Source organism: Ruegeria sp. AA6 (assembly GCF_056542865.1).
This window is the reverse complement of sequence record NZ_JBQGAN010000022.1, coordinates 1-54,241: the sequence shown is the minus strand read 5'-3', so window position 1 is coordinate 54,241 and position 54,241 is coordinate 1. Positions and strand designations below refer to the sequence as shown.

Annotated in this window: 67 protein-coding genes and 1 tRNA gene; 55 read left to right on the top strand and 13 right to left on the bottom strand. The window is 57.2% G+C overall.

The annotated features are described in order from the left end of the window. The first annotated feature begins 161 nt into the window (after positions 1-161). The 23 genes from rpsJ to rpmD all read left to right on the top strand — a co-directional run bounded on the left by rpsJ (position 162) and on the right by rpmD (position 12,375). Entirely contained in the window at positions 162-476 is a 315-nt protein-coding gene (gene rpsJ, locus ACR0LN_RS19415; RefSeq protein ID WP_008756422.1) for a 30S ribosomal protein S10, read from the top strand. Positions 477-494: 18 nt separating this feature from the next. Continuing rightward, positions 495-1,220: a 50S ribosomal protein L3 gene (rplC, locus tag ACR0LN_RS19410; RefSeq protein ID WP_480431998.1), complete on the top strand. Its 726-nt coding sequence runs from the start codon at positions 495-497 to the stop codon at positions 1,218-1,220. Further along, entirely contained in the window at positions 1,217-1,834 is a 618-nt protein-coding gene (rplD, locus tag ACR0LN_RS19405) for a 50S ribosomal protein L4 (RefSeq protein WP_155148664.1), read from the top strand. Before rplC ends, rplD begins: the two co-directional genes overlap by 4 nt. Then, positions 1,831-2,127, top strand: coding sequence for a 50S ribosomal protein L23 (locus ACR0LN_RS19400; protein ID WP_008757532.1), 297 nt, complete (start codon positions 1,831-1,833; stop codon positions 2,125-2,127). Before rplD ends, ACR0LN_RS19400 begins: the two co-directional genes overlap by 4 nt. Positions 2,128-3,225: 1,098 nt before the next feature. After that, the gene (rplB, locus tag ACR0LN_RS19395; protein WP_170356688.1) at positions 3,226-4,068 is read left to right on the top strand and encodes a 50S ribosomal protein L2; all 843 of its coding nucleotides are present in this window, start codon (positions 3,226-3,228) and stop codon (positions 4,066-4,068) included. Between the two features lie 3 nt (positions 4,069-4,071). After that, positions 4,072-4,350 (top strand): 30S ribosomal protein S19, encoded by a 279-nt coding sequence (gene rpsS / locus ACR0LN_RS19390; protein ID WP_005980699.1) that lies wholly within the window; start codon positions 4,072-4,074, stop codon positions 4,348-4,350. A gap of 3 nt (positions 4,351-4,353) precedes the next feature. Next, positions 4,354-4,734 carry a 50S ribosomal protein L22 gene (gene rplV / locus ACR0LN_RS19385; RefSeq protein WP_039538267.1) on the top strand — a complete coding sequence of 127 codons (381 nt, stop codon included), beginning with the start codon at positions 4,354-4,356 and terminating at the stop codon, positions 4,732-4,734. After that, a complete protein-coding gene (rpsC, locus tag ACR0LN_RS19380) occupies positions 4,734-5,444 on the top strand; it encodes a 30S ribosomal protein S3 (protein WP_008758042.1) in 711 nt (236 codons plus the stop codon). Before rplV ends, rpsC begins: the two co-directional genes overlap by 1 nt. A 12-nt stretch (positions 5,445-5,456) precedes the next feature. Continuing rightward, on the top strand, positions 5,457-5,870 hold the full coding sequence (gene rplP, locus ACR0LN_RS19375) for a 50S ribosomal protein L16 (RefSeq protein ID WP_058283513.1): 414 nt from the start codon (positions 5,457-5,459) through the stop codon (positions 5,868-5,870). A 153-nt stretch (positions 5,871-6,023) separates the two neighbouring features. Next, positions 6,024-6,572: an amino acid synthesis family protein gene (locus ACR0LN_RS19370; protein WP_480431996.1), complete on the top strand. Its 549-nt coding sequence runs from the start codon at positions 6,024-6,026 to the stop codon at positions 6,570-6,572. A 40-nt stretch (positions 6,573-6,612) separates the two neighbouring features. Next, a complete protein-coding gene (locus ACR0LN_RS19365; protein ID WP_480431994.1) occupies positions 6,613-7,233 on the top strand; it encodes a 2OG-Fe(II) oxygenase family protein in 621 nt (206 codons plus the stop codon). Between the two features lie 16 nt (positions 7,234-7,249). Further along, positions 7,250-7,852, top strand: coding sequence for a hypothetical protein (locus ACR0LN_RS19360; RefSeq protein WP_480431992.1), 603 nt, complete (start codon positions 7,250-7,252; stop codon positions 7,850-7,852). A gap of 235 nt (positions 7,853-8,087) precedes the next feature. Next, a complete protein-coding gene (gene rpmC, locus ACR0LN_RS19355) occupies positions 8,088-8,294 on the top strand; it encodes a 50S ribosomal protein L29 (protein WP_010437082.1) in 207 nt (68 codons plus the stop codon). 4 nt (positions 8,295-8,298) lie between these two features. Next, positions 8,299-8,529, top strand: coding sequence for a 30S ribosomal protein S17 (gene rpsQ, locus ACR0LN_RS19350; protein WP_170495397.1), 231 nt, complete (start codon positions 8,299-8,301; stop codon positions 8,527-8,529). 76 nt (positions 8,530-8,605) lie between these two features. Continuing rightward, positions 8,606-8,974: a 50S ribosomal protein L14 gene (rplN, locus tag ACR0LN_RS19345; RefSeq protein ID WP_008757934.1), complete on the top strand. Its 369-nt coding sequence runs from the start codon at positions 8,606-8,608 to the stop codon at positions 8,972-8,974. Positions 8,975-8,976: 2 nt separating this feature from the next. Then, a complete protein-coding gene (gene rplX / locus ACR0LN_RS19340) occupies positions 8,977-9,288 on the top strand; it encodes a 50S ribosomal protein L24 (protein ID WP_170356681.1) in 312 nt (103 codons plus the stop codon). Next, complete coding sequence (gene rplE, locus ACR0LN_RS19335) at positions 9,281-9,841, top strand: 50S ribosomal protein L5 (RefSeq protein WP_170429279.1); 561 nt, start codon at positions 9,281-9,283, stop codon at positions 9,839-9,841. The genes rplX and rplE overlap by 8 nt, the downstream gene beginning before the upstream one ends. A gap of 19 nt (positions 9,842-9,860) precedes the next feature. Further along, positions 9,861-10,166: a 30S ribosomal protein S14 gene (gene rpsN, locus ACR0LN_RS19330; RefSeq protein WP_068340744.1), complete on the top strand. Its 306-nt coding sequence runs from the start codon at positions 9,861-9,863 to the stop codon at positions 10,164-10,166. 13 nt (positions 10,167-10,179) lie between these two features. Next, the gene (gene rpsH / locus ACR0LN_RS19325) at positions 10,180-10,572 is read left to right on the top strand and encodes a 30S ribosomal protein S8 (protein WP_068340741.1); all 393 of its coding nucleotides are present in this window, start codon (positions 10,180-10,182) and stop codon (positions 10,570-10,572) included. 11 nt (positions 10,573-10,583) lie between these two features. Next, positions 10,584-11,117 carry a 50S ribosomal protein L6 gene (gene rplF / locus ACR0LN_RS19320; protein WP_170373361.1) on the top strand — a complete coding sequence of 178 codons (534 nt, stop codon included), beginning with the start codon at positions 10,584-10,586 and terminating at the stop codon, positions 11,115-11,117. An 11-nt stretch (positions 11,118-11,128) separates the two neighbouring features. After that, a complete protein-coding gene (gene rplR, locus ACR0LN_RS19315) occupies positions 11,129-11,488 on the top strand; it encodes a 50S ribosomal protein L18 (protein ID WP_039523386.1) in 360 nt (119 codons plus the stop codon). Between the two features lie 116 nt (positions 11,489-11,604). Then, positions 11,605-12,174 carry a 30S ribosomal protein S5 gene (gene rpsE / locus ACR0LN_RS19310; protein ID WP_155148691.1) on the top strand — a complete coding sequence of 190 codons (570 nt, stop codon included), beginning with the start codon at positions 11,605-11,607 and terminating at the stop codon, positions 12,172-12,174. Positions 12,175-12,186: 12 nt separating this feature from the next. Beyond that, positions 12,187-12,375 (top strand): 50S ribosomal protein L30, encoded by a 189-nt coding sequence (gene rpmD / locus ACR0LN_RS19305; RefSeq protein ID WP_093965366.1) that lies wholly within the window; start codon positions 12,187-12,189, stop codon positions 12,373-12,375. A gap of 99 nt (positions 12,376-12,474) precedes the next feature. On the opposite strand, the gene ACR0LN_RS19300 is transcribed toward rpmD, so the two are convergent. Then, positions 12,475-13,455 (bottom strand): ornithine cyclodeaminase family protein, encoded by a 981-nt coding sequence (locus ACR0LN_RS19300; RefSeq protein WP_480431989.1) that lies wholly within the window; start codon positions 13,453-13,455, stop codon positions 12,475-12,477. 241 nt (positions 13,456-13,696) lie between these two features. On the opposite strand from ACR0LN_RS19300, the gene ACR0LN_RS19295 reads away from it, so the two are divergent. The 22 genes from ACR0LN_RS19295 to ACR0LN_RS19190 all read left to right on the top strand — a co-directional run bounded on the left by ACR0LN_RS19295 (position 13,697) and on the right by ACR0LN_RS19190 (position 35,061). Further along, on the top strand, positions 13,697-14,611 hold the full coding sequence (locus ACR0LN_RS19295) for an ankyrin repeat domain-containing protein (protein ID WP_480431987.1): 915 nt from the start codon (positions 13,697-13,699) through the stop codon (positions 14,609-14,611). A gap of 225 nt (positions 14,612-14,836) precedes the next feature. Further along, on the top strand, positions 14,837-15,052 hold the full coding sequence (locus tag ACR0LN_RS19290; RefSeq protein WP_480431985.1) for a DUF1127 domain-containing protein: 216 nt from the start codon (positions 14,837-14,839) through the stop codon (positions 15,050-15,052). A gap of 174 nt (positions 15,053-15,226) precedes the next feature. Beyond that, positions 15,227-16,087, top strand: coding sequence for a hypothetical protein (locus ACR0LN_RS19285; RefSeq protein ID WP_480431983.1), 861 nt, complete (start codon positions 15,227-15,229; stop codon positions 16,085-16,087). Positions 16,088-16,232: 145 nt separating this feature from the next. Continuing rightward, positions 16,233-16,706, top strand: coding sequence for a 50S ribosomal protein L15 (gene rplO, locus ACR0LN_RS19280; RefSeq protein WP_480431982.1), 474 nt, complete (start codon positions 16,233-16,235; stop codon positions 16,704-16,706). A gap of 109 nt (positions 16,707-16,815) precedes the next feature. Further along, positions 16,816-18,180, top strand: coding sequence for a preprotein translocase subunit SecY (gene secY / locus ACR0LN_RS19275; protein WP_480431981.1), 1,365 nt, complete (start codon positions 16,816-16,818; stop codon positions 18,178-18,180). Beyond that, the gene (locus tag ACR0LN_RS19270; protein WP_480431978.1) at positions 18,177-18,821 is read left to right on the top strand and encodes an adenylate kinase; all 645 of its coding nucleotides are present in this window, start codon (positions 18,177-18,179) and stop codon (positions 18,819-18,821) included. The genes secY and ACR0LN_RS19270 overlap by 4 nt, the downstream gene beginning before the upstream one ends. Before the next feature lie 201 nt (positions 18,822-19,022). After that, the gene (rpsM, locus tag ACR0LN_RS19265) at positions 19,023-19,391 is read left to right on the top strand and encodes a 30S ribosomal protein S13 (protein ID WP_170332212.1); all 369 of its coding nucleotides are present in this window, start codon (positions 19,023-19,025) and stop codon (positions 19,389-19,391) included. 15 nt (positions 19,392-19,406) lie between these two features. After that, a complete protein-coding gene (rpsK, locus tag ACR0LN_RS19260) occupies positions 19,407-19,796 on the top strand; it encodes a 30S ribosomal protein S11 (protein WP_008757289.1) in 390 nt (129 codons plus the stop codon). 114 nt (positions 19,797-19,910) lie between these two features. After that, the gene (locus ACR0LN_RS19255) at positions 19,911-20,927 is read left to right on the top strand and encodes a DNA-directed RNA polymerase subunit alpha (RefSeq protein ID WP_058276312.1); all 1,017 of its coding nucleotides are present in this window, start codon (positions 19,911-19,913) and stop codon (positions 20,925-20,927) included. Positions 20,928-21,044: 117 nt separating this feature from the next. Beyond that, positions 21,045-21,464, top strand: coding sequence for a 50S ribosomal protein L17 (rplQ, locus tag ACR0LN_RS19250; protein WP_480431976.1), 420 nt, complete (start codon positions 21,045-21,047; stop codon positions 21,462-21,464). 134 nt (positions 21,465-21,598) lie between these two features. After that, complete coding sequence (locus ACR0LN_RS19245) at positions 21,599-22,930, top strand: DUF3300 domain-containing protein (RefSeq protein WP_480431974.1); 1,332 nt, start codon at positions 21,599-21,601, stop codon at positions 22,928-22,930. A 1-nt stretch (position 22,931) separates the two neighbouring features. Continuing rightward, on the top strand, positions 22,932-23,822 hold the full coding sequence (locus tag ACR0LN_RS19240) for a DUF2950 family protein (RefSeq protein WP_480431972.1): 891 nt from the start codon (positions 22,932-22,934) through the stop codon (positions 23,820-23,822). A 110-nt stretch (positions 23,823-23,932) separates the two neighbouring features. Then, positions 23,933-24,988: a TauD/TfdA family dioxygenase gene (locus ACR0LN_RS19235; RefSeq protein ID WP_480431971.1), complete on the top strand. Its 1,056-nt coding sequence runs from the start codon at positions 23,933-23,935 to the stop codon at positions 24,986-24,988. 71 nt (positions 24,989-25,059) lie between these two features. Continuing rightward, complete coding sequence (locus ACR0LN_RS19230; protein WP_480431970.1) at positions 25,060-26,445, top strand: trypsin-like peptidase domain-containing protein; 1,386 nt, start codon at positions 25,060-25,062, stop codon at positions 26,443-26,445. Between the two features lie 4 nt (positions 26,446-26,449). Beyond that, positions 26,450-27,760, top strand: a complete 1,311-nt coding sequence (locus ACR0LN_RS19225; RefSeq protein ID WP_480431969.1) for a replication-associated recombination protein A — start codon at positions 26,450-26,452, stop codon at positions 27,758-27,760. A 98-nt stretch (positions 27,761-27,858) separates the two neighbouring features. Continuing rightward, positions 27,859-28,902 (top strand): RluA family pseudouridine synthase, encoded by a 1,044-nt coding sequence (locus ACR0LN_RS19220; RefSeq protein ID WP_480431967.1) that lies wholly within the window; start codon positions 27,859-27,861, stop codon positions 28,900-28,902. Next, entirely contained in the window at positions 28,899-29,576 is a 678-nt protein-coding gene (locus tag ACR0LN_RS19215) for an HAD-IA family hydrolase (RefSeq protein WP_480431965.1), read from the top strand. Before ACR0LN_RS19220 ends, ACR0LN_RS19215 begins: the two co-directional genes overlap by 4 nt. Then, positions 29,573-30,280, top strand: a complete 708-nt coding sequence (locus ACR0LN_RS19210; protein WP_480431964.1) for an ATP12 family chaperone protein — start codon at positions 29,573-29,575, stop codon at positions 30,278-30,280. Before ACR0LN_RS19215 ends, ACR0LN_RS19210 begins: the two co-directional genes overlap by 4 nt. Positions 30,281-30,488: 208 nt before the next feature. Further along, positions 30,489-31,505, top strand: coding sequence for an amino acid ABC transporter substrate-binding protein (locus ACR0LN_RS19205; RefSeq protein WP_480431963.1), 1,017 nt, complete (start codon positions 30,489-30,491; stop codon positions 31,503-31,505). A 126-nt stretch (positions 31,506-31,631) separates the two neighbouring features. Further along, positions 31,632-32,900: an amino acid ABC transporter permease gene (locus tag ACR0LN_RS19200; RefSeq protein WP_480431961.1), complete on the top strand. Its 1,269-nt coding sequence runs from the start codon at positions 31,632-31,634 to the stop codon at positions 32,898-32,900. Position 32,901: 1 nt separating this feature from the next. Continuing rightward, positions 32,902-34,257, top strand: a complete 1,356-nt coding sequence (locus ACR0LN_RS19195; RefSeq protein WP_480431960.1) for an amino acid ABC transporter permease — start codon at positions 32,902-32,904, stop codon at positions 34,255-34,257. A gap of 12 nt (positions 34,258-34,269) precedes the next feature. Next, complete coding sequence (locus ACR0LN_RS19190) at positions 34,270-35,061, top strand: amino acid ABC transporter ATP-binding protein (protein ID WP_480431959.1); 792 nt, start codon at positions 34,270-34,272, stop codon at positions 35,059-35,061. A 45-nt stretch (positions 35,062-35,106) separates the two neighbouring features. Here the strand turns inward: ACR0LN_RS19190 and ACR0LN_RS19185 are convergent, their stop codons facing one another. From ACR0LN_RS19185 to rpmH, 11 genes are all read right to left on the bottom strand, one after another. Further along, positions 35,107-35,604: a SixA phosphatase family protein gene (locus tag ACR0LN_RS19185; RefSeq protein WP_480431957.1), complete on the bottom strand. Its 498-nt coding sequence runs from the start codon at positions 35,602-35,604 to the stop codon at positions 35,107-35,109. Then, entirely contained in the window at positions 35,601-36,287 is a 687-nt protein-coding gene (locus tag ACR0LN_RS19180; RefSeq protein WP_480431956.1) for a ferredoxin, read from the bottom strand. The genes ACR0LN_RS19185 and ACR0LN_RS19180 overlap by 4 nt, the downstream gene beginning before the upstream one ends. 19 nt (positions 36,288-36,306) lie before the next feature. Further along, positions 36,307-37,170, bottom strand: coding sequence for an acetylglutamate kinase (gene argB / locus ACR0LN_RS19175; RefSeq protein WP_480431954.1), 864 nt, complete (start codon positions 37,168-37,170; stop codon positions 36,307-36,309). A gap of 61 nt (positions 37,171-37,231) precedes the next feature. Then, positions 37,232-37,885: a ribosome biogenesis GTP-binding protein YihA/YsxC gene (gene yihA / locus ACR0LN_RS19170; protein ID WP_480431953.1), complete on the bottom strand. Its 654-nt coding sequence runs from the start codon at positions 37,883-37,885 to the stop codon at positions 37,232-37,234. After that, positions 37,882-38,619 carry an MOSC domain-containing protein gene (locus ACR0LN_RS19165; protein ID WP_480431952.1) on the bottom strand — a complete coding sequence of 246 codons (738 nt, stop codon included), beginning with the start codon at positions 38,617-38,619 and terminating at the stop codon, positions 37,882-37,884. The genes yihA and ACR0LN_RS19165 overlap by 4 nt, the downstream gene beginning before the upstream one ends. Then, the gene (yidC, locus tag ACR0LN_RS19160) at positions 38,616-40,445 is read right to left on the bottom strand and encodes a membrane protein insertase YidC (protein ID WP_480431951.1); all 1,830 of its coding nucleotides are present in this window, start codon (positions 40,443-40,445) and stop codon (positions 38,616-38,618) included. The genes ACR0LN_RS19165 and yidC overlap by 4 nt, the downstream gene beginning before the upstream one ends. A 123-nt stretch (positions 40,446-40,568) precedes the next feature. Continuing rightward, positions 40,569-42,137, bottom strand: a complete 1,569-nt coding sequence (locus ACR0LN_RS19155) for a putative bifunctional diguanylate cyclase/phosphodiesterase (protein ID WP_480431949.1) — start codon at positions 42,135-42,137, stop codon at positions 40,569-40,571. A 43-nt stretch (positions 42,138-42,180) separates the two neighbouring features. Then, positions 42,181-43,074 (bottom strand): tRNA 2-thiocytidine(32) synthetase TtcA, encoded by an 894-nt coding sequence (gene ttcA / locus ACR0LN_RS19150; RefSeq protein ID WP_480431948.1) that lies wholly within the window; start codon positions 43,072-43,074, stop codon positions 42,181-42,183. Between the two features lie 81 nt (positions 43,075-43,155). Next, positions 43,156-43,398: a membrane protein insertion efficiency factor YidD gene (gene yidD / locus ACR0LN_RS19145; protein WP_480431946.1), complete on the bottom strand. Its 243-nt coding sequence runs from the start codon at positions 43,396-43,398 to the stop codon at positions 43,156-43,158. Next, positions 43,395-43,820: a ribonuclease P protein component gene (gene rnpA, locus ACR0LN_RS19140; RefSeq protein WP_480431943.1), complete on the bottom strand. Its 426-nt coding sequence runs from the start codon at positions 43,818-43,820 to the stop codon at positions 43,395-43,397. Before rnpA ends, yidD begins: the two co-directional genes overlap by 4 nt. Before the next feature lie 25 nt (positions 43,821-43,845). Then, the gene (gene rpmH, locus ACR0LN_RS19135) at positions 43,846-43,980 is read right to left on the bottom strand and encodes a 50S ribosomal protein L34 (protein WP_005980833.1); all 135 of its coding nucleotides are present in this window, start codon (positions 43,978-43,980) and stop codon (positions 43,846-43,848) included. 297 nt (positions 43,981-44,277) lie between these two features. Here rpmH and ACR0LN_RS19130 point away from each other — a divergent pair, with 297 nt between their 5' ends. The 10 genes from ACR0LN_RS19130 (at position 44,278) to ACR0LN_RS19085 (ending at position 53,677) form a co-directional block, all read left to right on the top strand. Continuing rightward, positions 44,278-45,009, top strand: coding sequence for a TVP38/TMEM64 family protein (locus ACR0LN_RS19130; protein ID WP_480432005.1), 732 nt, complete (start codon positions 44,278-44,280; stop codon positions 45,007-45,009). A gap of 4 nt (positions 45,010-45,013) precedes the next feature. Then, positions 45,014-46,432, top strand: coding sequence for a dihydrolipoyl dehydrogenase family protein (locus ACR0LN_RS19125; RefSeq protein ID WP_480431941.1), 1,419 nt, complete (start codon positions 45,014-45,016; stop codon positions 46,430-46,432). 18 nt (positions 46,433-46,450) lie between these two features. Next, positions 46,451-47,833, top strand: coding sequence for a sensor histidine kinase (locus ACR0LN_RS19120; RefSeq protein WP_480431939.1), 1,383 nt, complete (start codon positions 46,451-46,453; stop codon positions 47,831-47,833). Between the two features lie 64 nt (positions 47,834-47,897). Then, a tRNA-Arg gene (locus tag ACR0LN_RS19115) sits at positions 47,898-47,974 on the top strand. A gap of 148 nt (positions 47,975-48,122) precedes the next feature. After that, positions 48,123-49,292, top strand: coding sequence for a tyrosine-type recombinase/integrase (locus ACR0LN_RS19110; RefSeq protein ID WP_480431937.1), 1,170 nt, complete (start codon positions 48,123-48,125; stop codon positions 49,290-49,292). Positions 49,293-49,312: 20 nt separating this feature from the next. Then, on the top strand, positions 49,313-50,227 hold the full coding sequence (locus ACR0LN_RS19105) for a hypothetical protein (RefSeq protein WP_480431936.1): 915 nt from the start codon (positions 49,313-49,315) through the stop codon (positions 50,225-50,227). A gap of 142 nt (positions 50,228-50,369) precedes the next feature. Then, positions 50,370-50,579, top strand: a complete 210-nt coding sequence (locus ACR0LN_RS19100) for a MerR family transcriptional regulator (RefSeq protein WP_480431934.1) — start codon at positions 50,370-50,372, stop codon at positions 50,577-50,579. Positions 50,580-51,096: 517 nt separating this feature from the next. Then, on the top strand, positions 51,097-51,624 hold the full coding sequence (locus ACR0LN_RS19095; protein WP_480431932.1) for a helix-turn-helix domain-containing protein: 528 nt from the start codon (positions 51,097-51,099) through the stop codon (positions 51,622-51,624). A 31-nt stretch (positions 51,625-51,655) separates the two neighbouring features. Beyond that, positions 51,656-52,291, top strand: coding sequence for a hypothetical protein (locus ACR0LN_RS19090; protein WP_480431930.1), 636 nt, complete (start codon positions 51,656-51,658; stop codon positions 52,289-52,291). A gap of 414 nt (positions 52,292-52,705) precedes the next feature. Beyond that, a complete protein-coding gene (locus ACR0LN_RS19085; protein ID WP_480431928.1) occupies positions 52,706-53,677 on the top strand; it encodes an NAD-dependent epimerase/dehydratase family protein in 972 nt (323 codons plus the stop codon). A gap of 140 nt (positions 53,678-53,817) precedes the next feature. Here the strand turns inward: ACR0LN_RS19085 and ACR0LN_RS19080 are convergent, their stop codons facing one another. Continuing rightward, positions 53,818-54,069 (bottom strand): hypothetical protein, encoded by a 252-nt coding sequence (locus ACR0LN_RS19080; RefSeq protein ID WP_480431926.1) that lies wholly within the window; start codon positions 54,067-54,069, stop codon positions 53,818-53,820. Between the last annotated feature and the right edge of the window lie 172 nt (positions 54,070-54,241).

Sequence of the window (54,241 nt, the reverse complement as noted above, 5' to 3'; positions counted from 1 at the left end):
TCTCATTTCCCCCTTGCCAAACCCCACCAACCCCACTAATACGCGCGAGTTCTCAACAAGAACGTCAAGGCGGGGTGATTCCCGCCTTTTGGGTTCGAAGAGGGTTGGCGATGCGCGTCTGTCCTCCTCTCAACCTCAACGCCTGATAAAAGGCTGTATCTATGCAAAGCCAAAACATCCGTATTCGGCTGAAGGCATTTGACTATCGCGTTCTGGATGCCAGCACGCAAGAGATCGTCAACACTGCCAAGCGGACCGGCGCGAACGTGCGCGGCCCGATCCCGCTGCCGAACAAGATTGAGAAGTTCACGGTTCTCCGTGGCCCTCACGTTGACAAGAAATCCCGCGACCAGTTCGAGATCCGCACGCACAAGCGTCTGCTCGACATCGTTGATCCGACCCCCCAGACCGTTGACGCGCTGATGAAGCTCGACCTCGCTGCTGGTGTGGACGTCGAGATCAAGCTGCAGTCGTAAGATCGGAGGGTATAGAATATGCGCTCTGGTATTATCGCAAAAAAAGTTGGCATGACCCGCCTGTTCATGGAAGACGGCAAGCAGATCCCTGTGACCGTTCTTCAACTGGACAACCTTCAGGTCGTTGCACAGCGTACCGCTGACAAAGACGGCTACACCGCCGTTCAGCTGGGCGCCGGTGCTGCCAAGGCAAAACGCACCTCGAAAGCCATGCGCGGTCACTACGCCGCTGCCAAGGTCGAGCCCAAGCGTAAGCTGGCCGAGTTTCGCGTCTCCGAAGATGGCCTGATCGAAGTGGGTGCCGAGATTTCGGCAGAACACTTCCTGGAAGGTCAGAAGGTTGACGTTTCGGGCACCTCGATCGGTAAAGGCTTTGCCGGTGCGATGAAGCGCCACAACTTCGGTGGTCTGCGCGCCTCGCACGGTGTTTCGATCAGCCACCGTTCGCACGGTTCGACCGGTCAGTGTCAGGACCCGGGTAAGGTTTTTAAAGGCAAGAAGATGGCCGGTCACATGGGTGCTGCCCGTGTCACCACCCAGAACCTGGAAGTCGTCAAAACCGACGCCGACCGGAACCTGGTCTTCATCAAAGGCGCCGTTCCCGGACCGAAATCGGGCTGGGTCACCGTCAAGGACGCCGTGAAGAAGAAAGCACCGGAAGGTCTGCCTTTCCCGGCTGCTGTGAAATCGGCTGCAACCGAAGCACCTGCGGAAGAAGCTCCCGCGGAAGGTGGTGAAGCATGAAACTTGATGTAATCAAACTGGACGGCGGCAAAGCCGGCGACATCGAGCTGAACGCCGATCTGTTCGGTCTCGAGCCGCGCGCGGACATCCTGCACCGTGTGGTCCGTTGGCAGCGCAACAACGCGCAGGCCGGCACCCACAAGGTCAAGACCCGCTCGGAAACCAGCTACTCGACCAAGAAGATCTATCGCCAGAAGGGCACAGGTGGCGCACGCCATGGTGACCGTAACGCGCCGATCTTCCGCAAGGGTGGTATCTACAAGGGCCCGACCCCTCGTTCGCACGGCCACGACCTGCCGAAGAAGTTCCGCAAGCTTGGCCTGCGCCACGCTCTGTCGGCCAAAGCCAAGGCAGGTGAACTGGTTGTGATCGAAAACGCCGAAGCCGAAGGCAAGACCGCCGCTCTGGCCAAACAGGTTGCAAACCTGGGCTGGAAACGTGCTCTGGTCATCGACGGCGCGACCGTGAACGAAGGTTTCCTGAAGGCGTCGCGCAACATCGAAGGTCTGGATATCCTGCCGTCGATGGGTGCAAACGTTTATGACATCCTCAAGCGTGACACCCTGGTGCTCACCAAAGCGGCTGTCGAAGCACTGGAGGCTCGTCTGAAATGAGCGCGAAGGCAGAACACTACGACGTGATCCGCAAGCCGATCATCACCGAAAAGTCGACCATGGCGTCCGAAAACGGCGCGGTTGTCTTTGAAGTGGCGATCGACAGCAACAAGCCGCAGATCAAAGAGGCCGTTGAGGCGCTGTTTGGTGTGAAGGTCAAAGCGGTGAATACCACCGTGACCAAAGGCAAGGTCAAGCGGTTCCGCGGCCAGCTGGGCCGTCGGAAAGACGTCAAAAAAGCATATGTGACCCTGGAAGAGGGCAACACAATCGACGTGAGCACCGGTCTCTGATCGGATCACGTTTGTGGAGAAAGACAAAGGCCCCCGCGAAAGCGGGGGTTTTTTGTTGGACCAGAGTACAAGCCGCGCCAGCGACTGCCCGTGGGATGGCGCTGCAACGGTCGAACTGTGCACTTTATGGTGCCAAATACAGCCGAACTCGCAGTGAGTCGCAATGGTCCCCAAAGCGCCAGCCCGCCGGGACGGGCAGTCGCTGGCGCGGCGGCCTCCGGCCTTGTTCCGCGCGGCTGGTGGTCTCTGCGTACAGTTGTTTGCAGACGCCAAAACTTCATCTGGCTTAGTACCTAAGACGGTTTGATTTTCACTGCATGCAAATGACTGATAGCTTCGGTTTTTCCAGACTTAGAAAAACCGAAGCTATGGTCATAAGAAGGGGCAACTAAAGTGATCGGGAGCAGGCGTTGGCATCGGCTGCCTGTCGTTCTGTAATTCCGTTCGTGACTACATAGAAATAAGTTGTGCGACCACCAGACTTCGATTGAAACAATTGAAACGGCTGCTCAATGCCAGCGTCCAATCCGCATTGGATCGCACGGTCCTTTTTAGAAGGTTGCCTAGATTCTGGAGTACCTGAGGTGCTGCAGGCTGATACGAGCGTAAGTATGCAAATTGTTGTGGTAAACAAAGATAGATTTCTTCTCATTTCTTTTTCCCGTTGTATGGTTTTGAGGACTAAATCAACCGACTTGGTTGGATCAGCAAACATTAAGAAGCGGCAATAAATTTTAAGTTGTGAAAATGTAACTTGGGGCGGTTCTCTTGCTGGCCGTTTAACTGATGAGATGAAAACTTGTTGAGAAGTGAGTGCTGTGGATGGTGGCGGCATCAATGAGAACGAAGTTGGTATCTTATTTTGTGAGCTCGAGCGGCCAACTTTTGCTGCTAACCCCAAAAAGAATTTAAGCAGACAACCTATAGACACCCCCCCCCAACCCTGTTACATGCACCCAATCTTGCGGCCTCGGATTCGTTCCGGGGCCTCTGATATTTGTAACCGGGGACCTTCGGGGCCCTATACCCTTGGCACCTACGGGGGCCTATCACATAGCAGGGAACATCCCTGCACTTGCTAAACGGAAGACAGAAAGCATGGCACTCAAGTCGTACAAGCCGACGACGCCGGGCCAGCGCGGGCTGGTGCTGATCGACCGTTCGGAGCTTTGGAAAGGACGTCCGGTCAAGTCTCTCACAGAGGGTTTGACCAAATCGGGCGGCCGGAACAACACCGGACGGATCACTTCACGCCGCCGCGGCGGTGGCGCAAAGCGTCTCTACCGGATCGTTGACTTCAAACGGAACAAATTTGATGTCGCGGCAACCGTCGAGCGGATCGAATATGACCCGAACCGGACCGCATTCATCGCACTGGTAAAATACGAAGACGGCGAGCAGGCATATATCCTGGCTCCGCAGCGTCTGGCTGTTGGTGACAAAGTCATCGCGTCGGCAAAAGCTGACATCAAGCCGGGCAACGCAATGCCGTTCTCGGGCATGCCCATTGGTACCATCGTCCACAACATCGAGATGAAGCCTGGCAAAGGCGGTCAGATCGCACGTGCGGCCGGTACTTACGCTCAGTTCGTTGGTCGCGATGGCGGCTACGCTCAGATCCGTCTGAGCTCGGGCGAGCTGCGCATGGTCCGTCAGGAATGCATGGCCACCGTTGGTGCCGTGTCCAACCCCGACAACAGCAACCAGAACCTCGGTAAAGCCGGCCGTATGCGCCACAAAGGCGTTCGTCCGTCGGTTCGTGGTGTTGCAATGAACCCGATCGATCACCCGCACGGTGGTGGTGAAGGTCGTACCTCGGGTGGCCGTACGCCGGTTACTCCGTGGGGTAAGGACACCAAGGGTAAGCGTACCCGCAACAAGAACAAAGCGTCCCAGAAGCTGATCATCCGCTCGCGGCACGCCAAGAAGAAGGGACGTTAATCTATGTCTCGCTCTGTTTGGAAGGGTCCTTTCGTCGATGCTTACGTGCTGAAAAAAGCCGAAGCAGCGCGCGAGTCGGGCCGCAACGAAGTCATCAAAATCTGGTCGCGTCGTTCCACCATTCTGCCCCAGTTCGTGGGTCTGACCTTTGGTGTGTACAACGGCCAGAAGCACATTCCCGTCAACGTCTCGGAAGACATGATCGGTCAGAAGTTCGGTGAGTACTCGCCGACCCGCACCTATTATGGCCACGCCGCAGACAAAAAAGCGAAGCGGAAGTAAGTCATGGGCAAGGAAAAGAACCCCCGCCGCGTGGCTGAAAACGAAGCAATGGCGAAAACCCGCATGCTTCGCACCAGCCCGCAGAAACTGAACCTGGTTGCGCAAATGATCCGCGGCAAGAAAGTTGAGAAGGCTCTGACCGACCTGACTTTCAGCAACAAGCGTGTCGCGCAGGACGTCAAGAAGTGCCTGCAGTCCGCAATCGCGAATGCCGAAAACAACCACAACCTGGACGTTGACGAGCTGATCGTCGCCGAAGCATGGGTTGGTAAGAACCTGGTCATGAAGCGCGGTCGTCCGCGTGCCCGTGGCCGTTTCGGCAAGATCATGAAGCCGTTCTCGGAGATCACCATCAAGGTGCGTCAAGTTGAGGAGCAAGCCTAATGGGTCATAAAGTAAATCCGATCGGCATGCGCCTGCAGGTCAACCGCACCTGGGACAGCCGCTGGTACGCCGACACCAAGGACTACGGTGATCTTCTGCTGGAAGACCTCAAGATCCGTGAGTTCATCAACAAAGAGTGCAAGCAGGCCGGTGTTGCCCGTGTGATCATCGAACGTCCGCACAAAAAGTGCCGCGTTACGATCCACACTGCACGTCCCGGTGTCATCATCGGCAAGAAAGGTGCAGACATCGAAGTTCTGCGCAAAAAGCTTGCTCGTATGACCGACAGCGAACTGCACCTGAACATCGTCGAAGTGCGCAAGCCCGAGCTTGACGCGCAGCTGGTTGCCGAGTCCATCGCTCAGCAGCTGGAACGTCGTGTTTCGTTCCGTCGCGCAATGAAGCGCTCGGTTCAGAACGCCATGCGCATGGGCGCCCTGGGTATCCGGGTGAACGTCGCGGGTCGTCTGGGCGGCGCCGAAATCGCACGGACCGAGTGGTATCGCGAAGGCCGCGTGCCTCTGCACACCCTGCGTGCCGACATCGATTACGCACATGCCGAAGCGATGACCCCCTACGGGATCATCGGGATCAAGGTCTGGATCTTCAAAGGTGAGATCATGGAGCACGATCCGCAGGCACGTGACCGTAAAGCACAGGAACTCCAGGACGGCCCTGCACCTCGTGGTGCTGGTGGCGGTCGTCGCTAAGGAGGGAAAGATATGCTTCAACCAAAGCGTACTAAATTCCGCAAGATGCACAAAGGCCGGATCAAGGGTCTCGCCAAAGGCGGCTCTGATCTGAACTTTGGCACCTACGGCCTGAAAGCTCTTGAGCCTGAGCGTGTAACTGCACGTCAGATCGAAGCTGCACGTCGTGCCATGACGCGTCACATGAAGCGTCAGGGCCGCGTCTGGATCCGCATCTTCCCCGACACTCCGGTCACTGCAAAGCCGATCGAAGTTCGTATGGGTAAGGGTAAAGGTTCGGTCGACCGCTGGGCCTGCAAAGTCAAGCCTGGCCGCGTGATGTTCGAGATCGACGGCGTCAATGACGACATCGCCCGCGAGGCCCTGCGCCTGGCCGCGATGAAGCTGCCGATCAAGACCCGCGTCGTGGTTCGCGAAGACTGGTAAGCGATAAGGGGGAGACCCTGTTCGTGACAAGATTGACCCCCGTCGGGACACCGGCGGGGGTTTTCTTTTGTCTCATGTGATCCGGGTGGCCGCGAAATAAGTCGACGTCTGACCAAAGCGTTTCTAGGCTGTTTTGAGGATCAGGAGGGATTTATGGATAAGCTGCGCAAGAAGATCTTCGTCAAGGAAGTCATAACCACGGATCAACTGGGTCAACCCTGTGATCCAATCAGTCGTGTTGCGGTCATGGCAGTCGTTCAGAATCCACTGGCGAGAGCGTTTTCAGAGGATTTGTCCGAGTTGTTCGAGATTGGCGGCTCTTTGGGCGCGGAACTTGCCGCGGAGCTGGTTGCGCAGCTGGACGGTGCACCGGTTTCGTACGGCAAAGCCGCGATTGTCGGCGTGAACGGTGATCTCGAGCAGGCAGGCGCGGTGATCCACCCAAAACTCGGCGCACCCATGCGCGCGGCCGCGGGCGGAGGAGAGGCGGTGATCCCCTCGAACGCCAAGCTAGGCGCACCGGGTTGCGCGATTGATCTGCCGCTTGGGCATAAGGACAACCCGTGGTCGTTTGACCACTTCGATACGATGACGTTGAACGTCCCGGATGCACCAAAACCGGACGAAATCGTGTTATGCCTCGCTTATGCTGATGGCGGACGTCCGATCCCGCGCTGTGGCAAAGGGCCCGTCAAAAGCTAATCGGCTGGCCTTGTCGCAGGGGCTGCGGTATGCCCGGCTCATGGCACAGATTGAATCACTCTTCGTTACCCGTCTCTATCGCGCTGCTTTGTCCGAGTTCGATCCAAAGGTCGACGCGGGCGAGCTGGAAAGTTCCTGCCTTGTCATCGCCGAGGATGATGAGGCCGGGCAGGAATGGTGCGAAGAGAACGGCTATCCCGGCTATACTAGCTATGCCTCGCTGACCGATTTGCCCTGGCGCTTCCCGATTTTCGCTGATCTGGTCGCGGCGCTGGATCATCACGTCGCGGCCTTTGCCAAGGATCTGGAGTTCGATCTGGGCGAGGGCGAATTGAAACTGGAAGACCTGTGGATCAACATCCTGCCCGAGGGCGGGATGCATTCCAGCCACCTGCACCCGCACAGCGTGATCTCGGGTACGACCTATGTGTCGATGCCGGAAGGGGCGAGTGCTCTGAAACTTGAAGACCCACGCTCGGGCCGCATGATGGCTGCCCCGACGCGGATCAAAGGCGGGCGGCGGGATTTGCAGCCGTTCATCTATATGAAGCCTCAGGTGGGGGATGTCCTGCTGTGGGAAAGCTGGCTACGCCACGAGGTGCCGATGAATATGGCCGAGGAAGAGCGGATTTCGGTGAGTTTTAATTACAAGTGGGACTAAGGTCAAAAAAGTGGAAATGAAAAACAACCTGCCAATAGCGTTACTTTCTTTATCGATGTTAGTTGCCCCACCCGTGTTAGCGGATTGTCTGAAATGGGAAGACGTTGAAAGCGGGATCATAACAGAATCGAACGGTTCTCAGATTGTCTGGGAGAGGATTCCAAAAGGGCCGGGGATAATAGTAAGAATTGCAGCCGGCAACTCCGGACAAAACACAATCACTCGTTACTCTGCTCATCCTTTGTTGCCTGATGAACTCTTTTGGGGAACAGAAATCAGCGCAAGCCGTGTTTACGCAGGTGCGTTGGAAGAGATTGAAAACCTAGAAGTTAGTAAAATTTGGCGATCTGACTTTGTTAAAGAGGCTGAAACGGGAGACGCTGTTTCTGGCCATGTTACTCTGGAGTTCCGCAAACACCGCATCGAAAGAGTAGGGGATTGCAAATACAAGGTCTGGGAAGTGTTGGCGCGTGAGGTGATTGGAAGTTCGAACGAAGCCACTAGAAGGATGCTATACTCGCCTGAGTTGAAAATTGTGCTGAGAAGAAGTGTTTCACATGGAACTGAGGCGCGTGTTTTGGGCGCAGGATATGGCAGTGTTAAGGCGTTGGTTGAATAAGGTTGGTTGAATAAGGATGTGATTGTCGTAAAGGCAACGCGCCGTGCTGCCTGAAATGTCCCTATAGGACACTCCCCAAACTTCCTCTTGCCACCCACCCCCTAAACCCTTATACGGCGGCATCCTGCAAGTCCCCCGGCCGAGTCGGGGGATTCGCATGTCTATCATTCATCCACCAGGTCCAAGGTGACCCTGTCAGGGGGCCTTCTGGTGTTTTGAGCAAAGGAAAAAGTCGATGAACGCCCAAGAACTGCGTGACAAGACCCCGGACCAGCTCCGCGAGGAACTGGCCAACCTGAAGAAAGAAAGCTTTAACCTGCGCTTTCAACAGGCAACCGGTCAGCTGGAAAACACTGCTGGCATCAAAGCGGCCCGCCGCAATGCTGCCCGTGTCAAAACCATTCTGAACGAAAAGGCCGCTGCAGCGGCATCCGAGGAGTAATCAGATGCCCAAGCGTATCCTGTCCGGCACCGTAACAAGCGACGCAAACGAGCAGACCGTAACCGTTCTGGTCGAGCGCCGTTTCAAGCACCCGCTGCTGCACAAAACCGTTCGTAAGTCCAAGAAATACCGGGCTCATGACGAAAAGAACGCCTTCAAGGTCGGCGACACCGTACGCATCATCGAATGCGCGCCGAAATCGAAGACGAAACGTTGGGAAGTTCTGGAAGCGTAAGCTTCCGGGATTTTTCCATTTGTCGAAACCCTGGGGGATCTAACCAGACCAGCCCCCACAGGTCGGGAGAAACCACATGATCCAGATGCAGACCAATCTGGATGTCGCTGACAACTCCGGCGCACGCCGAGTTCAGTGCATCAAGGTCCTGGGTGGTTCCAAGCGTAAATACGCCTCCGTCGGCGACATCATTGTCGTCTCGGTGAAGGAAGCCATCCCGCGCGGCCGCGTAAAGAAAGGTGACGTCCGTAAGGCCGTCGTCGTACGCACCGCCAAGGAAGTCCGTCGCGAAGACGGCACCGCGATCCGTTTTGATCGCAACGCCGCCGTCATTCTGAACAACAACAACGAGCCAGTCGGTACCCGTATCTTTGGCCCCGTTGTTCGTGAACTGCGCGGCAAGAACTTCATGAAAATCATCTCGCTGGCTCCGGAGGTGCTGTAATCATGGCTGCTAAACTCCGCAAAGGCGACAAGGTCGTCGTGCTGGCCGGCAAGGACAAGGGCAAAGAGGGAACCATTTCCTCGGTTGACCCGAAAGCCGGCAAAGCTGTTGTCGAAGGCATCAATATTGCCATCCGTCACACCCGTCAGTCGCAAACTTCGCAAGGTGGTCGTCTGCCCCAGGCAAACCCGATCCAACTGTCGAACCTGGCGCTGCTGGACAAGAACGGCAAAGCAACCCGCGTCGGCTTCCGCATGGAAGGTGACAAGAAGGTCCGCTTCGCCAAGACCACAGGGGACGTGATCGATGCTTGATAACGCAACCTACACCCCGCGTCTGAAAGCTCAGTACGTTGAAACCATCCGTGCCGCTCTGAAAGAAGAGTTCGGCTACAAGAACGACATGCAGCTGCCCAAGCTGGAAAAAATCGTTCTGAACATCGGTTGTGGTGCTGAGGCCGTCAAGGACTCGAAGAAAGCGAAAGCTGCCGTCGAAGATCTGACTGCAATCGCTGGTCAACAGGCCGTTGCAACCAAGGCGAAGAAGTCGATCGCGGGTTTCCGCGTCCGTGAAGACATGCCGCTGGGCGCGAAAGTGACCCTGCGCGGTGACCGGATGTACGAATTCCTGGATCGTCTGATCACCATCGCGCTGCCGCGCGTTCGTGACTTCCGCGGTGTTAAGCCGTCTTTCGATGGTCAGGGCAACTTTGCCATGGGCATGAAAGAGCACATCGTGTTCCCGGAAATCGACTTCGACAAGGTCGACGAGGTCTGGGGCCTGGATATCGTAATTGCCACCACAGCGAAAACCGACGCTGAAGCAAAGAGCCTGTTGAAAGCTTTCAACATGCCCTTCAACGCTTAAGCGCCGCGAGGATTGAGACATGGCTAAAAAAGCAATGATCGAACGCGAGAAGAAGCGCGAACGCCTGGTGGCCAAATATGCCGCAAAGCGTGCCGAGCTGAAAGAAATCGCGAATGACGAGAGCCGCCCGATGGAAGAGCGTTTCAAAGCGCGTCTGAAACTGGCGAAACTGCCGCGCAACAGCTCGGCTACCCGTCTGCACAACCGTTGTCAGCTGACCGGTCGTCCTCACGCTTACTACCGTAAGCTGAAGGTCAGCCGTATTGCGCTGCGCGAGCTGGGTTCTGCTGGTCAGATCCCCGGCATGGTGAAATCGAGCTGGTAAGGGAGACATAGATATGAATGATCCTATCGGCGATATGCTCACCCGTATCCGCAACGCGCAAATGCGCGGCAAGTCCACCGTTTCCACCCCGGCGTCCAAGCTGCGCGGTTGGGTTCTGGACGTGCTGGCGGACGAAGGCTACATCCGTGGCTATGAAAAGACGACCGGTGAAAACGGTCATCCGGCCATCGAAATCAGCCTGAAATACTACGAAGGCACCCCTGTCATTCGCGAACTGAAGCGGGTTTCCAAGCCTGGTCGTCGCGTCTACATGGGCGTCAATGACATCCCGCAGGTCCGTCAGGGTCTGGGCGTGTCGATTGTCAGCACTCCGAAAGGTGTGATGTCGGACGCAAACGCTCGCTCCAACAATGTTGGCGGCGAAGTGCTCTGCACCGTCTTCTAAGGAGGTCTGCAATGTCTCGTATTGGTAAAAAACCGGTCGAGCTGCCCAGCGGCGTTACCGCCTCTGTGTCGGGTCAGACCATCGAAGTCAAAGGTCCGAAAGGCACCCGCAGCTTCACCGCGACCGACGACGTAACGCTGTCGGTTGAAGACAACGTGGTCAAGATCGACCCCCGTGGCATGTCCAAGCGTGCGCGTCAGCAGTGGGGCATGAGCCGCACCATGGTTGCCAACCTGGTAACCGGTGTGACCGAAGGCTTCAAAAAAGAGCTGGAGATCCAGGGTGTTGGTTACCGGGCTCAGATGCAGGGCAACACCCTGAAGCTGAACCTGGGCTACAGCCATGATGTTGATTTCACTGCCCCGGAAGGTGTCACCATCACCGCGCCGAAGCAGACCGAGATCGTTGTGGAAGGTATCGACCAGCAGCAGGTGGGCGAAGTCGCGGCCAAAATCCGCGAATGGCGCCGTCCCGAGCCGTATAAAGGCAAGGGCATCCGCTATAAGGGCGAGTTCATCTTCCGCAAGGAAGGCAAGAAGAAGTAAGGACGCAGACAATGGCAAACAGCAAAAGAACCCTGTTTCTGAAGCGCCGCCTGCGCGTTCGGAACAAACTTCGCAAAGTCAACGCCGGCCGCGTACGCCTGTCGGTTCACCGTTCGAACAAGAACATCAGCGTTCAGCTGATCGACGACGTTCGTGGCGTGACCCTGGCCTCGGCCTCGACCCTGGAAAAAGATCTGGGTGTTGTTGGCAAGAACAACGTCGAAGCGGCCACCAAAGTGGGCGCGGCCATCGCCGAGCGTGCCAAAAAGGCAGGCGTCGAAGAGGCCTATTTCGATCGTGGTGGCTTCCTGTTCCACGGCAAAGTGAAGGCTGTCGCCGACGCTGCGCGTGAAGGTGGTCTGAAGATCTAAGGCCTGCGGGCAGCTTTGCGGCTGCCCCGATGATCCGGGGGCCTCGGCAGCAGTCGGGGCTCACTTGGATTGAAGAAAACGGCGCCGTATGCGCCACATGAGAAAAGGGATGCCAAATGGCAGAACGTGAAAACCGTCGGGGCCGTGGTCGCGACCGTGAAGAAGCACCGGAATTTGCTGACCGTCTGGTCGCAATCAACCGCGTGTCGAAAACCGTAAAAGGTGGTAAGCGCTTTGGCTTCGCCGCTCTGGTGGTTGTCGGCGATCAGAAAGGCCGCGTCGGCTTTGGCAAAGGTAAAGCGAAAGAAGTACCTGAAGCCATCCGTAAGGCGACTGAACAAGCCAAGCGTCAAATGATCCGCGTGCAACTGCGTGAAGGTCGTACTCTGCACCATGACATCGAGGGCCGTCACGGCGCTGGTAAAGTGGTTATGCGCACCGCACCTGAAGGTACTGGTATCATCGCCGGTGGTCCGATGCGTGCCGTGTTCGAAATGCTGGGCGTGAAGGACGTTGTGTCCAAGTCGCTGGGCTCGCAGAACCCGTACAACATGATCCGCGCCACCATCAACGGCCTGCAAAAAGAGCAGAGCCCGCGTTCGGTTGCCGCACGTCGTGGCAAAAAGGTTGCCGACATCCTGCCCAAGCGGGACGAAGCACCGGCTGCTGCTGAAGCAGAAGCATAAGGAGAGCGACCCATGGCAAAAACCATCGTCGTCAAGCAGATCGGTTCCCCGATCCGCCGCCCCGCCGAACAGCGCGCAACCCTGATCGGTCTGGGCCTGAACAAGATGCACAAGACCCGTGAGCTGGAAGACACTCCTTCGATCCGCGGCATGGTCAACAAGATCCCGCATCTGGTTGAGATCATCGAAGAGCGCGGCTAAGTGCCTCTTTCATAGAACTTAGAAACGCCTCCGACTTTTCGGGGGCGTTTTTCTATTTAGTACTTGTCTGCTTTGAGCCCAAAGCGGCCATTTCGACTTTTAATTCCAAAGTGCAGGTTTATGTCTTTGGCCTAACTTCACCGGTTTGTCAGAGGCCCTGCGAACAGCGAGGACTGAAGCAGCATAATCCCCCAATGAAATCCCTCTGAAAGCAAAAGCAGCCGGTTTGTTGCGCACTCGGATGTCGACTTTCCCAGTGACCAATTCTGTCAAATCACCAGCAATTTGCTCGTATGGCAACATCGGCTTGTCGCTTTCCAATTCCTGTAGTCGGTCGTCAACTATTACCGTTTTGAAAGCAGCCATGCCTGCTGGCATCCACGGAATGCAGACATCCGTTATCGCCGCGAAGGCAGTCGGTTTCAGCCATCGAGCGTCCAAGAAAGGTTCAATAGAGTAGTCCAAAGTTATCGATGTCACTATCAGATCAGCATCACTCAAGGCGCCTTTAGCATTGGTGCACGATTCAGCTTCCAGCCCGAGGCCTCGGGCATAACGACAAAGCTTGTCGGCATTCTCCTTACCTCGCCCGAACACGCGGATTCGTTTCAAGGGAAACAGTTCTGAAAACGCAGCAAGATGGGAGTGAGCTTGCACACCCGCGCCCACAAAAGCCACGGTCTCGGCATGAGGGTCAGCAAGCCTACGCGCTGCCACCACTGACAGAGCGGCAGTTCTGACAGCCGTAATCCAATTCGCTCCCAAGACCGCGCGAAGTAGTCCGGTTTGCGCATCCATAACCATGATTGCACCATTAATCGCGGGAAGATCCCTAGCCGGATTTTCCGGGCACACTGTAACCTGCTTGGTCACAATTAAACCATCATCTCCCATTGCTAAGGTAGACATTGCGTAGCGCCCGTCGCCGGGCAAGATGACTGTCTTGGGAGAAGTGTGAAGTTTTCCGTCAACCTTGGCGATTAGGGCGGACTCGATGGCATCGGCGACTTCAGAAGGTTGGATGCCCAAACTCCCGAGGTCCTTGTCAGACAGATAAATTAGCGCGTTCCCAGAGGTCATGGTGTTCCTCACCTCAGCAAATTGGCTTTCTGACAAAATACATTATTTTCAGCCGTTCTTCCTATCGGTTTGCCTTTGCGGAAGAAATTTAGCGGTAACTTTCTATCGCCCGTCCCGAAGCGGACCCATGCTCAGTCCCAAGTCACTTGAACTTAGACGCCTGTCCAGCACCAAAAATCGACTAATATTCGCAAATATGGTAGGCTGTTGTCATTCATTTTAAGTCACCGGGAGAAGCAACATGTCTTGCAATCCTTTGTGCAGTGCCGCTGTAGCACTAGTTTCTTTGGCTGCCTTTTGTGAACCTGCGAATGCATCTCCACTTATCGATGCGGCTCTCGACGGCGATTTGGCCAAAGTTGAAAGCCTGTTGAACGAGGGCTTAGATGTAAACGTGAAAACGGTTGCTACCCCGCTATACTTTGCGTCTCAAAGAGGCCACTTCGATGTCGTCAAATTGCTCGTAGATAGTGGTGCGGACGTCGATATCGTAACTGATTTTGGAACAGCCCTACAAATCGCCGCTCGAGGCAACAAAATCGAAATAGTTGAACTTCTTCTAAAGAGCGGGGCGGACCCTAATATCTCTGGTGGTGCAAAACACTTCACACCTCTTCATGACGCCGCTGAACGGGGTGCACTGGAAGCCGCACAATTGCTTCTAGCGAATGGCGCGGACATCAACAGTCGTGCTCAATGGGACCAACCACCGATACACTTGGCTGCATTCAAAGAGCGCACTGAAATGGTTTCATTCCTTCAGGAACACGGAGCAGCGCCACTTTCAGTTGAACCTCTAAAGGACGGCGAACTCGCCACCGCAGATATTGAACAAGGCCGTGCTCGGGTGCTTGCATGTAAATACTGTCATGCAGTCGAAAAAGAAGAAGAAACCAAAGGCCCCGCTCCCGGACCGCATCTATGGAATATTGTTGGCCGGGAAAGAGGCGGTGTTCCAGGCTATCCCTATTCTGAAGCGATGAAAGCCCTAGACGGAACATGGACGTTTGAAGAGTTAAATCGTTTTTTGGCAGACCCAACGGGTAACGTGCCCGGTACGAATATGGGGCATGGACACGAGAATGACAGAAATATGAGGGTGGCTGTCATTGCCTATCTGCGCACTCAAAGCGATGACCCATTGCCCTTGGAATAATCGCTAACGTTGTTAGAAATCGAATGGCGGCTTTGTCCGCAAAGCTACCCAAAGCTGCAAGTGGTGCTGAGTGTATGGGTTGCTGGGCCATTCCCCCGACGCATACCGGCTAGACCGAAACTTCGGTTGTTAGCGATATCTGCGACGCCTATCTGAACGCTGTCCCAAACAGGAACAGAACAAAGTCATCGGGGAATGCGCCCCGATCAGGAAAGGAATTCAGATATGGCTTACACAGCAACAACCTCACACGCCGGCGTCTCTCTGACCGAGCGCCTGACCCGTTTCACCGCGAAGGTGAGAGAAGCGTACGCTCTGCGTGCCGAATACAACCGCACCTATTCGGAACTGCAGGGTCTGACCGACCGCGAACTGAACGACATCGGTGTGCGCCGCTGCGATATCAAAGACATCGCGCGGGACCACGTTTACTGCTCGTAACATCACAAACCACCACTCACCCAGAGGCGCCATTCGGCGCCTCTTTTGGTTTTTGGCCCCACGCGCCACAGTTACGGTTTTTCTGAGCGGTCGGCATTGCGAGGGTTTTTCTTATCGGGCAGATGCTGTCAGGACGGGTGCAGTTGCCGTCGCAACTTGGCAGAAAGACGTATTATGGCGCGTGAATATCAGATCGGAATGCTGTGGGTCGAAGGACCGCTGAGCTTTCTGGAACAGCTCTGTATCAAGTCCTATTTGGACGCCGGTCAAAGCGTGCGCCTCTATACCTACGACAACGTCACGAATATCCCAGACGGCGTGGACCAAAGGGATGCGCGCGAAGTATTGCCTGACGCCGAATTCATTACGCACAGCCGAACTGGAAGCCCCGCGCCGCACTCGGACAAGTTTCGGTACCGAATGTTAGCGCAGGAGCCTGACCTGATCTGGGCGGATACGGATGCCTATTGTCTGCGACCGTTCACAACGCCGAACGGCCACTACTACGGGTATCTCCAAGGCGAGGTCGCCATTGGCGTGTTGGCCCTGCCTCAGGACAGTGAAACGCTGGGCAGATTGATCGAATTTACCAATGATCCGTATATTGTCCCGCCCTGGCTACCGCCACGTCATCGTAGGCCGTTGTTAGAGGCGCAACAGAATGGCGCGCCCGTGAAAGTCGCTGAAACCCTTTGGGGTGTGTGGGGACCGCAGGCGTTTACGTGGGCCTTAAAGCAAACGGGCGAGATAAAATACGCGTTACCTGAGCACATATTTTACCCACTGAACTTTTCGCGCCGACGTGCTTTGGCGCGGCCGCGTGCAAAAGTCGACGGTTTTTTCAAGGACGACACGGTTTCCATCCACCTATATGGCCGCCGGATGCGGGCGATCATGCGAAGCAAATATAACGGTCAACCCGACCCGGAAAGCCTGATTGGCAGGTTGGTCCAGAAACATGGTATTGATCCGCTGGCCGCGCCCATTCAACCTAATGGCGGGGCGGGACAAGAGTTGGTGCAGGGCGAAGAGTGAGGTGGCATCCACCCACAGGCTTGCCAAGTGAGGTCAACGGGCCTATACGCCTCCGGTGGGTTTTTGCCCATGAGAATCAAAACCAAGAAATGCCGTGTTTGACCCATCACGCTTCGGGGGTCACATCCGGCTTAGGAGAAGCGAAATGAAACTGAACGAATTGCGCGACAATCCTGGCGCCAACCCGAAACGGACCCGTGTTGGTCGTGGTCCCGGTTCGGGCAAAGGTAAAATGGGTGGCCGTGGTATCAAAGGCCAGAAATCCCGTTCGGGTGTGGCCATCAATGGCTACGAAGGCGGCCAGATGCCGCTGTACCAGCGCCTGCCTAAGCGTGGCTTCAACAAGCCGAACCGTAAGGAATTCGCCGTTATCAACCTGGGCCTGATCCAGAAATTCGTCGACGCCGGCAAGCTGGACGCCAAAGCTGCGATCACCGAGGACGCGCTGGTTGCTTCCGGTCTGGTCCGCCGCAAGCTGGACGGTGTCCGCGTTCTGGCCAAAGGCGAAATCAGCGCCAAAGTGAACCTGGAAGTCACCGGTGCTTCAAAAGCTGCCGTCGAGGCAGTTGAGAAAGCGGGCGGTTCACTGACGGTCACAAAAGCTGCTGCGGCAGAGTAAGCGCTTGTGAGCGGGCGAAGACCCGCTTACATAGACCTCAGAGTTTTCCTAGACGCCGCCCGAGCCGGAAAACGGTTCCGGGCGGTGTTTTCATAAGAGAGACCGATTTATGGTATCAGCAGCAGAACAAATGGCAGCCAATACAAGCTGGTCTGCCCTTGGCAAAGCCACCGATCTGCGCAACCGCATCCTGTTCACACTGGGTTTGTTGATCGTTTATCGCCTCGGTACCTTTATTCCGGTGCCGGGAATTGACGGACAAGCGCTGCGTGAGTTCATGGAGCAAGCGGGGCAGGGCATCGGCGGCATGGTTTCGATGTTTACCGGCGGAGCGCTTGGGCGGATGGGTATCTTTGCCCTCGGCATCATGCCTTACATTTCGGCCTCGATCATCGTGCAGCTGCTGACATCGATGGTTCCCGCGCTCGAACAGCTCAAGAAAGAGGGCGAGCAGGGGCGTAAGAAAATCAACCAATATACCCGTTTCGGCACCGTGGCACTGGCCACCGTACAGGCCTATGGTCTTGCTGTTTCGCTGGAATCGGGCGATCTGGCGACCGATCCGGGCATGTTCTTCCGCATGTCGACCATGATCACTCTGGTCGGCGGCACAATGTTCCTGATGTGGCTAGGTGAGCAGATCACCGCGCGCGGCATCGGTAACGGTATCTCTCTGATCATCTTCGTCGGCATCATCGCCGAGGTCCCGGCCGCGCTGGCGCAGTTCTTCGCCTCGGGTCGCTCGGGTGCGATCAGCCCCGCCGTGATTGTTGGCGTGATAGTGATGGTCATCGCTGTGATCACCTTTGTGGTGTTCATGGAGAGAGCATTGCGCAAGATCCACATTCAATACCCGCGCCGTCAGGCTGGTATGAAGATTTACGAGGGCGGCTCGAGCCACCTGCCTGTCAAAGTGAACCCGGCAGGTGTAATCCCGGCGATCTTTGCCAGCTCACTGCTGCTGCTGCCGGTAACGATCTCGACCTTCTCGTCGGGCGCAACCAGTGGGCCGGTTATGTCGTGGTTGCTGGCCAACTTTGGCCCTGGACAGCCGCTTTACCTGCTTTTCTTCGCTTCGATGATCGTGTTCTTTGCTTACTTCTATACGTTCAACGTGTCGTTCAAGCCGGACGATGTGGCGGACAACCTGAAAAAGCAGAACGGCTTTGTGCCGGGTATCCGCCCGGGCAAGAAAACCGCCGAGTATCTGGAGTACGTGGTCAACCGCGTTCTGGTTCTGGGTTCGGCCTATCTGGCGGCGGTCTGTCTGTTGCCTGAAATCCTTCGGAACCAGTTTGCCATTCCGTTCTATTTCGGTGGTACCTCGGTTCTGATTATCGTCTCTGTAACCATGGACACGATCCAACAGGTTCAGAGCCACTTGCTGGCGCACCAATACGAAGGGCTGATCGAAAAGTCCCAGCTGCGCGGCAAAGGTAAGAAACGCGGCAGGAAGGGACCCGCTCGTCGATGAACATCATTCTTCTCGGCCCCCCGGGGGCAGGTAAAGGGACGCAGGCGCGTCACCTGGTCGAAACACGCGGCATGGTTCAGCTGAGTACCGGCGACATGCTGCGCGAGGCCAAGACCTCGGGCACCGAGATGGGCCAGAAGGTTGCGGCGATCATGGACGCGGGCAAGCTGGTTACCGATGAAATCGTGATCGGCCTGATCGAAGAGAAGCTGACCTCGGAAACCGGTGCGGGTTTTATCTTTGATGGCTTCCCTCGGACGCTGGCACAGGCCGACGCTCTGGCAGCCCTGCTGACTAAGCTGGGCCAGTCGTTGCACACCGTGATCGAGATGCGAGTGGACGACGAGGCGCTGGTTCAGCGGATCACGGCCCGTTCGACATGCGGTGGGTGTGGTGAAGTCTACAACGATATCACCAAACCGATCCCGGCAGATGGCAAATGCACCAACTGCGGCAAGGAGAACGACTTCCAGCGCCGCGCTGACGACAACGAAAACAGCCTGCGCACGCGCCTGATGGAATACTACAAAAAGACCTCGCCGTTGATTGGATATTACTATGCCAAGGGCGATTTGCGCCCGGTTAACGGGCTGGCTGAGATCAAGGAGGTTACGGCCTCGATCGAGGCTATTCTGGGCTGACTTCAGGTTGGGGCTTGACGGCCCCACCAAAAGCCCATATCGACCCCCATCCCCTAAGGGAATCAAGACCGCAGGCGGGATTCGTCCCAACTGCCCCGACCACCTCGAATAATGCTGAACCCTCTGGCGGCACTGCCACGGTAAAGCGTTGTGAAAAAAGGTTCTGGAGTTACGGAACCGCAACGAAAAGGAAAGTGACACGTGGCACGTATTGCCGGCGTAAACATCCCGACTGCAAAGCGGGTACCTATCGCCCTTACATATATCACCGGAATCGGCAACACCTCGGCCAAAGCGATCTGCGAAGCCGTGGGCATTGAAGCGACCCGTCGCGTCAACGAACTGTCCGACGCCGAAGTTCTGAAAATTCGCGAATACATCGACGAAAACTTCACTGTCGAAGGCGACCTGCGCCGCGAAGTTCAGATGAACGTCAAGCGCCTGATGGACCTGGGTTGCTATCGCGGTCTGCGTCACCGCCGCAACCTGCCGGTTCGCGGTCAGCGCACCCACACCAACGCTCGTACCCGCAAAGGCCCCGCAAAGGCCATCGCTGGTAAGAAGAAATAAGGGAGGGTCTGACTGATGGCACGTGATAAGACTCGCGTTAAGCGCAAAGAGCGTAAGAACATCGCATCGGGCGTCGCCCATGTGAACTCGACCTTCAACAACACCAAGATCCTGATCTCGGACGTGCAGGGCAACGCCATCTCGTGGTCGTCTGCCGGTACTATGGGCTTTAAAGGATCGCGGAAATCGACACCCTACGCCGCTCAGATGGCTGCAGAAGACGCAGGCAAAAAGGCGCAGGAACATGGCGTCAAGACGCTGGAAGTCGAAGTTCAGGGCCCCGGTTCGGGTCGTGAATCGGCTCTGCGCGCGCTGGCTGCAGTGGGCTTCAACATCACGTCGATCCGCGACGTGACACCGATCGCTCACAACGGCTGCCGCCCGCCGAAGCGCCGCCGCGTCTAAGCGATTTTGAATTGAGCTGGGGCTGTGTTTTTGCACGGCCCCAGCACGTCATTTTGAACCTCGGGCGTCTGCACCTTGTTGGTCATGGGGCGCGGACAGGAATGGAGGGATTACATGATCCACAAGAATTGGGCAGAATTGATCAAGCCGACCCAGCTGGAAGGCAAGCCGGGCAACGATCCCGCACGTCAGGCGACCCTGGTCGCTGAACCGCTGGAGCGTGGCTTTGGTCTGACCCTGGGCAACGCCCTGCGCCGCGTTCTGATGAGCAGCCTGCAAGGTGCCGCCATCACCAGCGTCCAGATCGACAACGTTCTGCATGAGTTTTCGTCAGTCGCGGGCGTGCGTGAAGACGTCACCGACATCATCCTGAACCTCAAGCAGGTTGCTCTGCGCATGGAAGTCGAAGGCCCCAAGCGCCTGTCGATCAATGCCAAAGGCCCCGCAGTTGTCACCGCTGGTGACATCAGCGAAAGCGCTGGCATCGAGGTTCTGAACCGCGATCACGTCATCTGCCACCTGGACGATGGCGCCGACCTGTTCATGGAACTGACCGTCAACACCGGTAAAGGCTATGTCTCGGCTGAGAAGAACAAGCCGGAAGACGCGCCCATCGGCCTGATCCCGATCGACGCGATCTATTCGCCGGTCAAAAAGGTTGCCTATGACGTTCAGCCGACCCGTGAAGGTCAGGTTCTGGACTATGACAAGCTGACCCTGAAGATCGAAACCGACGGTTCGATCACGCCGGAAGACGCGCTGGCCTTTGCCGCACGCATCCTGCAGGACCAGCTGTCCATCTTCGTCAACTTCGACGAGCCGGAATCGGCTGGCCGCCAGGACGAAGACGATGGTCTGGAGTTCAACCCGCTGCTGCTGAAGAAAGTGGACGAGCTGGAACTGTCGGTCCGTTCGGCAAACTGCCTGAAGAACGACAACATCGTTTACATCGGCGACCTGATCCAGAAGACCGAAGCCGAGATGCTGCGCACCCCGAACTTCGGCCGCAAGTCGCTGAACGAGATCAAAGAAGTGCTGTCCGGCATGGGTCTGCACCTCGGCATGGATGTCGAGGACTGGCCGCCCGACAACATCGAAGATCTGGCGAAGAAATTCGAAGACGCGTTCTAAGCGCGTTTTCCCAATGCCCGGGCTTCCGGGGACAAAACGGGCACTTCCGCCCCAAGGAGAGCCGGTGACACGCATCGCCGGCCAGACAAAGCAAAACGCGAAAGAAGGAACTAGAAAATGCGTCACGCACGTGGTTACCGCCGCCTGAACCGTACTCATGAGCACCGTAAGGCTCTGTTTGCGAACATGGCTGGCTCGCTCATCGAGCACGAGCAAATCAAAACAACTCTGCCCAAGGCAAAAGAACTGCGCCCGATCATCGAAAAGCTGGTCACTCTGGGCAAGCGCGGCGACCTGCACGCCCGCCGTCAGGCCGCAGCACAGCTGAAAGAAGACAAAGACGTCGCAAAGCTGTTTGAAGTTCTGGGCCCCCGTTATGCCGAGCGTCAGGGCGGTTATGTCCGCATCCTGAAAGCTGGCTTCCGCTATGGCGACATGGCGCCGATGGCGATCATCGAATTCGTTGATCGTAACGTCGACGCCAAAGGCGCGGCCGACAAAGCCCGCGTTGCCGCCGAAGAGGCAGCAGAAGAATAAGAAAGCCCGGCTTTCTGATTTTCAGCCCCCGCGTCCTAGGCGCGGGGGTTTTTTGTGGGAAACTGGCGCGCTCGCTGTTCAGTTGCCAGAATCGGAAACATCGGTGATCCTTTGAGAAATTGAAGGATCGCAATATGTTTAGATATATACTATTTGCGCTCGGGATTGGCGCATCCACGGCCTTGTTTGCGCAAGAGGCATCTGATGATGCCGCCGCAGCAGAAGACGCCTCGGCCACTTCATCCGATCTGTTGACAGACGCAGAACTGCAAACATTGGTTGCACCGGTGGCTCTTTACCCCGACACGTTGCTCATACAGATCTTTGTCGCGGCCACGCAGCCTTTGGAAATTGTGAAGGCAGAACGATATTTGCTGGACAATGCCGATCGCGATCCTGCCGAGCTTGAACCCGAAATCGAAGCTATGGGCTGGGATCCTTCCGTCAGTGTTTTGGCGACGGCATTTCCCGAAGTTGTTGGTCAGATGGCCACCCATATTGATTGGACCGAGACCATGGGCACAGCGATGCTGGCGCAATCGGATGATGTGATGGATGCGGTTCAGGTGATGCGAGATCAGGCAATCGATAGCGGTGCGTTGGTATCGGGACCTGAACAAACAGTTGAAGTGTCTGACGACGACACGGTTGTGATCACCCCCACGCAACCTGAAACCGTGTACGTCCCGCAATATAACTCGGAGACTGTTTATACGGGCCCGTCGACCGGAGATGTTGTGGGTGCGGCGCTGCTCACTTTTGGGACCGTAGCGCTGATCGACGAAATATTTGACGATGATGATGACTGGTACGACTATTGGGGCTGCCGGAACTGTGGTGGCTGGAATGGTCAACCCATCGTCAGGAACCCCGATATCGACATAGATGTCGACCGCAACATAGACATCGACAAAGAAATCGACCTCGGCGACCGGACGGAAATCGGATGGCAACCCGATCCCGACCGTCAACAGCAGGCCAGGGATAAAATCGCTGATCACAAAAGGCCTGAAAACGGCCGAGGTGACCTGCCGGTTAACCGCCCCGACGGTCGCACCGACGAACTGCGTGCCAAGCTGAGCCGTGAATCTGGCGCGGCCGACATAAGTCAGGACCGGGGGGCGGCGCTTGCGGCCAGTGCGGGTGCTGGGGCCATCGCGGGCAGTGCTTTAGCAAACCGTGGTGGAAAAACGGATTTGCCTCAGGTGAACCGCGGCAACGTGGATCGGGATAAGGTCGCTGCCAAGCAGAAGGCCATTAACCGTACAAAACAACAGCCTGATGCAGCAAAAAAACCTGTCAAAAGGAAATCCCAAGCCGTCCAGAAACCTCAGGCAAAGAAAGCAGCCGCTCAACGCAAACCCTCTGCATCCAAAGGTAAGGCGATGAAGAAAAAAGCGTCGGGCAGCAGAACCCACAAGGCGTCCAAACGTGGGCACGCCGCCAAAGGCAAGCGGAGACGGTAAGATGCGTAGATCAGTTATTTCTTTTGCCCTGATTGCCTTGTCAGCAGGTCCTGCGCTGTCCGACGGTGCCAGTTTTGACACTCCGCAAACTGCTCTGGACGCGTTTGTCGAAGCGCTAAAGGCGGATGATCAAAGCAAGTTACTGGAGATATTCGGGCCAGAAGCCGAAGACCTGATTGGCACAGGCGATCCGGCAGAGGATCAGGAAAGACGGCGGGAAGTTCTCGGCATGTACGCAGAGGGGTACCGCTTTCAGCCCGAAGATGACGGGGTCGTTCTACTTTTGGGTGAGGACGCCTGGCCCTTCCCGATTCCAATTTTTCGTGAGGAAGACGGTTGGCAATTCGATCTTGAAGCCGGGATCGAAGAGCTTTCCGCCCGTGAGATCGGTTTGAATGAGTTGGAAGTGATCGAGTTGCTTGAGGCTTATGTCGATCTTCAGGCGGCATTCCGACTGGTTGATCACAATGGCGATGGTGTCATGGAATTTGCCCAGACGATTATCGCCGATCCTGATGAACGAAACGGGTTGTTCTGGCCGGACGAAGACAGCTTTGTCGGCGCAGCGCTGGCCCGTGCCGCGGCTACCGGGTGGAGCGACGGCGAGGCTGATTATGAGGCTGAACCGTTCCTGGGATACTATTACACGATCCTGCAGGCGCAGGGTCCGAACGCTCCGGGTGGTGCCTATTCCTATTTCGTCGGTGACCGGTTCGTCGCGGGGCACGCGCTTTTGGCGGTGCCGTCAGAATATGGGGAGACAGGCATTCACTCGTTTCTGGTGGGGGAGAACGGGATTGTCTACGAGGCAGATTTCGGTGCGGATACGCCTGAACGAACGGCTGACATAACAACCTATGATCCCGGTCCGGATTGGGTGCCGGTCGAATAGTGCAGCAAACTAGAAACAGGCTGTCGCATTCAAGTCATTTACGGCGATTTTCGGAGACGACACCTTAGCAGTACCGAGGCACGCTATTAAAAGTGTGTGGAGGGCAATTGATGGCAGCACTTTTTGAAGTACCGAGCGAACTCGCGGGGCCATCCGTTTGGACCGGTCGGGAGATGGCTGAGCGGCAAGGCGAGTGGATTGTCGATCTGTCGGCGGACGACATTGCAGATCTTGAGCAAGCCGCCTGCCACTACCTAAGCCTTGGGCGTGATATCGGTGAGATCAACAAAACAGACTTCCCACTGAACCGGATGGACAGCCATCTGGCAAGCCTACGCGACAAGCTGATCAACGGTATCGGGTTCGAAGTTATCCGGGGCCTGCCGGTGCAGAGCTATTCTCAGGAAATGGCCGCAGCAATCTTTTGTGGTGTCGGTTCGAACCTGGGTTCTGCACGCTCGCAGAATGCGCAAGGGCATATTCTGGGGCATGTCCGTGACATTGGTGCCGACGCGGGTGATCCGAATACACGGATTTACCAGACCCATGAGCGCCAGACCTTTCACACGGACAGTGCTGATATCGTCGGATTAATGTGTCTGCGGGACGCTAAGGAGGGTGGGGATTCACTGTTGGTCAGTGCTGAAACCATCTACAATCGGATGCGGGCTGAATGCCCTGACCTGCTTGAGCTGCTGTTTGATCCGCTTGCGACAGACCGCAGGGGTGAAGTGCCCGAGGGGATGCAACCCTTTATGACTATCCCGCCCTTCAGTTGGCATGACGGCAAAGTGACCGTGTTTTATCAGCGCCAATATATCGACAGCGCGCAGCGGTTCCCCGAGGCCATGCGGCTGACTCCGGATCACATTGCGGCGCTGGATAAATTCGATGCACTGGCCAATGACCCCGAGTTACATCTGACCATGCGGTTGCAACCCGGTGATATGCAGTTCGTCTACAACCACTCTCAACTGCACGACCGGACCGGATTCACCGATTGGCCGGACCGGGACCAGCGACGCCACCTCTTTCGCCTGTGGCTGTCGCCCGAGGGTGACCGGGAACTGCCAGACGTGTTTCGGCAACGCTATGGCACGATCGAGGTTGGCAACCGGGGCGGGATCATTACCAAGGGCACCCGACTGCACGCACCACTTGACTGAACCCCAGCAGATGCTTGCATTACGGGGCGCAGGGAAGCATATCCATCTCAACTCTGTACGTTGAGGTCAAAATGCTCCGCGCGACACTAATCGCTCTCTCTTTCGCTTGCGCCTCGGTGGCCACGGCTGAAACCCGCGTTCCGCAATCCCAAGCCGAGATATCCATGGGCTTCGCGCCCGTCGTCAAAGAGGCATCTCCGGCGGTGGTCAACATCTATGCCAAGATCGTGCGGCAGGGTCGGGCGAATCCGTTCTTCTCGGACCCGTTTTTTCAGGATTTCTTTGGGGGCGGTTTCGGTGAACCACGCCCGCGGGTTCAAAACTCGCTGGGATCCGGGGTGATCCTGTCGGCAGATGGTTACGTGGTGTCGAACTACCACGTGGTTGGTACCGCTACGGAAATCCGTGTGGTGACGACAGACCGGCGGGAATATTCTGCGCAGGTGGTGTTGGGCGACAAGGAAAGCGATATTGCCATTCTGCGGCTGGATGAGGCTGAAGACCTGCCCTTTTTGCAATTGCGCGACTCGGACCATGTGGAGGTCGGAGAACTGGCGCTGGCCATCGGCAACCCGTTCGGAGTTGGGCAAACGGTGTCCTCGGGCATTATCTCGGGTCTGGCGCGGACAGGCACGGCCACGGGCAATGCGCGCGGGTACTTCATTCAGACGGATGCGGCGATCAACCCGGGCAATTCCGGCGGCGCGTTGATTGACGTGAACGGCGATCTGATCGGGATCAACACCTCGATTCTGACCCGTTCGGGCGGCTCGAATGGCATTGGCTTTGCTATCCCCGCCAACCTGGTGGCGGAATTCCTACGTCAGGCGCAGGACGGCAATGACAGCTTCATCAGTCCCTGGGCCGGGATGGCCGGCCAGCATATGAGCGCGGATATCGCCGAATCTCTGGGTTTGGTGATCCCCTTGGGGGTTGTGATCTCGGACCTGCACCCGCTTAGCCCGCTGGCCGAGGCCGGGCTGCGCGTGGGCGATGTGGTGACCCATGTGGATGGGGACGAAGTGAACTCTCCGGCCGAGATGAAATTCCGCATGTCCGTGGCCGGCGTCGGTGGTATCTCGGTTTTGACCCTGCTGCGCGCGGAAGAGCAGGCTGAGGTTAACGTCGCATTGATAAAGGCACCAGATACTCCAGCGGCCGAGGAAACCACGCTGGATGATCAAACTGTAATGCCGGGCTTGATCGTATCACGCATCAACCCGGCAGTGATATCCCGGATGGGGTTGGTGCTGTCTCAGACCGGCGTGGTTGTGGTGGATGCGGGGCGATATGGCGGTCGCTCGGGGCTGCGCGCGGGGGATGTGGTCAGTGGCATCAACGGCACTCAGGTTACCCACCCGCAGGACGTGGTCGATGCGTTGACCGACCCGGGGCGCAGGTTAACGTTCGATATTCTGCGCGGGGGGCGTTCGGTCTCTCTGCGGTTCCGGCTGTAATTCCTTGAGCGACCTATTCGACACCGGGGCCGCCGAGCCCACACCACCCGCGCACCGCCCATTAGCGGATCGGTTGCGGCCGCAAACGCTGGCTGAGGTGATCGGGCAGGAGCAGGTCCTGGGCCCCGATGCGCCACTGGGGGTCATGCTGGCCTCGGGCAGTTTGTCCAGTCTGGTGTTCTGGGGCCCTCCGGGGGTGGGCAAGACCACCATCGCACGGCTGCTGGCGCAGGAAACGGATCTGCATTTCGTTCAGATCAGTGCGATCTTTACCGGCGTGCCGGATCTGAAGAAAGTGTTCGAGGCCGCCAAGATCCGCCGTCAGAACGGGCAGGGCACGTTGCTGTTCGTGGACGAAATCCACCGTTTCAACAAAGCCCAGCAGGACGGGTTTCTGCCGCACATGGAGGACGGGACAATCCTGCTGGTCGGCGCCACGACCGAAAACCCGTCCTTTGAACTGAACGCTGCTGTGCTCAGCCGGGCGCAGGTGCTGGTTTTGGAACGGCTGAGCCTCACCGATCTGGAGCGCCTGACCCAACGGGCTGAGAAGGAACTAGGTCGCGCTTTGCCGCTGACTGGACACGCCCGCGAAGCACTACAAGAAATGGCCGATGGCGACGGCCGGGCGCTATTGAATCTGATCGAGCAGATCGCGGCGTGGAAGGTCGATGCACCGCTGGACCCCGATGCGCTGTCGACGCGGCTGATGCGTCGGGCCGCGAAGTACGACAAGTCGGGGGATGAGCACTACAACCTGATTTCGGCCCTGCATAAATCGGTGCGTGGGTCCGACCCGGATGCGGCGCTCTATTGGTTTGCGCGGATGCTGACGGGGGGTGAAGACCCTCGGTATCTGGCGAGGCGGATCACGCGGATGGCGGTCGAGGATATCGGTCTGGCCGATCCGCAGGCGCAAGCGATCTGTCTGCAATCGTGGCAGACATATGAGCGGCTGGGCAGCCCTGAGGGCGAGTTGGCACTGGCGCAGGCTCTGGTTTATCTGGCGCTGGCCCCGAAATCGAATGGGGCCTATGTGGGCTACAAGGCGGCGATGCGGCTGGCCAAGCAATCAGGTAGCGAACCACCTCCCAAGCACATCCTGAACGCGCCGACCTCGCTGATGAAGGATCAAGGTTATGGTGCGGGCTATGCCTATGACCACGACGCCGAGGATGGATTCTCCGGCCAGAACTACTTTCCGGATGGGATGGAGCGGCCCAAGCTGTATCAACCGGTCGAACGTGGGTTTGAGCGTGAGTTGAAAAAGCGTCTGGACTATTTTGCCAAGCTGCGGTCACAGCGGAACGGTTGACTCTTGGCCCTTTGCACGCCACAGACGCGCATGTTTTCTAGGGCACTGACAGACAGGTTTACCGCGCGGATGATCTGCGCGACGCAGGGGATATCGGCATGAGCGGCGTACAGATGATCACCGTGGCAGAAGGTGACGGCGACCAGCGGCTGGACCGTTGGCTGCGTCGCCTGTTTCCGCATGTCAGCCAAGGCCGCATCGAAAAGATGTGCCGCAAGGGCGAACTGCGGGTTGAGGGCGGTCGGGTGAAGGCCTCGACCCGGTTGGAGGCCGGTCAGGTCGTGCGCGTTCCGCCGCTGCCGGATGCCGATCACAAGCCAGTTGAGGTCAAAAAGCGCATCTCGGACGCCGATGCCAAGATGATCCAGTCTTGCGTGATCTATCGCGACGATCACGTTCTGGCATTGAACAAACCGCATGGCCTGCCGGTGCAGGGCGGCAGCGGCCAAACCCGCCACGTGGACAGCCTGTCCGAGGCGCTGAGGTTCGGCTATGACGAAAACCCCCGTCTTGTGCATCGATTGGACAAGGACACGTCGGGTGTTCTGCTGTTGGCCCGCACGCGCGAGGCGGCCAAAGGGCTGACGGCAGCGTTCCGTCACCGTGATACGCGCAAGATCTACTGGGCCTTGGTCGCCGGTGTGCCGACGCCATATCTGGGCGAGATCAAGACCGGGTTGGTCAAGGCGTCCGGCCATGGCAAGCAGGGCGAAGGCGAAAAGATGGTCCCCGTGCATATGAACGAGGTCAACGATACGCCGGGCGCGAAACGGGCGCATACGCTTTATGCGACGCTCTACCGGGTAGCCGGGCGCGCGGCGTGGGTGGCGATGGAGCCGATCACGGGCCGCACCCACCAGCTGCGGGCGCATATGGCCGCGATTGGGCATCCGATCATCGGTGACGGCAAGTATGGTGGCTCGGGGCAGGAAAACCTGGGCGATGGCTGGGGCGCGCAACTGGGCGGGATCATCAGCAAAAAACTGCACCTGCACGCACGGCAAGCGACATTCCAGCATCCGGTGACACGCAAAACCATCACCGTGACTGCACCGTTGCCGGAACATATGAAACACAGCTGGGACACCTTCGGCTGGACCGAGGACTTGGCCGCGGACGACCCGTTCGAGGAGTTGCAATGAGCAAACCCTTGCGTCTGGTGCTGTTCGATGTTGACGGCACGCTGGTCGACAGTCAGGGCAGCATCGTTGCGGCAATGACAGCCAGTTTCGATGCGCTCTCCCTGCCGGTGCCAGAGCGTGAGACCATCTTGTCCATTGTTGGTCTGTCCTTGCCCATCGCCATGGCGCGGTTGGCGTCAGAGCACTCAGATACTGTTCAGCAGCGACTGGTCGAAGGCTACAAACAGGCTTATCACGCACATCGGCTTGAACAGGGGGCGGCCAGTTCTCCCCTCTACCCCGGGGCGATGGATGCGATTGAAGCGTTGCATGCGGTGCCCGAGGTTCTGCTGGGTGTGGCCACCGGTAAATCTCAACGCGGACTGGATGCGTTGATGGAGGCCCACGGATTGAACCGCTATTTCGTGACCCGACAGGTTGCCGACCACCATCCGTCCAAGCCACACCCGTCAATGATCGACACAGCCCGCAGCGAAACCGGGGTAGAGGCCGCCAATACGGCCATGATCGGCGACACGCGGTTCGATATGGACATGGCCCGCGCCGCCGGGGTGGCGAGTGTTGGCGTGACCTGGGGGTACCACGACCGCTCTGCTTTGGACGGGGCAACCCGCGTAATTGAAACCTTTGATCAGCTGCCGCGCGCGCTGGATGACATCTGGACTGAAAAATGAGCGACTGGAAGCCGAAACGATTTTGGACCGAGAGTGCAGTGGCCGAAGCCGAAGTCGGCTATACCGTTGAACTGGATGGTCGCCGCGTGAAAACTCCGGCCAAGGCGGCACTGATCCTGCCGACGCGTGCCATGGCCGAAGAGGTCGCCGCTGAATGGGACGCACAAAAGAAAGAGGTCGACCCGACCTCGATGCCGTTTACCCGTTCGGCAAATGCTGCAATCGATAAGGTTCGTCACCAACACGCCGAGGTTGCGGAAATGCTGGCCGACTACGGCGATTCGGACCTGCTGTGCTACCGCGCTACGCACCCGCAAGAGTTGCAGGAGCGACAGGCTGCGCACTGGGACCCGGCGCTGGACTGGGCCGCCGAGGCGCTTTCGGCGCGGTTGCTGCCCGTAGCCGGTGTTTTGCATCATCCTCAGCCGTCTGCCGCTCTGGCCGTCCTCAGACAGCGCGTTTACGGGCTTAACGACTTTCAAATGGCTGCATTCCACGATCTGGTCAGCCTTTCAGGGTCGCTCATTCTCGGTTTTGCCGCTGCCCAAAATTGGCGCAGCGCGGATGAAATATGGGGAATTTCCAGGCTCGACGAACTTTGGCAGATAGAACAATGGGGCCACGATGATGAAGCCCACGCGGCTGCGGAGACCAAAAAGGCGGCTTTTTTGCACGCGAAACGGTTCTTTGACCTCTCGGTTTGAGCCCTCGAGGCCTGATTTTCCGACATTGGATGAGTCATCCTTGAATTGACTCATCGTTTTCCCTGATCCGGGCCTTGACGTTTGTTTATGAATACGCCCAAACTCAAGCCCACTAAAGGGGAGACACCTTTGGGGAAACCTTTCTGGTGCCAAGGGTGCCGGACAGAGCCGTCCCAGGACCGGGGCGGATAATCAGGAAGAGGTAAAAATGAAAAAATCCGTAATCTTGGGCGTGGCAACCATCGCCGGCCTGGCTGCTGGCGCGGCTGCGGCGGGGACTGCCGATGATGTCAAGGCGCGCGGCAAACTGAACTGTGGCGTGGCGACCGGCGTTCCCGGCTTTGCCAGCCCGGACGCCAACGGCGAGTGGCAGGGCTTTGACGTGGCCGTATGCCGCGCGGTTGCAGCCGCCGTTCTGGACGATCCGACCGCTGTTGAATTCATTCCGACCACCGGTAAGACGCGTTTCACCGCGCTGGCGTCGGGCGAGATCGACATGCTGGCCCGTAACACCACCTGGACCTTCAGCCGCGACGTCGACCTGAAGTTCGAATTTGTCGGCATCAACTACTATGATGGTCAGGGCTTTATGGTTCCCAAGGCGCTGGGCGTCAGCTCGGCCAAGGAACTGGACGGCGCAACCGTCTGCATTCAGACCGGTACCACCACCGAGCTCAACCTGGCGGATTTCTTCCGCATCAACAACATGAGCTACGAGCCGGTTCCGATCGAAACCAACGCCGAAGCGCAGCAGCAGTATCTGGCTGGTGCCTGTGACGTCTACACCACTGACGCATCCGGCCTGGCGGCAACCCGCGCCACCTTCGAAAACGCAGCAGATCACGTGATCCTGCCCGAAATCATCTCGAAAGAGCCGCTGGGCCCGCTGGTCCGCCACGGCGATCACGAGTGGGGCGATGTGGTCCGTTGGACCCTGAACGCGCTGATCGCAGCCGAAGAACTGGGCGTGACCTCGGCCAACATCGACGAGATGGCGGCTGGCACCGACAACCCCGAAGTGAACCGTCTGCTGGGCAGCGAAGGCACTCTGGGTGAGATGCTGGGTCTGGACGCGACCTGGGCACAGCGCGCGATCAAAGTCGGCGGCAACTACGGCGAAGTGTTTGCCAAGAACATCGGTGAGGAAACTCCGATTGGTCTGGCACGCGGCCTGAACGCACAGTGGACCGATGGCGGCCTGCTGTACGCACCGCCGTTCCGCTAAAATCCACGGAAAAGGGCGCAGGGCAACCCGCGCCCTTTTTCCTTAAATAAGAAACACTCCCGAATAGATTGAGCGAAGACCAACTTCGCCGGCTACGAACGGGATGAACGGGGAAAAACATAGGTCATGACGACACTCACTGACCCGCCGAAGGAGCACTTCCGGCTGTCCATGCTCCTTTACGATACGCGGTATCGATCTGCGACTATCCAAGTCATCGCGATGATCGGTTTCATGCTTCTGGCAGCTTGGATTATCAACAACACGATCCAGAACCTCGAAACGCTGGGCAGAACAGTCGGTTTCGATTTTTTTGCCGAGCCAGCCAGCTATGACATCAACCAACGTCTGCTGGAATACGACTCGCGCGATACCCACCTGCGTGCGGCCTTTATCGGGCTGCTGAACACGCTGGTTGTCGCAGTTCTGGGCTGTATTACGGCAACGGTCATCGGCGTCATGGTTGGTGTTCTGCGGCTGTCGAATAACTGGCTGATTGCGCGGATCATGACGGTCTACGTTGAAATGTTCCGTAACGTTCCGGTCCTGCTTTGGATCGTGTTCGCCATGGCGATCCTGATCGAAAGCCTGCCTGCGCCGCGCGCCTTCCGGGGTGAAAATCCAGAAGCGACGATGGATCTGTTCGGCACGGTCGCTGTGACCAATCGCGGGGTCTACATCCCCGAATTCCTGTTTTCGCGCGGTTTGGGTGACATCCACCTGTTCGGCACGTCGAGCCTGCGGTTTGACGTCTCTCTGGACCTGATCGCGTTCCTGATCGTGCTTGGCGGCAGCATCTTTGCCATGCGGAAGGTTTCTGCATGGGCCAACGCGACGCAGGAAAAGACGGGCGACCGTCCGACCATCTGGCACATCCAATTGGGCCTGCTGTTCGTGCCGTCGGCCATCCTGCTGGGCGCACTGGGTTTCCATCTGGGCTACCCCGAGTTGAAGGGCTTTAACTTCACCGGCGGCACCCATCTGCGGAACTCGCTGATCGCGCTGTGGCTGGCCCTGTCGCTGTACACTGCGGCTTTCATTGCCGAGATCGTTCGCGCCGGTATTCTGGCCATCTCGAAGGGTCAGACCGAGGCCGCATCCGCACTGGGTCTGCGCCCGGGCCGGACCATGCGTCTGGTGATCCTGCCGCAGGCCTTGCGGGTGATCATCCCGCCGATGATCTCGAACTATCTGAACCTGACCAAGAACTCGTCGCTGGCGATCGCGGTCGGGTATATGGATATCACGGGTACGCTGGGTGGTATCACCATGAACCAGACCGGACGTGAGCTGGAATGCGTTCTTCTGCTGATGCTGGTCTACCTGACCATCTCTCTGAGCATCTCGGCGGTGATGAACTGGTACAACAACCGTGTCAAACTGGTGGAGCGGTAATATGAGTGATGTTTCATTTGTCCGCACGGAAATGTTGCCGGAACAGGCACCGCCTGCATCCGAGGTCGGTGTGCTGGGATGGATCAGGCATAACCTGTTCTCAAGCTGGCTGAATGCGATTCTGACAATCGTTTCGCTGGTCTTCATCTACTATGTGCTCTCCAACATTCTGTCTTGGACTTTCGAATCCGTTTGGAATGCCAATTCCCTTTCGGAATGTCGTGAGATCATGATGGCCACATGGGGCGACACCCATGGTCACGCCTGTTGGGGCGTGATCAAGGACCGGTGGCTGCAGTTGCTGTATGGGTTTTATCCACCTTATCCGGCGCATCCGGACGCGACGTGGTCCAACCCACCTGAATCGGGTGGTTGGCCCGCCTATTTCCGGCCTAACCTGACCTTCATCCTGTTGCTGGTTGCTATTGCGCCAGTGTTGTTCACCAAAGTGCCGCGTAAGCTGTTGATCGTAACAGCGGCTTATCCGTTCCTTCTGCCTTGGCTGATGTGGGGCGGCAGCATCTGGGGGCCACTGATGGTCGCTGCCGGATTTGCCATCGGGTATTTCGCCTACAAGGTCGTGCTTCCTATGGCGGGGTCCCTGACGGCGTTAATCCTGGCAATTGCGCTACCCATTCTGTGGTGGCTGTTTGCCGCTGGCGCAGTTGCTGACGCAATCAACTCTGTCATTCCGATTGGTATAGCGACTGTCGAAAGCCGTGACTTCGGTGGCTTCATGCTGGCGATCCTGTTGGGTGTTGTTGCCATTGGTGTTTCGCTTCCCATCGGCATCGTTCTGGCGTTGGGTCGTCAGTCCGACCTGATGATTGTCAAATACCTGTGCGTGGGCTTTATCGAATTCATTCGGGGCGTTCCGCTGATCACCCTGCTGTTCGTGGCCTCGCTGCTGTTGAACCTGTTCCTGCCGCCGGGCACCAACTTTGACATCATCCTGAGGGTGATGATCATGATGACCCTGTTCTCGGCCGCCTATATGGCCGAGGTGATCCGGGGTGGTCTGGCGGCATTGCCGCGTGGTCAGTATGAGGGCGCAGACAGTCTGGGTCTGAACTACTGGCAGGCGCAGCGGCTGATCATCATGCCGCAGGCGCTGAAAATCTCGATCCCGGGCATCGTGAGCACGTTCATTGGTATCTTCAAGGATACGACACTGGTCTCGATCATCGGTCTGTTCGACGTGATCGGCCTGACCAACGGCATACGCGCCGATACCGCCTGGAACGGCGTCTACTGGGAACTGTTTGCCTTTATTGGCGTACTGTTCTTTGTCGTCTGCTTCTCCATGTCCCGTTATTCCATGTACCTGGAGCGCAAGCTTCAGACTGGCCACCGTTAAGGAGTTCAACACATGTCTGAACTTGCAATTGAACGCGAAATCGACCGCTCCAAGATGCAGGTGAGCGACGAGGTCGCCATCGAAATCACCAACATGAACAAGTGGTACGGCTCCTTTCACGTGCTGCGCGACATCAATCTGACCGTCAATCAGGGCGAGCGGATTGTTATCGCGGGGCCGTCGGGATCGGGCAAGTCCACCCTGATCCGCTGCCTGAACGCGCTGGAGGAACACCAGCAGGGCACGATCATCGTGGACGGGACCGAGCTGTCGAATGACCTGAAGAACATCGACAAGATCCGGTCCGAGGTTGGCATGGTGTTCCAGCACTTCAACCTGTTTCCGCACCTGACCATTCTGGAGAACTGCACGCTGGCCCCGATCTGGGTGCGCAAGACGCCCAAGAAAGAGGCCGAAGAGCGCGCGATGCATTTCCTGGAAAAGGTGAAGATTCCCGATCAGGCGCTGAAATATCCCGGTCAGCTATCCGGTGGTCAGCAGCAGCGTGTGGCGATTGCGCGAAGCTTGTGCATGATGCCGCGGATCATGTTGTTCGATGAACCGACTTCGGCGTTGGACCCCGAGATGATCAAAGAGGTGCTCGACACCATGATCGAACTGGCCGAGGAAGGTATGACCATGCTGTGTGTGACCCACGAGATGGGCTTTGCCCGTCAGGTCGCCAACCGCGTGATCTTCATGGATGCCGGTCAGATCGTGGAGCAGAACGAACCGGAAGAGTTCTTCAACAACCCGAAAAGTGAGCGGACCAAGCTGTTCCTCAGCCAGATTCTGGGTCACTGAACCCAGCGAAAGTGACGAAAAGGCGGGGTTTTGCCCCGCCTTTTTTCATTCCAGCAACTCGCGCGGAATGGTGAACCCCAGCACGGTTCCGCTGTGCCAGCGGACCTGTGTCCAGTCGTCGGTATCAAAACGGATCACGGTCGTCGCACAGGTTGGGTAGTCATGAAACCGAGGGTGATCCGGGGCCTGCCGGACAATACGGCTGGCAAAGGTACCAATGCCGGGATTGTGCCCCAGTATCAGTACAGTGGGTTTCGTTGCCCCTGACAGTTCGCGTAGAATGTCCTCAGAAGCCGCGTGGTAGAGCGCCCGGTGAAAACAGACCTTATCGGCCTGCAGGCCCATCCTGTCCCAAGTCTCTCGCGTACGGGTTGAGGTCGAGCTGAGCACCTCATCCGGCAACCAGCCATTTTCGCGCAGCCATCTGGCGATCGCCGGGGCCGATTTGCGCCCGCGTTTGTTCAAGGGGCGGTCGTGATCGTCGAGCGACAGGTCTCCCCAACTGGATTTCGCGTGGCGGGTTAGGATCAGGGTGCGGGTCATGACGGGTGGAAAGCTCTCATGTGATGGGCGGATTGTTCCGGGTCGCGCCCAGCACCCGCGCTGAGCGGGCAGGACAGCCGTGCAAGGCAACCACCGCTCATGCAGGTTTGCCCTTCGGCGGTCGAGAGGTGGCCGTGGCAGGCGTCGACGTCATAGAAGCTTTGACTGTTCAGTGCACCGACCGGACAGGTATGGGTACAGGGAGCCGGGCAATCTGTGCAAGGTGACGTGCCGCTGCTTTCGGGGATGTCGAATTCCCGCGCGAAATGCAGCGCCCCACGGTATGAGATCATCATGCCCACCGTATCATGCACCAAAGCGCCGACCGGGCTGCTGAAGGTGCGACCGGATTTCAGCGCCCAGTCGATAAAGGGCGCATATGGTGGTCCGCCAAACGGAAAGTGTGCCTGTGCGCCCAGATCCTGAGCCATCTGCCCAATGACGCTGCTGGACCAGCGGTCCACCGGGTCCGGCCGCGACCATTCTGGGGACGCCTTCAGGACAGGCCAGAAAGCGGCACCCGCGCCCAACAGAACCAGAGTTCCCCCGTCCAGCCCCTTGGCACCACTTAGTCGTGGATGCGTCGCGCCCATGACGATCAGGCCCGCTTGATATGCCGCGCGCATGACCCAGCCATAGCTGACTGCCGCCGCGTAAGAGGATGGTGGGGGATGTCCGGTCATCTCTCCTCTGCGGGTTAGATCAATCGGGTCGGATCAGCGATCCGGCACCGTGTTCAGTAAACAGTTCCAGCAATACGGCGTTGGGCGCGCGTCCGTCCAGAATAACCACTGCGCGGACCCCGCTGTGCAGGGCGTCCAGCGCCGTTTCGGTCTTGGGGATCATGCCGCCTGCAATCGTGCCATCCATCGTCATTTCGCGGATCTGACCGGCTTTCAACTCGGTCACGACGTCTCCACCTGCGTTTTTCACACCAGAAACATCCGTCAGCAACAGCAGCCGGTCTGCCTTTAGCGCGGATGCGATGGCCCCGGCGGCGGTGTCGCCATTGATGTTGAAGGTCTCACCATTCTTGCCAGCCCCCAAGGGCGCAATCACCGGAATCACGTCGTGCGAGAACAGGTTATGCAGGATAGCCGGGTTCATCTCGGACGGAGAGCCGACAAACCCAAGCGAGGGATCTGCCTGATCGCAGACGATCAGGTTGGCGTCCTTGCCCGACAAGCCCACGGCGGTGCCACCCTGACCGTTGATCGCCTGCACGATGCGCTTGTTCACGAGGCCGGATAGAACCATTTCGACCACTTCGACGGTGGCCTTATCTGTCACACGCTTACCATTAACAAACTCGGACTGGATGTTCAGCTGATCCAGCATTGCATTGATCATCGGCCCGCCACCATGCACGATCACCGGGTTCACACCGACCTGACGCATCAGGACGACGTCGCGGGCGAAGCTCTCCATCGCTTCGTCGCTGCCCATGGCGTGGCCGCCCAGTTTGATAACGACGATTGCCCCATCATAGCGCTGTAGGTACGGCAGAGCGCTGTTCAAAGTGGCGGCGGTGGCGATCCAGTCCCGATTCATATCTCGTGTCTTCATGGCTGCTTATCCCTCTGAAGTTCCGTGTTAGGACCTTTGAAGGGTGCTGCCAAGGGCGAACCTATTCCAGGTGGGCTATGATAGACCGCAGTGTGGGGATGCCATCGCCCTTTTCAGACGAGGTCAGCACAATCTCCGGGTAGGCGGCGGGATGTTTCGACAGTGCTCCGCGCACCTGCTCCAGCACCTTTTCCCGATCCTTGGCTTTGACTTTGTCGGCTTTGGTCATCACACATTGAAAGGTCACGGCACTGGTATCCAGCAGCTTCATGATCTCGGCGTCGACCGGTTTCACCCCATGGCGTGAGTCGATCAGGACAAAGGCCCGGCGCAGGGTCTGACGACCGCTCAGGTACTGTTTCAGCAGCCGCTGCCACTTTTCCACCACCTTCACCGGCGCGTTGGCATAGCCATAGCCGGGCAGGTCGACCAGATAGAGTTCGGGGCCTTGGGTGAAAAAGTTGATCTCTTGCGTGCGGCCCGGCGTGTTGGACGCACGCGCCAGCCCCTTGGTGCCGGTTAGAGCGTTGATCAGGCTGGATTTGCCAACATTTGAACGGCCCGCAAAGCAGACCTCTAGCCGGTCGGGCGCGGGCAGGCCATTCATGGCGACTACACCTTTGACGAACTCGGATTCACCTGCAAACAACTTTCGCCCACGCTCTTGCGCGAACTCATCGGGATCTTCGGCCAAGGGGAAGGGAAGGGTGTTCATAGCAGTTCTACCTTATCGCCAACCGAAATTGCGCCGCCCTCAAGAACCTCGGCATAGACGCCAAAGTCCTTGTGACCCCAAGTCTCTAGTGCGCCCAGCGTATCCGCGTCACACGCGCCAGTTTCCGGGTTGGCTGTTGTCGCCAGACAGCGCGTAATGCGTTCACGAATGCGAAACACAGCGTCGCCGATCTGAAGGTCGCGGCCCAGCCACTCAAACTCCTCCCACAGAGGCAGACCATCGAACCAGATGTTGCCGCGCCAGCGGTTTATCGACAGGTCTTGCCCCAGCTTTTGGCCGACCGCGCGATGCGAGGCCATGTTGCACAAGCTGATTGAGGGAAAGTCACTGTCTGTCATTCCGCGCCCCGGTACCCGAATGATACGCGCGGATGCGGCTCGGTCCGGGGGCATCAGCGGTTTGACCCAATCAAGAAAGACCTGCTGTTCGCTGTCGGGGGCAAAGGTCAAATCCGGGCGGTCCGGGTGGGACAAAGTCAGCATATTCCCATTTGACCGCGCCGAAATCGCCATCAGTTGCGGCGCCTTGGCACCCCGGCTGAAGTTGGCGCAAGGAACCCAGCCCGAGCCATCCGCCTTGGAAGCCTCGTGCGCGACCGCCCAAACGCGATCCCCGGGCATGGTCTGCCCGGGGTTCACGGTTACGGTTTCGACGGCTTCGCGACCATGGCTTTTGATCGGATGCCGCCAAAGCTGGGTCACTTCAGCTGTCATTTATCATCCGTCTTTGGTGTGCGCTTAAAGCCGGATTTGATATTGCCGAACACGTCCGGCTTGTAGCCTTGGCTGCGCATAATCAGGTATTGCTGCGTAAACGTGATCGTGTTGTTCGCAATCCAGTAAACAACCAGCCCGCTTGCAAAACTGCCCAGCATGAACATGAAGACCCAGGGCATCCAAGCGAAAATCATCGCTTGCGTGGGGTCAGTCGGTGCCGGGTTCAGCTTTTGCTGCAGCCACATCGAAATACCCAACAGCAGCGGCAGGATACCGATGAAGATCAGCGCCATAAGCGACTCGGGTTCTGGACCGGCCCATGGCAGAAGTCCGAACAGGTTCATGATCGAAGTTGGGTCCGGCATGCTCAGGTCCTGGAAGGGACCAAACCATGGGGCCTGGCGCAGTTCGATGGTGACGAAGATCACCTTATACAGCGAGAAGAAGATCGGGATCTGCATCAGGATCGGCAGACAGCCCGCGGCGGGGTTCACCTTTTCTTTCTTGTACAGCTCCATCATACCCTGCTGCATCTTCTGGCGGTCGTCGCCTGCGGCCTCTTTCAGGGCTTCCATCTGTGGCTGAAGTTCCTTCATTTTCGCCATCGAGACGTAGGACTTGAACGCCAGCGGGAACAGAATTGCCTTGATGATCAGAGTCAGGCCGATAATGGACCAGCCCATGTTGCCGATCAGCAAATTGATGTTGTGCAGCAACCAGAAGATCGGCTTGGTCAGGAAAAAGAACCAACCCCAGTCGATGCTGTCGATGAACTTCTGAACACCTTCCGCCTGATACTCGCGAATGGTTGCCCATTCCTTGGCACCTGCGAACAGCTGCGTGGTGACCTCCTCCGTCGCGCCGGGGGCTACTGTCAGAGTCGGCAGAACGGTTTCGGTTTGATAGATTTTGCGGCGCGAGTCGTATTTTGCGGCGGCCTTGAACGCGGTACCCGGTTCGGGGATCAGCGTGGTCATCCAATAATGGTCGGTAAAGCCGATCCAGCCGTCTTCTTTGACCTGAAAGACTTCGGCCTGCGCGCGCTCGTTCGGGTCGATGTCGAAATCGCGGACATCGCCATAGTCGATCTCGGCCAACGTGCCATCAGCCATCCCGATCACGCCTTCATGCAGGATGAAGAAGTTTTTCAGACCGGGCAGATCGCCGTCTTCGCCAATCCCGTGGCGGGCCAGAATGCCGTAGGGGGCCATGCCAACCTCGGTGGCCGAATTGTTTTCGACCGACTGGGTGACGGTAAACATATAGTTTTCGTCCACCGAGATCATGCGGCGGAAGGTAAGGCCCGTATCATTTTCCCATTTCAGCGTGATCGGTGTGTCGACGCCCAGAGTTTCACCCTGTTCGACCGTCCACAGCGTGTTCGGGCCGGGCACGTCCGCGCCCCCAACTCCGGCGCCCGGGGCCCAACCATATAGAGCATAGTAGGCAGAGTCCGATCCGACCGGGTACAGCAGCTCGACAATCGGCGCACCATCGTCGATGGAAACCTTGTAATCCTTCAGGAACAGCTCATCGATGCGACCGCCCGACAGCGACAGGCTTCCTTGCAGACGGGGAGTGTCAATCTCAACCCGAGGAGCCTGCTCTTCCGGCAGAGTTTCTTCGGCGGCGGCGGTAGCTTCGCCGACAGTGCCTGTGCCAGCTGCGCTGGGTGTCTGAACCTCGTTGCCTTCACTGGCGGCAATCTCGGCCCCTTCCGGCACGGTCGTCTGCTCCGGTGGTGGGAACAGCACGAACCAAACAAGGATCACGAGAAAGCTGAGCGCGGTTGCAAGGATGAGATTCTTGTTCTGATCGTCCATCGGGGACAGCCACCTTAAGCAGTGAAACACACCCGCTGGGTTCAACAGAGTGCAGGCCCAAAGGTCAAGCGGAATCGCCTGTCATTTCGTCACGGATGGCGTATCTTTGGCGTAAATCAGCGATTACAGGCCTGTCTTCCGCCCTATCCTCGGCATTTCGTTGACCTTGAACTGATGCGCGGCCATCCAATCCAGTGTCTTTTCAAACGGCATTGGCTTGCCGATCCCAAAGCCCTGAACGTGATCACATCCCAGTTGCGCCATCAGGGCGTGCTCACCCTTGGTCTCCACACCTTCGGCAAGGGTTTCGACATTCAGACGTTCTGCCATTGTGAGGATCGCACTGACAAGTTGCTGCTGGCTGGCATCGCGATCCGCTTTGGCAACAAAGGACCGGTCGATCTTGATCCGAGCCACGTCAAAGCGTTTGATCGACGCAATCGACGCGTGACCGGTGCCGAAATCGTCCAGATCAATGCAACAGCCCATCTTGGACATGCTGGTCACATTGCGGGTAATCACATCATCAGGGCGGCGCGAAAAGACCGTTTCCAAAATCTCAACCGCCAGCCGGTCCGGGGTCAGGTCGTTTGTGTCCAGTTCCCATTTCAGGCGGTCGACTAAGGCTGGGTCACGTAGTTCCTCGGACGAGAAATTCACGCTAATCCGCGGCACCACGACCCCCGCGCGGTCCCAGTCGCGCATGGCCGCGAAGGCGTAATGCCGAATCGTTTGGCCGAATTTTTCCATTAATTCAGACTGTTCAGCAAAAGGCAGAAAAACTTGCGGCCCCAGCACACCTTTCTGCGGGTGTTCCCAACGCGCCAAAGCCTCGAATCCAGTGACCTGCCCGGTGTTCGTTGAAATCTGAGGCTGAAACCAGGGCCGGATGTCGCCGTTGTCCAACGCTGTTTCGAATTCTTTACGTAGGTTGGCGCGAATGCGCGAGCGGCGGCGGGTTTCGTCGGAATATGCACGAATTGACGATGGCCCATTACGCTGGGCTTCATTCAGCGCGGCTGAGGCGGCGTCGATCCAATCTTCGTATTCTTCTTCCATACCGGACAACAAGCTGAACCCGATCGAGCAAGACACGTACATTCCAGCACCATTCAGCGTAAAAGGGTCCTCAACGGTCGCCTGAATGCGTCCGGCCATCTGAATGCAGACTTCAAGGTCCAGTTGATGGGAGGGGGGCAGGCCGATTACGATCTTTTCCTGGTCCAGGCGAGTCGCGATGTCCTGTGAGCGAACGGCCGATAGGATGCGGCGGCCGAACTGATCTGCCAGGTGATTGGCGGCCGCGTTCCCATGCAGATCCAGAAAATCCGAATACCCATCCAAAGAGACTATGATGCAGGCCGAGTCTGCACCGCTGATTGAACATGACTTGAAGATGCCTTCCAATTCGGCGGCAAAAATGTCCGTTGCCATCAAACCACCAGGCGGACTGCGCAAGTGGTGTTTCTTGGCAGTCCGCGCTTCTATTGTTGCAGCGCCCAAAAATACCAGCGGCAGGCTGAGGGCAACGATCACCAGCGCGCGCTCTCCTCCTATCCAGAAGGCCGCAAGGCTGATAGCTGGAACAAAAGCCAGCGCAGCCGGGCCGTTCAGAACGGACGCAAGAGTGTCGAAAGCGCGTTCGATTGAGATACGTTTCCACATCGGTTTTCTGGCCTCTAGGTTGGGCATGGCGCGTTTAGTGCAACCGTAAAAAACCAATCTGAGTCAGACGTTAACGCAACTGTGGAATTTCACCCGAATTTTCGTCTTTTTTGCCAGGGTTCAGCGCCAGATTTACGAAATCGAACAGTTTCGGGTCCAGCAGATGCGAAGGCCTCGCGTTGGTCAGCGCCCGAAAAATCACCTGACGCCGCCCGGGACTGTTCTTTTCCCATTGGTCCAGAATCTGCTTTACCTGCTGGCGTTGCAGCCCGTCCTGACTACCGCACAGATCGCAGGGGATGATGGGGTAATTCATCGAGGTGGCAAATTTCTCGCAATCGGCCTCGGCGACGTGGGCCAGCGGGCGGAAGACAAACAGGTCGCCCTCTTCGTTCACCAGTTTCGGCGGCATGGTCGCCAGACGCCCGCCGTGGAAGAGGTTCATGAAGAAGGTCTCGAGGATATCGTCACGGTGATGGCCCAGCACCACGGCCGAGCATCCCTCTTCCCGTGCAATGCGGTAGAGGTTGCCTCGACGCAGGCGCGAACACAGGGCGCAATAGGTGCGGCCCTGCGGAACTTTGTCCATGACGACCGAGTAGGTGTCTTGATATTCGATACGATGGGTGACACCCATGCGTTCCAGAAACTCTGGCAGAACAGTTGCCGGAAAACCGGGCTGACCCTGATCCAGATTGCAAGCCAGCAGATCGACGGGCAGCAGACCGCGCCATTTCAGCTCATGAAGAACCGCCAGCAGAGTATAGCTGTCCTTGCCGCCTGAAAGGCAGACCAGCCATTTGGGTGGTTTGCCGTCCTTGTCGTGTGCGGACGGGTCCACCATCCCGTAGTGCTCGATGGCTTCGCGGGTCTGACGCACAATGCGTTTGCGCAGCTTCTTGAACTCGGTGGTCGAGGGCGCGCCGGCAAAGAGCGGGTGGATATCGTCAGCTTCGTCAAACATGCGCAGCACCTACAGCAGTTGATACAACCGGGCAAGTGGCCGGTTGCTACGGCAGGGCATGCACGCGCAATCAGATCGAGGTCACTTACAACCGTCTTTGTTGCAGCAAGGCACCGGGTCATATCCGGTGCCACCCCACGGATGACAGCGGCCAATCCGCCGCGCAGCCAGCCACGCGCCCTTGATTGCCCCATGTTTTTCCAGCGCTTCCAAGGCATAAGCCGAGCATGTGGGCTGATAGCGGCAGTTAAACCCGACCCATGGGCTGAAGATCAGTCGATAGGCCCGGACGGGCGCAGCGAAGATATGCGCCAGCAGAGTCATTTCCTTGGCCCGTGCACTTTGCGCAGGGCATAGCGCAGATCTCCAAGCAAAGCCTCGAACGGACGCGCAGCTGTGACCTCGGCGCGACCGATCAGGACGTAATCCCAGCCTGCTTGCCCCAGAACGGGCAGCACGGCGCGGGCGGCTTCGCGCAGACGCCTTTTGGCGCGGTTGCGAGCGACGGCGTTTCCGACCTTTTTGGAACAGGTGAACCCGACACGAATTCCCGGCGCCTCGTCCGGGGCACGTTTCCGGGCCTGTACCATCATTGATGACGTGCCCTGCCTGCGCGCGCGGGCGGCTTTCAGGAATTCCGACCGTTTCTTTAGAACGATCAATGTTTCAGGCGCGCAAACGGACGCCGCCGGGGGCGTTTCCCCGGGGTGGTCCTTACCATCCACAGGGGCCTCCGGCGGCGTCATGTTCATTACCTGATCGGTGAGCGGTTTACGCGCTCAGCGATTTGCGGCCACGTGCGCGGCGCGCGTTCAGGATCTTGCGGCCAGCCTTGGTGGCCATGCGTGCGCGGAAACCGTGGCGGCGTTTGCGAACCAGGTTCGAAGGCTGATAGGTGCGTTTCATCGCTCCGTCTCCAATCAATAACGGTGGGGTGCGGCGCGGATTCGCCTGGCCCAAGTGTTCGAAGCCCGTCCTCTACTGGGTAGCGGGGGGTAAGTCAAACCCCTAGGTGGGGGTTTTGACGCTATTTGCAACAATTCTGTAACCGCAGCGCACAAAAGGTTTCAAAATAGCGGGTTTAAGGGCCTTATCCCTCACATTCGCGGCTGTAAACATCAACGCAGCGTGAGGTGCCTGTTGCATCGGGCTGCGACGGCGCATGTTGGAGGCAGAATGAAACGCACAAAACCGGACAGCGTCATGAGCGATACAACTCAGGCCCCGCGCAGCGGGCTTGCGCGACATATTCCTTTGCTGGTGATTCTCGCCGTAGCTTCGGTGGGTTTCTTCACCTTGGGTGATTACCTGACCTTTGAGACGCTGCGCGACAACCGCGAGGCGCTGCTGGAATGGCGTGACACGCATTACTGGTCGATGGCCGCCATGTTCATTGCGGTCTATATCGTGATTGTGGCTTTTTCGCTGCCCGGCGCCGCAGTGGCGTCAATGACCGGAGGGTTTCTGTTCGGCCTGTTCGCCGGCACCGTCTTTAACGTTTTTGCAGCAACCGTCGGCGCGTCGGCTATCTTTCTGGCCGCCCGTTGGGGGCTGGGCGAATCCCTGACGGCGCGGCTGGAATCCTCGGAAGGGACGATCAAGAAGCTCAAGGACGGGTTGCGCGAGAATGAGATATCAGTGCTGTTCCTGCTGCGCCTCGTGCCGGTTGTGCCGTTCTTCGTGGCCAATCTGGTGCCAGCGCTGGTCGGCGTAAAGTTCCGCAACTTCCTGATCACCACGGCGCTGGGCATTATTCCGGGTGGCATCGTTTACACTTGGATCGGCGTCGGGCTGGGCGGTGTGTTCGACCGAGGCGAAACGCCGGATGTCTCGCTGCTGTGGGAGCCTTTCGTCATCGGCCCGATCCTGGGCTTGTGTGTGCTGGCGGCATTGCCAATAGTCATCAAAGCCTTGCGCGGCAAAAAGGACGCCTGATCTCATGCAAGAACTGAAAACCGATATCCTGGTGATCGGGGCCGGGTCAGGTGGCTTGTCCGTTGCAGCCGGGGCCAGTCAGATGGGCGCGGATGTGATCTTGCTGGAAGGTCATAAGATGGGCGGCGACTGCCTGAACTTTGGCTGTGTGCCGTCGAAGGCGCTGATTGCCAGTGGTAAGGCGGCCTATGGGCAGGCGCATGCGGTGGCGCTGGGCGTGGCCGATGTGGTGCCGCAGGTGGACTATGCCGCTGCTAAGGATCACGTGCATGACGTAATCGCTCAGATTGAGCCAATGGACAGTCAGGAACGGTTCGAAGGCTTCGGGGTCAAGGTGATCCGGGAATATGGCAGCTTCGTCTCTCGGACGCAGGTGCAGGCAGGGGATCACCTGATCACCGCACGGCGTGTGGTGATCGCCACCGGATCGTCGCCTTTGGTGCCGCCCATCCCCGGTTTGGATCAGGTGCCCTACTATACCAACGAGACCATCTTTGACTTGCGCGACAAGCCCGAACACTTGCTGATTATCGGTGGCGGCCCCATCGGGATGGAGATGGCGCAGGCGCATATCCGGCTTGGCTGCGAAGTAACCGTGATCGAAGGCATGAGAGCGCTGGGTAAGGATGACCCCGAAGCGGCAGAAATCGTGCTGGATGCATTGCGCGCCGAGGGGGTGGCGATCCACGAAAACGCTATGGTCGCGCAGATCCGCGACAAAAAAGGCGTGGTCGAGGTTGTGACCGAGAATGGAGATATTTTCTCGGGCTCACATTTGCTGCTGGCCGCCGGGCGCAAAGCGAATACCGACCGATTGAACCTTGAAACTGCAGGTGTCGAACCGACCCGCACCGGGATCAAGGTTGATGAGACGCTGCGCACGACCAACCGCAAGGTCTATGCCATCGGCGACGTTGCAGGCGGGATGCAGTTTACCCATGTGGCCGGCTATCACGCAGGGATCATCATCCGCTCCGCCCTGTTCGGGCTGCCCTCCAAGGCGAAAACAGCGCATATCCCCTGGGCCACCTTTACCGACCCGGAACTGGCGCAGGTCGGCCTGACCGAGGCGCAGGCACGTGATGAACATGGCGACAGGGTGGAAATCGCGCGGTTCGACTATCACCACAACGACCGAGCCATCTCAGAGCGGAAAACAAAAGGCTTTATTAAGGTCATGGTCGTAAAAGGCCGTCCCGTGGGGGCTACAATCGTGGGGCATCAGGCGGGCGAACTGATCAACTTGTGGTCGCTGGCCTTGGCCAATAACCTAAAGATGGGGCAGATCGCTGCGATGGTTTCGCCCTATCCGACGATCGGAGAGCTTAACAAACGGGTGGCGGGTGCCTATTTCACGCCAAGGCTGTTTGATAATCAGACGGTTAAACGAGTGGTCAGGTTCGTCCAGCGCTGGATACCCTGATCGGAAAGGAAGAGCTTAGTGAACTCGCTGTCGGGCCGATTTCTGATCCTGACGACGGTCTTCGTGATGTTGGCCGAGGTATTGATCTTTGTGCCCTCGATCGCGCGCTTTCGCGAGGATTTCCTGCTGAACCGGCTTGAGCGGGCGCAGATCGCTTCGCTGGCGCTGTTGGCCGATGACATGCTGGCCGAAGACCTTGAAGCCGAGCTGCTGGCCAATGCGGGCGTTTATAATGTGGTGTTGCGCCGGGATGAGGTGCGGCAACTTATGCTGTCCTCTCCTATCCCCGAGGCGATCACCAATACATATGACTTGCGGGATGCTGGACCGTGGATTCTGATCCGTGATGCCCTCAGCCGTCTGTTTACCCCGGAAAATGAAGTCATTCGGGTCATAGGTGAGCCGGTCAAAGGCGCTGGGCTGCTGATCGAAGTCACCATCGATACCATGCCGCTACGGATGGCGATGACCGACTATGGCTTGCGGATTCTGGGGCTGTCTTTTGTCATCTCGATCATTACTGCTTTTTTCCTGTTCCTTGCCGTGCGCGTTGTCTTGGTAAAACCGATCAAAAGCGTTGTGGGGTACATGCAGCGCTACGCAGGGGCCCCCGAGGATGCGCGCGGCATCATCTCGCCAAACTCCAAGGTTACCGAACTGCGCGAGGCCGAAGAGGCGCTGCAACAGTTGCAGACCGAGTTGACTCAGGCTCTGAAACAACGGGAACGACTGGCGCAGCTGGGTGGGGCGGTGGCAAAAGTCAGCCACGATCTGCGCAACATCCTGACCTCGGCCCAGCTGTTCACCGATCGGATTGAGGGCAGTGATGACCCGCTCGTGCGGCGCATGGCGCCGAAACTGGTGAATTCCATCACGCGCGCGGTCTCCTTATGCGAAAGCACGCTGGCCTTCGGTCGTGCGGAAGAACCAGCGCCGACACTGACCATGGTGCCCTTGCGCGATGTTGCCGAAGATGTGGTGGCCAGCGAGAAATTGGCTGTGGCCGATGCCTGCGTCGAGATCGTGAACGAGGTGCCCGAAAACCTCGTGGCCCGCGCGGACCCGGAACAGATTTTTCGGGTCATGATGAATCTGGTGCGCAATGCACGTCAGGCGTTGGTGGCTTCTGGCAAGCCGGGCAAAATCACCATCGCCGGGTGTGTTCATGAAAATGACTGGTGTGTCGAGATACGGGACAATGGACCGGGTTTGCCGCCCAAGGCACGCGAGAACCTGTTCACGCCGTTTCAGGGTGGGGTGCGCAAAGGGGGCTCGGGCCTTGGGCTTGCTATCTCGCAAGAGTTGGTGCGCGGACATGGCGGGGATCTGGTTTTGAAAGACACCGGGCCAGAGGGAACCACCTTTGAAATTCGCCTGCCGCAGGGCGACGTGACTTTTTAATTTTTTTTTGAAGAATCGACTTGCACGTCCTCTGAGGTGGGTCTACATAGCGCCTCACCAACGCGGACCGATAGCTCAGCTGGATAGAGTACTTGACTACGAATCAAGGGGTCGGGGGTTCGAATCCTCCTCGGTCCGCCACTTGGTAATTTCCTCGAATTATGATGAACCACACTAGGTTGCTTAAACCTCTGTGTTTTATGGCTGTAGTCTCACTAGCGTGTTTCATTGGATTTTATCCGATTGCACCACTATACTTTCATTGAGTGGTATATTTTGTGGTATTTTCATGGCTGCGCTCAGCGGAAAGCTAACAAAGAAGCTGGTAGAGAATCTCGGTCCGGGTCGGCATGGCGACGGTTCTGGCCTGTACCTTGTTGTTGATCCATCAGGCGCACGGCGCTGGATCGTACGCGTAACGGTCAAAGGACAGAAGAACCGCAAGGGCGCTCCGCTACGCACGGATTTCGGGTTAGGTGGCGCTGATGTTGTCACACTAAACCATGCCCGAGAAAGAGCGCTCGAATACAGGCGAATGGCGAAGGCCGGTTTGAACCCGCGCTTCAATGCCCAACGCGAAATCCCGACCTTCGAAGAACTCAGCCGACAGGTTCATATCGACCGCTTGCCGACATGGAAAAATGCCAAGCACGGCCAGCAATGGCTCAACACTTTGCGCGACTATGCGTTCCCCAAGATCGGCCGTATGCCTGTCGACAGTATTGATCAGCCCGAAGTGCTGATGTGCCTATCCCCCATCTGGACCGAGAAACACGAAACTGCAAAGCGATTGTCCCAGCGGATCAAGACGGTGCTCGACGTGGCAAAATCCAAGGGTTTCCGCTCGGGCGAGAACCCGGTGACCGCTATCCGCGAAGGTAAAGTGCTGCCCACCGTCAAAGCCAAGGTCCAGCACCATGACGCAATGCCGTGGCAGGAGGTGCCAGCGTTCTATGCCGAGTTGCAGACCCGTTCAGCCATGGCAGCCAAGGCGTTGCAGTTCACCATTCTGACCGCCTGTCGAACCTCAGAGGTGCTGGAGATGAAATGGCCCGAGGTCGACGTCGATGCGCGCCTGTGGACCATACCATCGGAGCGCATGAAAGGCGGGCAGGTCCACCGCGTGCCCCTCGCTGACGAAATGCTGGCCATTCTGGAGCCGCTGCGCGCGCTGGCCTCTGACTATGTATTCGAGGGGCAAAAGCGGAATCAGCCGTTGTCGAACATGTCCATGCTGATGCTACTGCGCCGGATGCGGCAAGATGGCGTCACTGTGCATGGCTTCCGCAGTTCGTTCCGAGATTGGGCGGCGGAGTCTGCAAACGCGCCTCGAGAACTGGCAGAGGCGGCTTTGGCCCATCAGATTGGGACCGATGTGGAGCGGGCTTACGCGCGGTCGGATTTGTTGGAAAGGCGGCGAAAGTTGATTGAAAAGTGGTGTGAATTTGTGGCGTGTTGAGCGGCGGGAGGGACCCAAAATTGACGGATAAAGAGCCGATTGATGTGTATTCCGAGATTCCAGATCTCGAAATGATCCACTGGGTGTCAGAAAAAGAGTCAATGAGAGGTAAGGCACTTGCAAGCGGTTATCGGCCAAAAGAGCAATACAAGACGTACGATGATCTTTACAAATCTTTAGAGGAACACGGGCCACTCGTAGTTACCAGCTCAGTGGTCGATGTAATTTTTGTTGCAATAGGAGGCGAATTTGACGGTCACGTTATGGCAATTCGCCAGTCGGGCCTAAACATACGTCGCTTTCTCATCCGCTCAGATACCTTTGAGGAAGAATTCGGTAGCTTCCAGAATTGCCTCGATCACATCAGGAGTAATAATGCAGTTGGTGTTGAAATCGAGTTGAAACACTTAAGTGACTTAGCCGAAAAGCTCGAGCTAGACCCTTTTGCGATAGATCCAGAGCGATCCTACGATAGATTAGAAATTGACGTAGTCGCAGCACTACAAATCAGGCTTCTTGCTCAAAACATTATCGAGGATGATGAAAGGCTAGACTGGGTTTTCCGGCTCGGATTTTGTGTGGGTAGATTGTTTTCGAGTGCTCAAAACTTGGCGACCCTCGAGCCAGACGCGCGACGAGCTTATGAGTATGAGCAAAGCTATCGTGAGCGAGGCTTTAAGGGAAAGTCAAAAGATAGAAAACAAATGCGCTTGGACCATCTTTTTGCCCATATCCAGCAGTTGGTGGAGGTAAATCCCGCATTATCAAGGATGAAGCCGATTGACGTTGCCAAATTGGCGTTGGTTGATGCGTCGACGGAAAATCCCTCGCTTTGGTCGCAAGGAAAAGGGCAACTTGAAGCATACATTACCTCTTTCGCAAGCGAAGAAAGGTTTCGATCAAAGTATAGAGCACTATTCCCAAAAACCGGCTAGCAGGTTTCAAAGAAGCTTAGGGTTGGCTAGGTGATAGACGCTATCTGTAAATGCGCTTAAGTGCTTGTTTTTCATTGCTGACAATTGATCTATTCTGCCCATAATTGGGAGCCATCGCAACTGATCCAAGAGGATTTCAACGATGGCAAACGTCTTCAATGAAGACCGGGTCTATTTCCCAGAAGACCCTGAAATGCAATTGCTGGGAAACCGCGAAAAGCTGGCTCAATGGCGCCACCGCATGTGTGGTCCGGCCTTTATCCGCATCGGTCGGCGGATTGCCTATCACGGCGCCGATCTGAACGCCTGGCTTACGGCTCGGCGCACCGATCCTAACAACGAGGCTGCATAATGAAAAACCCCAACTCCAAGCGCGGAGATGGGGCTTTTCCAGTGACATCAACTGCCACCCTAGCAAGTTCAGTTGATGCCACAGGATGCCCCGCGCCGACAAGACAAAACGAGCGCCGTTACTACTGGTCACCTCTGAGCCAATCGGTTGAACGGGTGATCGTGCGGAAAGGACGGATCGAGCATGGCTGATATGTCCTTCTCCAAGCCGAACAGCACGAGTCTCGACAGGGGGCCAGACACTGGCCCTCTTTCTCGAACCGATCATCGGGAAACTGCTGAGAACTACAGCGGCGAGCTCTTTCGCCATGGTGTTTACCGCGTCGCAGTTTGTCGGGACAGTATCCAATGGCTGTTTCAGCGTCAGAGGCCCCATTTTCAGGCCGGGGGAGCGGCCTGGGACACGCTCGGGTACTGTGTGTCCAAATCCGGCCTAACCCGGCTCGTCCGGGCGCATATCGGCTGGGATATTCCAGAACTGGGCGCGGTGCCCGAGCATTTCCAGCGGAGATGTCGCGATGAGTAAGCGGCGACCCCCTGCGGGTAAACGATCGGATGAGGGCCAATATGTTCCTCTGCCTTATGCCATGATTAAATCTCAGGCATGGCGGTCGTTGTCCGGACCTGCCGTGAAGCTCTGGCTTGAGCTTCACACCCGCTACAACGGTGGCAACAACGGCAAGGTGTTTCTGTCGATGAACGAAGCGGCAGAAATCTTGGGGTTGGGCAAGGCCACCGTTCAACGCGCTTTCGAGGATCTGCAGGACAAAGGCTTCCTTGTGCTGGAGCAAGAAGGCAACTGGTATCACCGCCAAGCCCATGAGTGGCGATTGACGACCAAGCCGACGCAGACCCGGTCCGTCAAGAAAGTCGCCACCAACGACTGGCGCTTATGGCAGCCCGAAAAAACAAAACGCGGTTCTGAGACGGACCCGTCAGCATCCTCTGTGGTTCCGTTTGAGAACCCAAAGACCTCCCATGGTTCCAAATCAGAACCCGTCAGACCGGTTTTTTGTCGGTCCTTCGGTTCTGAATCGGAACACTAATACTAACCACTCCCTGTTACGCGAGGCGGATATGAGCAAGACACAGAAAGACAATGGTAACGATCTGCTGACAAAAAATTCCGAGCTTACCGAAGCAGAAACCAATGCGATTACGGATTTGAAGGAACGGAAGAGATCACGCGTTCAAGCCCCGGACATCAAGTTGGACTTCGATGAAGACACACGCAGGCTCACGGTTGGGCATAAAGGGAAAGACCCAAACGCAGCCTGTGCCTTGGCGATGCATGAACTCGGCACCGTTGATTACCGGTTCTTCGAAGGCGTTATGGACCAAGTCGCAATTCTCGGACAACAGGACAGCTCGGTTTCTGAGACCGCGTCGAACTTCGTGATGTCCGTTGTTGCTGGGGTCAGACCCCGAGACGAGATTGAAGCCATGCTTGCGATCCAGATGAGTGCGATCCATCAGGCTACGATGATGATGGCACGCAGGCTCAATCACGTAAAAACTCTCCCGCAACAAGATTCAGCAGAACGGGCGCTTAACAAACTTGCACGGACCTTCACAAGCCAGGTTGAAACCCTGAAACGGTATCGCTCCAAGGCAGATCAAACCGTCCGGGTCGAACGCGTCGAGGTCAAAGAAGGTGGTCAGGCTATTGTTGGCAACGTTCAAAACGGTGGGCGGTCCAATGACAAAAAGTGACGACAACCTCAAGGACCCCACCAAACGGCTCAGGAATGCGCCCAGATGTACCGCCACGGCAAAGTCCACGGGCCAGCGATGTCGCGCACCCGCCGTTCGGGGCTGGAGTGTTTGTCGCATGCATGGGGCTAGAGGTGGGCACGCTGCTGGGCCAAGCCATCCTTCGTGGAAGGATGGGGAACGGTCGAGAGAAATCGAGGAAATGCGCAAGACGATCAATGAACTAATCCGCACTGACAGGGAACTGCAGAAATTGATCCATTAATCGGGCACCGACTGATAACAAGGCAAAGCAGTCGTTCGAGCGAAGTGCTTGGATGGCTGCTCCGAGCCCAAAGCGGGACTTACACTTATATGTCGACTGCTTTGATGAACTAGACGATAGTTGTTCCGCTGGTAGTAAAGGAAACTCAAATGATGTCTCTTACGGAGCCATTCTTGGTTGATCCCGCGCGTGTGGTTGGGCCCGTCTTGGTCACGGGAGCCAGTGGGTGCATCGGCTCTTGGGTGGTCGCAATACTCCATCAATCCGGTGTTCAAGTCATCGCCTGCGACTTGGAGGACAATCGCTCACGCTTGTCTTTGTTGATTGGAGAAGCAGAAGCCAACGCGGTCGTTTGGGAGACCTTGGATGTTACAGGCGGGGAAGTTCTCAGCAACTTTTGCAAAACGAAAAACATCACAAGCATTATTCATCTCGCCGGTCTTATGATCCCGTTCTGCAAAGCCGACCCAGCGCGAGGGGCTCGAGTCAATGTCGAAGGTACGATAAATGTACTCGAAGCGGCGCGTCACAACGGCATTAAAAAGCTTGCTTATGCCAGTTCCTCAGCAATTCATGGTATGCCGCCTGGAGGACCAACGATTGCCACACTTTACGGCGCTTACAAACTTGCGAATGAATACACCGCCAAAGTGTATTGGCTGGACTGGGGAGTACCCTCCATCGGCATCAGACCAAATGTTGTTTATGGTGTGGGACGAGATCAGGGCATGACTTCCGAATTCACTGTTGGAATGGCTCATGTAGCAATGGGGGAAGCGTTCCAAGTCTCATATGGCGGACCGATTAGCTGGCTTTACGCGGGTGAAGCAGCGGCTGCATTCATAGCAGCGGTGTGCAACGACGGAGAAGAAGCACTCGTTTTTGACCTCAACGGGACTTGCATGTCAGTTGAAGAAGGGTTGGAAATCCTATCCAAGCTCGCTCCCGATCATGGCATGACAACTTCCGGAACATCCTTGCCTGTCCCAGCTGACTTGAGTGACCAGCCAATCCGCGATTTCTTGGCGGATTACCCATCTGTTTCACCTACTGACGGGATCAAATGGACGCTCGACGCGTTCACTAAATTGAATGCAGAGCGAAAGTTAGCCGCCCGCTAAGTCCGCAGTGCTGTTACTCACCATAATTCAACGAACGATCGCTCCGAGCCCAATGCGGAGAATGCGGCGCATTGCACCAATGTCTACTATCGCGGTGACAAGGGATATCAGCTGCAGCTGTTGGCTGATTGGGACATGGCTCAAACGTGCTTCGAATGCAATCGTTCGGCGGTGCATTGCAGCTTTATTGCGAAAGCATTCAAAATCAGTGCAATTCTGCTCCGAAGGAACATAGTTGTTTGTTTGCGCTTGTGCTGCCGTGCCGTTTTGGCTTCACGCACCAGCGTGCGTCGACGGTTGGCAAGGTATGCATCCTGAGCAACCTCAAAGCGGTTTCTGGGGGGAGTTTGCTGGCGTATCTCAGAAAGATAAGTGTTCAGATCGAATACCATAGCGTGCTCTTGTGTTTGAATTATCGGTTCTACTTACATCCTGCTGTCTTTCAAAAATTTTCGTAATCCACTAAAAATGCAATTGAGAACGGCGGTGAGAAAGTCGACCACGGTAGCGGCGGGATAACCCTGCTGCGGGCGGCGTAAAAGTCGTCCATCTTTGCCCTTCTTT

Coding starts and splice junctions, on each gene's coding strand:
- rpsJ (WP_008756422.1), top strand. CDS start 162: ATGCAAAGCCAAAACATCCGTATTCGGCTGAAGGCATTTGACTATCGC.
- rplC (WP_480431998.1), top strand. CDS start 495: ATGCGCTCTGGTATTATCGCAAAAAAAGTTGGCATGACCCGCCTGTTC.
- rplD (WP_155148664.1), top strand. CDS start 1,217: ATGAAACTTGATGTAATCAAACTGGACGGCGGCAAAGCCGGCGACATC.
- ACR0LN_RS19400 (WP_008757532.1), top strand. CDS start 1,831: ATGAGCGCGAAGGCAGAACACTACGACGTGATCCGCAAGCCGATCATC.
- rplB (WP_170356688.1), top strand. CDS start 3,226: ATGGCACTCAAGTCGTACAAGCCGACGACGCCGGGCCAGCGCGGGCTG.
- rpsS (WP_005980699.1), top strand. CDS start 4,072: ATGTCTCGCTCTGTTTGGAAGGGTCCTTTCGTCGATGCTTACGTGCTG.
- rplV (WP_039538267.1), top strand. CDS start 4,354: ATGGGCAAGGAAAAGAACCCCCGCCGCGTGGCTGAAAACGAAGCAATG.
- rpsC (WP_008758042.1), top strand. CDS start 4,734: ATGGGTCATAAAGTAAATCCGATCGGCATGCGCCTGCAGGTCAACCGC.
- rplP (WP_058283513.1), top strand. CDS start 5,457: ATGCTTCAACCAAAGCGTACTAAATTCCGCAAGATGCACAAAGGCCGG.
- ACR0LN_RS19370 (WP_480431996.1), top strand. CDS start 6,024: ATGGATAAGCTGCGCAAGAAGATCTTCGTCAAGGAAGTCATAACCACG.
- ACR0LN_RS19365 (WP_480431994.1), top strand. CDS start 6,613: ATGGCACAGATTGAATCACTCTTCGTTACCCGTCTCTATCGCGCTGCT.
- ACR0LN_RS19360 (WP_480431992.1), top strand. CDS start 7,250: ATGAAAAACAACCTGCCAATAGCGTTACTTTCTTTATCGATGTTAGTT.
- rpmC (WP_010437082.1), top strand. CDS start 8,088: ATGAACGCCCAAGAACTGCGTGACAAGACCCCGGACCAGCTCCGCGAG.
- rpsQ (WP_170495397.1), top strand. CDS start 8,299: ATGCCCAAGCGTATCCTGTCCGGCACCGTAACAAGCGACGCAAACGAG.
- rplN (WP_008757934.1), top strand. CDS start 8,606: ATGATCCAGATGCAGACCAATCTGGATGTCGCTGACAACTCCGGCGCA.
- rplX (WP_170356681.1), top strand. CDS start 8,977: ATGGCTGCTAAACTCCGCAAAGGCGACAAGGTCGTCGTGCTGGCCGGC.
- rplE (WP_170429279.1), top strand. CDS start 9,281: ATGCTTGATAACGCAACCTACACCCCGCGTCTGAAAGCTCAGTACGTT.
- rpsN (WP_068340744.1), top strand. CDS start 9,861: ATGGCTAAAAAAGCAATGATCGAACGCGAGAAGAAGCGCGAACGCCTG.
- rpsH (WP_068340741.1), top strand. CDS start 10,180: ATGAATGATCCTATCGGCGATATGCTCACCCGTATCCGCAACGCGCAA.
- rplF (WP_170373361.1), top strand. CDS start 10,584: ATGTCTCGTATTGGTAAAAAACCGGTCGAGCTGCCCAGCGGCGTTACC.
- rplR (WP_039523386.1), top strand. CDS start 11,129: ATGGCAAACAGCAAAAGAACCCTGTTTCTGAAGCGCCGCCTGCGCGTT.
- rpsE (WP_155148691.1), top strand. CDS start 11,605: ATGGCAGAACGTGAAAACCGTCGGGGCCGTGGTCGCGACCGTGAAGAA.
- rpmD (WP_093965366.1), top strand. CDS start 12,187: ATGGCAAAAACCATCGTCGTCAAGCAGATCGGTTCCCCGATCCGCCGC.
- ACR0LN_RS19300 (WP_480431989.1), bottom strand. CDS start 13,455: ATGACCTCTGGGAACGCGCTAATTTATCTGTCTGACAAGGACCTCGGG.
- ACR0LN_RS19295 (WP_480431987.1), top strand. CDS start 13,697: ATGTCTTGCAATCCTTTGTGCAGTGCCGCTGTAGCACTAGTTTCTTTG.
- ACR0LN_RS19290 (WP_480431985.1), top strand. CDS start 14,837: ATGGCTTACACAGCAACAACCTCACACGCCGGCGTCTCTCTGACCGAG.
- ACR0LN_RS19285 (WP_480431983.1), top strand. CDS start 15,227: ATGGCGCGTGAATATCAGATCGGAATGCTGTGGGTCGAAGGACCGCTG.
- rplO (WP_480431982.1), top strand. CDS start 16,233: ATGAAACTGAACGAATTGCGCGACAATCCTGGCGCCAACCCGAAACGG.
- secY (WP_480431981.1), top strand. CDS start 16,816: ATGGTATCAGCAGCAGAACAAATGGCAGCCAATACAAGCTGGTCTGCC.
- ACR0LN_RS19270 (WP_480431978.1), top strand. CDS start 18,177: ATGAACATCATTCTTCTCGGCCCCCCGGGGGCAGGTAAAGGGACGCAG.
- rpsK (WP_008757289.1), top strand. CDS start 19,407: ATGGCACGTGATAAGACTCGCGTTAAGCGCAAAGAGCGTAAGAACATC.
- ACR0LN_RS19255 (WP_058276312.1), top strand. CDS start 19,911: ATGATCCACAAGAATTGGGCAGAATTGATCAAGCCGACCCAGCTGGAA.
- rplQ (WP_480431976.1), top strand. CDS start 21,045: ATGCGTCACGCACGTGGTTACCGCCGCCTGAACCGTACTCATGAGCAC.
- ACR0LN_RS19245 (WP_480431974.1), top strand. CDS start 21,599: ATGTTTAGATATATACTATTTGCGCTCGGGATTGGCGCATCCACGGCC.
- ACR0LN_RS19240 (WP_480431972.1), top strand. CDS start 22,932: ATGCGTAGATCAGTTATTTCTTTTGCCCTGATTGCCTTGTCAGCAGGT.
- ACR0LN_RS19235 (WP_480431971.1), top strand. CDS start 23,933: ATGGCAGCACTTTTTGAAGTACCGAGCGAACTCGCGGGGCCATCCGTT.
- ACR0LN_RS19230 (WP_480431970.1), top strand. CDS start 25,060: ATGCTCCGCGCGACACTAATCGCTCTCTCTTTCGCTTGCGCCTCGGTG.
- ACR0LN_RS19220 (WP_480431967.1), top strand. CDS start 27,859: ATGAGCGGCGTACAGATGATCACCGTGGCAGAAGGTGACGGCGACCAG.
- ACR0LN_RS19215 (WP_480431965.1), top strand. CDS start 28,899: ATGAGCAAACCCTTGCGTCTGGTGCTGTTCGATGTTGACGGCACGCTG.
- ACR0LN_RS19210 (WP_480431964.1), top strand. CDS start 29,573: ATGAGCGACTGGAAGCCGAAACGATTTTGGACCGAGAGTGCAGTGGCC.
- ACR0LN_RS19205 (WP_480431963.1), top strand. CDS start 30,489: ATGAAAAAATCCGTAATCTTGGGCGTGGCAACCATCGCCGGCCTGGCT.
- ACR0LN_RS19200 (WP_480431961.1), top strand. CDS start 31,632: ATGACGACACTCACTGACCCGCCGAAGGAGCACTTCCGGCTGTCCATG.
- ACR0LN_RS19195 (WP_480431960.1), top strand. CDS start 32,902: ATGAGTGATGTTTCATTTGTCCGCACGGAAATGTTGCCGGAACAGGCA.
- ACR0LN_RS19190 (WP_480431959.1), top strand. CDS start 34,270: ATGTCTGAACTTGCAATTGAACGCGAAATCGACCGCTCCAAGATGCAG.
- ACR0LN_RS19185 (WP_480431957.1), bottom strand. CDS start 35,604: ATGACCCGCACCCTGATCCTAACCCGCCACGCGAAATCCAGTTGGGGA.
- ACR0LN_RS19180 (WP_480431956.1), bottom strand. CDS start 36,287: ATGACCGGACATCCCCCACCATCCTCTTACGCGGCGGCAGTCAGCTAT.
- argB (WP_480431954.1), bottom strand. CDS start 37,170: ATGAAGACACGAGATATGAATCGGGACTGGATCGCCACCGCCGCCACT.
- yihA (WP_480431953.1), bottom strand. CDS start 37,885: ATGAACACCCTTCCCTTCCCCTTGGCCGAAGATCCCGATGAGTTCGCG.
- ACR0LN_RS19165 (WP_480431952.1), bottom strand. CDS start 38,619: ATGACAGCTGAAGTGACCCAGCTTTGGCGGCATCCGATCAAAAGCCAT.
- yidC (WP_480431951.1), bottom strand. CDS start 40,445: ATGGACGATCAGAACAAGAATCTCATCCTTGCAACCGCGCTCAGCTTT.
- ACR0LN_RS19155 (WP_480431949.1), bottom strand. CDS start 42,137: ATGCCCAACCTAGAGGCCAGAAAACCGATGTGGAAACGTATCTCAATC.
- ttcA (WP_480431948.1), bottom strand. CDS start 43,074: ATGTTTGACGAAGCTGACGATATCCACCCGCTCTTTGCCGGCGCGCCC.
- yidD (WP_480431946.1), bottom strand. CDS start 43,398: ATGACTCTGCTGGCGCATATCTTCGCTGCGCCCGTCCGGGCCTATCGA.
- rnpA (WP_480431943.1), bottom strand. CDS start 43,820: ATGACGCCGCCGGAGGCCCCTGTGGATGGTAAGGACCACCCCGGGGAA.
- rpmH (WP_005980833.1), bottom strand. CDS start 43,980: ATGAAACGCACCTATCAGCCTTCGAACCTGGTTCGCAAACGCCGCCAC.
- ACR0LN_RS19130 (WP_480432005.1), top strand. CDS start 44,278: ATGAGCGATACAACTCAGGCCCCGCGCAGCGGGCTTGCGCGACATATT.
- ACR0LN_RS19125 (WP_480431941.1), top strand. CDS start 45,014: ATGCAAGAACTGAAAACCGATATCCTGGTGATCGGGGCCGGGTCAGGT.
- ACR0LN_RS19110 (WP_480431937.1), top strand. CDS start 48,123: ATGGCTGCGCTCAGCGGAAAGCTAACAAAGAAGCTGGTAGAGAATCTC.
- ACR0LN_RS19100 (WP_480431934.1), top strand. CDS start 50,370: ATGGCAAACGTCTTCAATGAAGACCGGGTCTATTTCCCAGAAGACCCT.
- ACR0LN_RS19095 (WP_480431932.1), top strand. CDS start 51,097: ATGAGTAAGCGGCGACCCCCTGCGGGTAAACGATCGGATGAGGGCCAA.
- ACR0LN_RS19090 (WP_480431930.1), top strand. CDS start 51,656: ATGAGCAAGACACAGAAAGACAATGGTAACGATCTGCTGACAAAAAAT.
- ACR0LN_RS19085 (WP_480431928.1), top strand. CDS start 52,706: ATGATGTCTCTTACGGAGCCATTCTTGGTTGATCCCGCGCGTGTGGTT.
- ACR0LN_RS19080 (WP_480431926.1), bottom strand. CDS start 54,069: ATGGTATTCGATCTGAACACTTATCTTTCTGAGATACGCCAGCAAACT.